At 29.5% G+C, this 57671-nt stretch carries 57 protein-coding genes and 2 pseudogenes (1 of these 59 running past the window's edge); 18 read left to right on the top strand and 41 right to left on the bottom strand.

Annotated elements, in window-relative coordinates; genetic code table 11:
• Positions 1-123 precede the first annotated feature (123 nt).
• The 3 genes from AJ936_RS07255 to secA are packed head-to-tail and all read right to left on the bottom strand — an operon-like array spanning position 124 to position 4722.
• Positions 124-909, bottom strand: coding sequence for an amino acid ABC transporter permease (locus AJ936_RS07255; RefSeq protein ID WP_002861691.1), 786 nt, complete (start codon positions 907-909; stop codon positions 124-126).
• A gap of 22 nt (positions 910-931) precedes the next feature.
• Positions 932-2137, bottom strand: a complete 1206-nt coding sequence (locus AJ936_RS07260) for an ABC transporter permease (RefSeq protein WP_070274259.1) — start codon at positions 2135-2137, stop codon at positions 932-934.
• On the bottom strand, positions 2134-4722 hold the full coding sequence (gene secA, locus AJ936_RS07265) for a preprotein translocase subunit SecA (RefSeq protein WP_070274260.1): 2589 nt from the start codon (positions 4720-4722) through the stop codon (positions 2134-2136). Before secA ends, AJ936_RS07260 begins: the two co-directional genes overlap by 4 nt.
• 100 nt (positions 4723-4822) lie before the next feature.
• On the opposite strand from secA, the gene lolA reads away from it, so the two are divergent.
• Complete coding sequence (gene lolA, locus AJ936_RS07270; RefSeq protein ID WP_002871477.1) at positions 4823-5332, top strand: LolA-like outer membrane lipoprotein chaperone; 510 nt, start codon at positions 4823-4825, stop codon at positions 5330-5332.
• Here the strand turns inward: lolA and AJ936_RS07275 are convergent.
• Together AJ936_RS07275 and pif1 are read right to left on the bottom strand one after the other, a co-directional pair.
• Positions 5329-6063 carry a hypothetical protein gene (locus AJ936_RS07275; RefSeq protein WP_070233129.1) on the bottom strand — a complete coding sequence of 245 codons (735 nt, stop codon included), beginning with the start codon at positions 6061-6063 and terminating at the stop codon, positions 5329-5331. The genes lolA and AJ936_RS07275 overlap by 4 nt on opposite strands.
• A gap of 9 nt (positions 6064-6072) precedes the next feature.
• A complete protein-coding gene (gene pif1 / locus AJ936_RS07280) occupies positions 6073-7416 on the bottom strand; it encodes an ATP-dependent DNA helicase Pif1 (RefSeq protein ID WP_070233127.1) in 1344 nt (447 codons plus the stop codon).
• 48 nt (positions 7417-7464) lie between these two features.
• Between pif1 and AJ936_RS07285 the strand changes: the two genes are divergently transcribed.
• The gene (locus tag AJ936_RS07285) at positions 7465-8811 is read left to right on the top strand and encodes an SH3 domain-containing C40 family peptidase (RefSeq protein ID WP_070274261.1); all 1347 of its coding nucleotides are present in this window, start codon (positions 7465-7467) and stop codon (positions 8809-8811) included.
• 11 nt (positions 8812-8822) lie between these two features.
• Here AJ936_RS07285 and AJ936_RS07290 read toward each other — a convergent pair whose 3' ends face one another.
• The 14 genes from AJ936_RS07290 to rpmH form a co-directional block, all read right to left on the bottom strand.
• Positions 8823-9695 (bottom strand): N-carbamoylputrescine amidohydrolase, encoded by an 873-nt coding sequence (locus AJ936_RS07290; RefSeq protein ID WP_002871473.1) that lies wholly within the window; start codon positions 9693-9695, stop codon positions 8823-8825.
• Positions 9692-10579, bottom strand: a complete 888-nt coding sequence (locus AJ936_RS07295; RefSeq protein WP_002861699.1) for a cation diffusion facilitator family transporter — start codon at positions 10577-10579, stop codon at positions 9692-9694. Before AJ936_RS07295 ends, AJ936_RS07290 begins: the two co-directional genes overlap by 4 nt.
• Positions 10576-11553: an agamatine deiminase gene (locus tag AJ936_RS07300; RefSeq protein ID WP_002861700.1), complete on the bottom strand. Its 978-nt coding sequence runs from the start codon at positions 11551-11553 to the stop codon at positions 10576-10578. The genes AJ936_RS07295 and AJ936_RS07300 overlap by 4 nt, the downstream gene beginning before the upstream one ends.
• Positions 11554-11651: 98 nt before the next feature.
• A complete protein-coding gene (locus tag AJ936_RS07305; RefSeq protein WP_002871471.1) occupies positions 11652-12086 on the bottom strand; it encodes an META domain-containing protein in 435 nt (144 codons plus the stop codon).
• 9 nt (positions 12087-12095) lie between these two features.
• The gene (locus tag AJ936_RS07310) at positions 12096-13688 is read right to left on the bottom strand and encodes a methyl-accepting chemotaxis protein (protein WP_002881646.1); all 1593 of its coding nucleotides are present in this window, start codon (positions 13686-13688) and stop codon (positions 12096-12098) included.
• 98 nt (positions 13689-13786) lie between these two features.
• The gene (gene purH / locus AJ936_RS07315; RefSeq protein WP_070210209.1) at positions 13787-15319 is read right to left on the bottom strand and encodes a bifunctional phosphoribosylaminoimidazolecarboxamide formyltransferase/IMP cyclohydrolase; all 1533 of its coding nucleotides are present in this window, start codon (positions 15317-15319) and stop codon (positions 13787-13789) included.
• 2 nt (positions 15320-15321) lie between these two features.
• Positions 15322-16092, bottom strand: a complete 771-nt coding sequence (locus tag AJ936_RS07320) for a DnaJ family molecular chaperone (RefSeq protein WP_058000671.1) — start codon at positions 16090-16092, stop codon at positions 15322-15324.
• Positions 16089-18275 (bottom strand): phosphoribosylformylglycinamidine synthase subunit PurL, encoded by a 2187-nt coding sequence (gene purL / locus AJ936_RS07325; RefSeq protein ID WP_070274262.1) that lies wholly within the window; start codon positions 18273-18275, stop codon positions 16089-16091. The genes AJ936_RS07320 and purL overlap by 4 nt, the downstream gene beginning before the upstream one ends.
• Positions 18276-18285: 10 nt before the next feature.
• Positions 18286-19614, bottom strand: coding sequence for a tRNA uridine-5-carboxymethylaminomethyl(34) synthesis GTPase MnmE (gene mnmE, locus AJ936_RS07330; protein WP_002881663.1), 1329 nt, complete (start codon positions 19612-19614; stop codon positions 18286-18288).
• A complete protein-coding gene (locus AJ936_RS07335) occupies positions 19607-20425 on the bottom strand; it encodes a Jag N-terminal domain-containing protein (RefSeq protein ID WP_002853389.1) in 819 nt (272 codons plus the stop codon). The genes mnmE and AJ936_RS07335 overlap by 8 nt, the downstream gene beginning before the upstream one ends.
• Positions 20426-20428: 3 nt before the next feature.
• Complete coding sequence (yidC, locus tag AJ936_RS07340; RefSeq protein WP_070247938.1) at positions 20429-22015, bottom strand: membrane protein insertase YidC; 1587 nt, start codon at positions 22013-22015, stop codon at positions 20429-20431.
• Positions 22012-22353 (bottom strand): membrane protein insertion efficiency factor YidD, encoded by a 342-nt coding sequence (gene yidD, locus AJ936_RS07345; protein ID WP_002861708.1) that lies wholly within the window; start codon positions 22351-22353, stop codon positions 22012-22014. Before yidD ends, yidC begins: the two co-directional genes overlap by 4 nt.
• Positions 22350-22676, bottom strand: a complete 327-nt coding sequence (gene rnpA, locus AJ936_RS07350; protein ID WP_070274263.1) for a ribonuclease P protein component — start codon at positions 22674-22676, stop codon at positions 22350-22352. Before rnpA ends, yidD begins: the two co-directional genes overlap by 4 nt.
• Positions 22673-22807 (bottom strand): 50S ribosomal protein L34, encoded by a 135-nt coding sequence (rpmH, locus tag AJ936_RS07355; protein ID WP_002776864.1) that lies wholly within the window; start codon positions 22805-22807, stop codon positions 22673-22675. Before rpmH ends, rnpA begins: the two co-directional genes overlap by 4 nt.
• 130 nt (positions 22808-22937) lie before the next feature.
• On the opposite strand from rpmH, the gene AJ936_RS07360 reads away from it, so the two are divergent.
• Genes AJ936_RS07360 through AJ936_RS07370 form a run of 3 tightly spaced genes read left to right on the top strand, consistent with a single transcriptional unit; the run spans position 22938 to position 25209 of the window.
• Positions 22938-23417 (top strand): GNAT family N-acetyltransferase, encoded by a 480-nt coding sequence (locus AJ936_RS07360; RefSeq protein WP_002881667.1) that lies wholly within the window; start codon positions 22938-22940, stop codon positions 23415-23417.
• On the top strand, positions 23414-24022 hold the full coding sequence (locus AJ936_RS10405) for a uracil-DNA glycosylase family protein (RefSeq protein ID WP_002881669.1): 609 nt from the start codon (positions 23414-23416) through the stop codon (positions 24020-24022). Before AJ936_RS07360 ends, AJ936_RS10405 begins: the two co-directional genes overlap by 4 nt.
• Complete coding sequence (locus AJ936_RS07370) at positions 24019-25209, top strand: hypothetical protein (protein WP_002881670.1); 1191 nt, start codon at positions 24019-24021, stop codon at positions 25207-25209. The genes AJ936_RS10405 and AJ936_RS07370 overlap by 4 nt, the downstream gene beginning before the upstream one ends.
• On the opposite strand, the gene AJ936_RS07375 is transcribed toward AJ936_RS07370, so the two are convergent.
• On the bottom strand, positions 25201-25575 hold the full coding sequence (locus AJ936_RS07375) for a YbgC/FadM family acyl-CoA thioesterase (protein WP_002871461.1): 375 nt from the start codon (positions 25573-25575) through the stop codon (positions 25201-25203). The two genes, AJ936_RS07370 and AJ936_RS07375, sit on opposite strands and share 9 nt — an antisense overlap.
• Positions 25576-25920: 345 nt before the next feature.
• Between AJ936_RS07375 and AJ936_RS10620 the strand changes: the two are divergent.
• The 4 genes and pseudogenes from AJ936_RS10620 to AJ936_RS07395 all read left to right on the top strand — a co-directional run.
• A pseudogene (locus tag AJ936_RS10620) lies at positions 25921-26449 on the top strand (hypothetical protein); the annotation flags it as partial.
• Between the two features lie 39 nt (positions 26450-26488).
• A pseudogene (locus AJ936_RS07385) lies at positions 26489-26958 on the top strand (ShlB/FhaC/HecB family hemolysin secretion/activation protein); the annotation flags it as partial.
• 73 nt (positions 26959-27031) lie between these two features.
• Positions 27032-27922, top strand: a complete 891-nt coding sequence (gene cmoB, locus AJ936_RS07390; protein WP_079860930.1) for a tRNA 5-methoxyuridine(34)/uridine 5-oxyacetic acid(34) synthase CmoB — start codon at positions 27032-27034, stop codon at positions 27920-27922.
• Between the two features lie 71 nt (positions 27923-27993).
• Entirely contained in the window at positions 27994-28572 is a 579-nt protein-coding gene (locus tag AJ936_RS07395) for a hypothetical protein (RefSeq protein ID WP_002861715.1), read from the top strand.
• On the opposite strand, the gene AJ936_RS07400 is transcribed toward AJ936_RS07395, so the two are convergent.
• Complete coding sequence (locus AJ936_RS07400; RefSeq protein WP_002861716.1) at positions 28573-28746, bottom strand: hypothetical protein; 174 nt, start codon at positions 28744-28746, stop codon at positions 28573-28575.
• Between the two features lie 8 nt (positions 28747-28754).
• On the bottom strand, positions 28755-29282 hold the full coding sequence (locus tag AJ936_RS07405; protein ID WP_002861717.1) for a thermonuclease family protein: 528 nt from the start codon (positions 29280-29282) through the stop codon (positions 28755-28757).
• 67 nt (positions 29283-29349) lie between these two features.
• On the opposite strand from AJ936_RS07405, the gene AJ936_RS07410 reads away from it, so the two are divergent.
• Positions 29350-30618 (top strand): M20/M25/M40 family metallo-hydrolase, encoded by a 1269-nt coding sequence (locus AJ936_RS07410; protein WP_004305728.1) that lies wholly within the window; start codon positions 29350-29352, stop codon positions 30616-30618.
• Here the strand turns inward: AJ936_RS07410 and AJ936_RS07415 are convergent.
• Positions 30601-31848 carry an MFS transporter gene (locus AJ936_RS07415; protein WP_070274264.1) on the bottom strand — a complete coding sequence of 416 codons (1248 nt, stop codon included), beginning with the start codon at positions 31846-31848 and terminating at the stop codon, positions 30601-30603. The two genes, AJ936_RS07410 and AJ936_RS07415, sit on opposite strands and share 18 nt — an antisense overlap.
• 40 nt (positions 31849-31888) lie before the next feature.
• Positions 31889-32728 (bottom strand): cysteine ABC transporter substrate-binding protein, encoded by an 840-nt coding sequence (locus AJ936_RS07420; RefSeq protein WP_044779506.1) that lies wholly within the window; start codon positions 32726-32728, stop codon positions 31889-31891.
• Positions 32729-32948: 220 nt separating this feature from the next.
• Here AJ936_RS07420 and jlpA point away from each other — a divergent pair, with 220 nt between their 5' ends.
• Both jlpA and AJ936_RS07430 read left to right on the top strand, forming a co-directional pair.
• The gene (gene jlpA / locus AJ936_RS07425; RefSeq protein ID WP_004305723.1) at positions 32949-34067 is read left to right on the top strand and encodes a lipoprotein adhesin JlpA; all 1119 of its coding nucleotides are present in this window, start codon (positions 32949-32951) and stop codon (positions 34065-34067) included.
• A gap of 90 nt (positions 34068-34157) precedes the next feature.
• Positions 34158-34898, top strand: coding sequence for a YaaA family protein (locus AJ936_RS07430; protein WP_004305720.1), 741 nt, complete (start codon positions 34158-34160; stop codon positions 34896-34898).
• Between the two features lie 3 nt (positions 34899-34901).
• Here AJ936_RS07430 and AJ936_RS07435 read toward each other — a convergent pair whose 3' ends face one another.
• Both AJ936_RS07435 and AJ936_RS07440 read right to left on the bottom strand, forming a co-directional pair.
• On the bottom strand, positions 34902-36053 hold the full coding sequence (locus AJ936_RS07435) for a M20 aminoacylase family protein (protein ID WP_044779510.1): 1152 nt from the start codon (positions 36051-36053) through the stop codon (positions 34902-34904).
• A gap of 1 nt (position 36054) precedes the next feature.
• Positions 36055-37275 carry a CynX/NimT family MFS transporter gene (locus AJ936_RS07440; protein ID WP_070210223.1) on the bottom strand — a complete coding sequence of 407 codons (1221 nt, stop codon included), beginning with the start codon at positions 37273-37275 and terminating at the stop codon, positions 36055-36057.
• A 232-nt stretch (positions 37276-37507) separates the two neighbouring features.
• Between AJ936_RS07440 and AJ936_RS07450 the strand changes: the two genes are divergently transcribed.
• Entirely contained in the window at positions 37508-37714 is a 207-nt protein-coding gene (locus AJ936_RS07450) for a membrane protein (protein WP_002853356.1), read from the top strand.
• A 2-nt stretch (positions 37715-37716) separates the two neighbouring features.
• Here AJ936_RS07450 and AJ936_RS07455 read toward each other — a convergent pair whose 3' ends face one another.
• From AJ936_RS07455 to hemB, 6 genes are read right to left on the bottom strand one after another with little or no spacing between them, the layout of a single operon-like run.
• Entirely contained in the window at positions 37717-38478 is a 762-nt protein-coding gene (locus AJ936_RS07455; protein WP_079264397.1) for a DUF5416 family protein, read from the bottom strand.
• Positions 38475-39740: a (Fe-S)-binding protein gene (locus AJ936_RS07460; protein WP_070274265.1), complete on the bottom strand. Its 1266-nt coding sequence runs from the start codon at positions 39738-39740 to the stop codon at positions 38475-38477. Before AJ936_RS07460 ends, AJ936_RS07455 begins: the two co-directional genes overlap by 4 nt.
• A gap of 1 nt (position 39741) precedes the next feature.
• Positions 39742-41097: an oxygen-independent coproporphyrinogen III oxidase gene (gene hemN / locus AJ936_RS07465; RefSeq protein ID WP_004305706.1), complete on the bottom strand. Its 1356-nt coding sequence runs from the start codon at positions 41095-41097 to the stop codon at positions 39742-39744.
• On the bottom strand, positions 41084-41575 hold the full coding sequence (locus AJ936_RS07470; protein WP_070210225.1) for a DUF2603 domain-containing protein: 492 nt from the start codon (positions 41573-41575) through the stop codon (positions 41084-41086). Before AJ936_RS07470 ends, hemN begins: the two co-directional genes overlap by 14 nt.
• A complete protein-coding gene (gene argF, locus AJ936_RS07475; protein WP_004305704.1) occupies positions 41572-42492 on the bottom strand; it encodes an ornithine carbamoyltransferase in 921 nt (306 codons plus the stop codon). The genes AJ936_RS07470 and argF overlap by 4 nt, the downstream gene beginning before the upstream one ends.
• A complete protein-coding gene (gene hemB / locus AJ936_RS07480) occupies positions 42489-43472 on the bottom strand; it encodes a porphobilinogen synthase (protein ID WP_004305703.1) in 984 nt (327 codons plus the stop codon). The genes argF and hemB overlap by 4 nt, the downstream gene beginning before the upstream one ends.
• Before the next feature lie 57 nt (positions 43473-43529).
• On the opposite strand from hemB, the gene ribA reads away from it, so the two are divergent.
• A complete protein-coding gene (gene ribA, locus AJ936_RS07485) occupies positions 43530-44090 on the top strand; it encodes a GTP cyclohydrolase II (protein ID WP_002854114.1) in 561 nt (186 codons plus the stop codon).
• Positions 44091-44657, top strand: a complete 567-nt coding sequence (gene rsmG / locus AJ936_RS07490) for a 16S rRNA (guanine(527)-N(7))-methyltransferase RsmG (RefSeq protein WP_004305702.1) — start codon at positions 44091-44093, stop codon at positions 44655-44657.
• A 15-nt stretch (positions 44658-44672) separates the two neighbouring features.
• On the opposite strand, the gene AJ936_RS07495 is transcribed toward rsmG, so the two are convergent.
• Together AJ936_RS07495 and AJ936_RS07500 are read right to left on the bottom strand one after the other, a co-directional pair.
• Positions 44673-45245, bottom strand: a complete 573-nt coding sequence (locus AJ936_RS07495; protein ID WP_002861734.1) for a hypothetical protein — start codon at positions 45243-45245, stop codon at positions 44673-44675.
• A gap of 92 nt (positions 45246-45337) precedes the next feature.
• Positions 45338-46435 (bottom strand): YeiH family protein, encoded by a 1098-nt coding sequence (locus AJ936_RS07500; protein ID WP_004305700.1) that lies wholly within the window; start codon positions 46433-46435, stop codon positions 45338-45340.
• A 112-nt stretch (positions 46436-46547) separates the two neighbouring features.
• On the opposite strand from AJ936_RS07500, the gene AJ936_RS07505 reads away from it, so the two are divergent.
• Both AJ936_RS07505 and rpoD read left to right on the top strand, forming a co-directional pair.
• Positions 46548-47429 (top strand): LysR family transcriptional regulator, encoded by an 882-nt coding sequence (locus AJ936_RS07505; RefSeq protein ID WP_004305699.1) that lies wholly within the window; start codon positions 46548-46550, stop codon positions 47427-47429.
• A gap of 79 nt (positions 47430-47508) precedes the next feature.
• A complete protein-coding gene (gene rpoD / locus AJ936_RS07510; protein WP_004305698.1) occupies positions 47509-49377 on the top strand; it encodes an RNA polymerase sigma factor RpoD in 1869 nt (622 codons plus the stop codon).
• A 14-nt stretch (positions 49378-49391) separates the two neighbouring features.
• Here rpoD and AJ936_RS07515 read toward each other — a convergent pair whose 3' ends face one another.
• Positions 49392-49904, bottom strand: a complete 513-nt coding sequence (locus AJ936_RS07515) for a histidine phosphatase family protein (RefSeq protein ID WP_004305696.1) — start codon at positions 49902-49904, stop codon at positions 49392-49394.
• Entirely contained in the window at positions 49901-50419 is a 519-nt protein-coding gene (locus AJ936_RS07520) for a rhomboid family intramembrane serine protease (RefSeq protein ID WP_004305694.1), read from the bottom strand. The genes AJ936_RS07515 and AJ936_RS07520 overlap by 4 nt, the downstream gene beginning before the upstream one ends.
• Positions 50420-50516: 97 nt before the next feature.
• Here AJ936_RS07520 and AJ936_RS07525 point away from each other — a divergent pair, with 97 nt between their 5' ends.
• The gene (locus AJ936_RS07525) at positions 50517-50933 is read left to right on the top strand and encodes a PepSY-like domain-containing protein (RefSeq protein ID WP_004305692.1); all 417 of its coding nucleotides are present in this window, start codon (positions 50517-50519) and stop codon (positions 50931-50933) included.
• 7 nt (positions 50934-50940) lie between these two features.
• On the opposite strand, the gene AJ936_RS07530 is transcribed toward AJ936_RS07525, so the two are convergent.
• The 5 genes in view from AJ936_RS07530 to AJ936_RS07550 are tightly spaced (at most 45 nt apart) and all read right to left on the bottom strand, a layout consistent with a single transcriptional unit that may run on beyond the window.
• Entirely contained in the window at positions 50941-52551 is a 1611-nt protein-coding gene (locus AJ936_RS07530; RefSeq protein WP_070210226.1) for an AAA family ATPase, read from the bottom strand.
• A 3-nt stretch (positions 52552-52554) separates the two neighbouring features.
• Positions 52555-53805, bottom strand: coding sequence for a tRNA (N(6)-L-threonylcarbamoyladenosine(37)-C(2))-methylthiotransferase MtaB (mtaB, locus tag AJ936_RS07535; RefSeq protein ID WP_002880606.1), 1251 nt, complete (start codon positions 53803-53805; stop codon positions 52555-52557).
• Complete coding sequence (locus AJ936_RS07540; RefSeq protein ID WP_070210227.1) at positions 53802-55373, bottom strand: mechanosensitive ion channel family protein; 1572 nt, start codon at positions 55371-55373, stop codon at positions 53802-53804. The genes mtaB and AJ936_RS07540 overlap by 4 nt, the downstream gene beginning before the upstream one ends.
• Positions 55370-56425 carry a 3-dehydroquinate synthase gene (gene aroB, locus AJ936_RS07545; RefSeq protein ID WP_070210228.1) on the bottom strand — a complete coding sequence of 352 codons (1056 nt, stop codon included), beginning with the start codon at positions 56423-56425 and terminating at the stop codon, positions 55370-55372. Before aroB ends, AJ936_RS07540 begins: the two co-directional genes overlap by 4 nt.
• Before the next feature lie 45 nt (positions 56426-56470).
• Positions 56471-57671, bottom strand: partial view of a COG3400 family protein gene (locus AJ936_RS07550; RefSeq protein ID WP_002880603.1) — the 3' portion only. Its footprint extends 200 nt past the window's final position; 1201 of the gene's 1401 nt are visible here — the last part of the coding sequence; its start codon lies off the right edge, out of view; it ends in the stop codon at positions 56471-56473.

The following is a 57671-nucleotide window of genomic DNA, read 5'->3' on the forward strand; positions in this document are numbered from 1 at the left end:
GGATTCGAACCAACGGCCCCCTCCTTAAAAGGGAGATGCTCTACCGGCTGAGCTAACGAGACATTTTCTGAAATAAAAATGTGATTATGCCAAAATTAGCTCTATTTGTCAAGCTTTTTTAAATCATTTTTGGCATTTTCTCTCCAAATAACGAGAAAATATATTTATAGGTAAAGTCAAAACAAGATATGTAATAGCCAAAATTACATAAGCTTCAAGAGTAGCAAAAGTATAAGAATTTATCTCTTGTGCACTTTGGGTTAATTCATTTACAGCAATAACGCTTAATAATGAACTATCTTTAATTAAATTTGCAAATTGTCCACTCAGAGGTGCTAAAATATTTTTTAAAGCTTGGGGAAAAATTACATACGCAAAAACCTGCATCTCTTTTAACCCTAAAGCCCTAGCGCTCTCAAGCTGAGATATAGAAATACTTAAAATTCCAGCTCTAAATATTTCAGCTAAGTAAGCAGCAGAAAAACATGATAAAATAATAACTCCAGCTACATATCGATTATCAAGTCCTAAATTATTTGCAACGATATAATATATCAATAATACCTGCACTAGTAAAGGGGTTCCTCTGATAAGCTCTATGTAAAATATAGATAAAAATCTTAAAAAAACAATTGAACTTAAAGAAAAAGCACAAAAAACTCCACCCAAAATTATACTCAGTAATAAAGAAAAAAAACTGATTATTAAAGTATTTAAAAAACCTTGAAGAAATTTTTCTTTATAGGTCGCAATTGCACTAAAATCAAAATGATAAGCACTTATACTAAAACTACAATAACAAAACAATATTAAAAATAAAATCAAAAGAATTAAATTAGTGATTATTTTTGACTTTGATAGAGGTTTTAAAGGTTTAAAATTCTTATTTTTTTGGATAAACAAAGACAATAAAAATCTCCAAAATTACAATTTATTCATTTCTTAAAGTATCTAAAATATTAATTTGAGTTGCTTTTTTTGCAGGATAAAAAGATGATAAAGCTATGATTATTAAAGCACCCGCAATGGTTAAAGAAAAATCCATTAAAGACAAATCAAGTGGTAATTTACTAGTTCCATAAACATCAGCAGGTAAAGTTACAATATCAAAATTTCCTAAAAGCCATAAAGCAAAAAATGCAAGCACCACACCCACTATCATACCGCCGCCACCAATAAGCATGCCTAAGGCAAAAAAACTCTTTTTTACCTCATTTTTGCTTGCACCTAGAGCAAGTAAAAGTGCTATTTCACTGCGACGATTCATTACTATCATCAATAAAGAACTTACTATATTTAAACTTGCAACCAAAATAATAAGCATCAACACTATAAAAAGCGCTCTTTTTTCAAGCTCTAAGGCTGAAAAGAAATTTTTATTTTGTTCCCACCAACCTACCACAGCATAATCATCTTTTAAATAAGATTTAATTTTTTCAACATCTTTAAAAGCATTATCACTATATACATGAACTCCATCATAATTTGGATTTTTAGGCATTCCAAGTACTTTCTTCAATGCATCAACATCTGTGTACATATAAGCTTTATCATAAAATGCAAGCCCTGAAGTAAAACGCGCTTTAACATCAAAACGTTTAGTTTGCGGCACTAAAGAAAATCCACTAGGATTAAGATTTGAAAAAATAAGTGAAAGTTTGTCATTTTTATGCAAACCAAATTCATCAATAAGTGCTGATCCTACAAGTATATCAAAACCACTTAAATTCTCATCCTTTAAAGCTTTAGCAACCACTTCGTTTATTTTTTTTTCATCATTAAAATTAACGCCAAAAAGCACACCACCTTCAAAACGATTATCTCCCTTTACAACAACTTGAGTACTTATATAAGGGCTAAATAACAAATTTGGAAATGTTTTTCTTAACTCATCTATAAATTCATCATTTACAGGAGCGTAAAATTTAGGCAAAATAGTAATAGGATAATTCATCACAAAAAAGCGTTTTTCAAATTCTTTATCAAAACCATTCATAATTGCCATAGCTACAAGCAAAACACAAAGTCCTACACAAACTCCTAAAAAGGCCAAAAGCATAGAAAGATTGATAAAGGGTTGTTCTTTATCAAATCTTAAATATTTAAAAAGTAAATATTTTAAAACGCTTTTATTCAAGCTAAAATTCCTTGCTTAGGACCACTTTTTCCATGGCATTCTTTAAATTTTTTTCCACTTCCGCAAGGACAAGGAGCATTACGTGGAACTTTTTTAAACTCAACTTCGCCAAGATTATCTTCGCTTGCGCCCATTTCTACTGAGCTTTGAAGTAGCTTTTCATTTTCTTCATTGGCTTTATTTTCTAAATTTTGCACCTCTTCTTGATTAAATTGCACACTAAAAAGTAGTTTAATACTATCAAATTTAATACGATTAACTAGCTCCAAGAAAAGATTATAACTTTCTTTCTTATATTCCACAAGAGGATCTTTTTGATTGTATCCGCGAAGTCCTATTCCTGTTTTTAAAATATCCATTTGATACAAATGCTCTCTCCAAGCATTATCCAAAACTTGCAAATATAAAATACGCTCTATATTACGCAATTCTTTAATCTCAAGTCTTGACATCTTTTCGTTATAAGAATTTTCAAGAATTTGACTTAGCTTATCTTGCATTTCAATGACGCTTAAATTTTCAAAATCTTTTTCACTAATCTGAGTTGAACACTCATATAAAATTTTTGCTTTCAAATTTTCAAAATTTACATTAGAACCGCTTTCATCAAGCATATAATCATTCATTACATTTGCGCTATATTCAGCGATATTTTGAGAAATTTTAGCTCTAATATCATAGTTTTCATCTAAAAGCTCATTACGATAACGATAAATAGTTTTTCTTTGTTCATTTGCTACATCATCGTATTCCAACAAATGCTTTCTGCTTTCAAAATGTAAGCTTTCTACTTTTTTTTGCGCATTTTCAACCGCTCTTGTAACGATTCTTGACTCTATGCTTTCGCCCTCTTCTATACCTAAGCGATCCATAATGCTTTTAATACGATCCCCGCCAAAAATTCTTAAAAGATTATCTTCTAAACTTAGATAAAAACGACTTATTCCAGGATCGCCCTGCCTTCCTGCACGACCACGAAGTTGATTATCAATACGGCGGCTTTCATGTCTTTCTGTACCTATAATATAAAGCCCACCCAAAGCCCTAATCTCATCATCGATTTTTATATCCACACCACGACCTGCCATATTTGTAGCGATAGTTACGGCACCTTTTTTACCTGCATCTTGGATAATCAAAGCTTCTTGTTCGTGATTTTTAGCATTTAAAACATGATGAGGGATTTTCTCTTTTACAAGCATATTGTGAAAAACTTCACTGCGCTCTATACTTGCGGTTCCTACGAGCACAGGCTGACCTTTAGCATTGGCTTTTTTAATCTCTTCAATTACGGCTTTAAATTTTTCATTTTGAGTTTTATAGATAAGATCATCTTTATCTTGTCTTTTAATAGGAATATTTGTCGGTATAGAAATAACATCTAAACTATAAATTTGAGAAAATTCAGTCGCTTCTGTTTGTGCAGTTCCTGTCATACCTGCAAGTTTATTGTACATTCTAAAATAATTTTGAAAAGTAATATCTGCTAGAGTTTGGCTTTCTTCTTGAATTTTTACATTTTCTTTGGCTTCTAAAGCTTGATGCAATCCTTCGCTAAAACGACGTCCTTCACTTAAACGCCCTGTAAATTCATCAACGATGATAACTTCATTATTTCTTAAAACATAATGCACATCTTTTTCAAAAAGATTATGTGCCTTTAAAGCTTGATCAAGCTGATGTGCTAAGATAGCATTATCAAGACTGTATAAATTTTCTACACCAAAAAGTTTTTCAGCCTTAGCAATACCTGCTTCGGTAATCAAAATACTACGATTTTTCTCATCTACCACAAAATCACCCTCAGGTTTTGCAGGAGGTAAAACTGCTTCGCCTTTTTGCATTTGCTTGGCTACTTCATTGGCTTTAATATAACCATCTAAAGTGCGATTTGTAGGACCGCTGATGATAAGCGGAGTTCTTGCCTCATCAATTAAAATACTATCTACTTCATCTACAATAACAAAATTATGCCCTCTTTGAACTTTTTCAACTTTTGAAAATTTCATATTATCACGCAAATAATCAAAACCAAACTCATTATTGGTTCCATAAGTAATATCGCAATCATAAGCTTGCTTGTGCTCTATGTCACTATTTTGAGAAGAAAGAATCACACCTACGCTAAAACCTAAAAAATTATAAATCGCACTCATTTGCTCAGCATCTCTTTTGGCTAGATAATCATTCACTGTAACGACATGTACGCCTTTGCCACTCATGGCATTTAAAACAACAGGCAAGGTCGCTACAAGGGTTTTACCTTCTCCTGTTTTCATTTCTGCGATTTTTCCATCGTGTAAAACCATACCACCGATTAACTGCACATCAAAATGACGCATATTTAAAGTTCTCTTACCTGTCTCTCTGACTATAGCAAAAACATCATTTAAGATATCATTTTCGTTTTTTTCTCCGCTTAAAATTTGCTCTTTAAATTTTGCAAATTCGGCTTTTAATTCATCATCGCTTAAATTTTGATATTTGCCTTCTAAAGCATTGATTTGTGCTACACGCTTGAAGTATTTTTTAACTTCACGATCATTTTTTGTTCCAAAAACGGCTTTTAAGGTATTTAAAAACATTTTTAAACCTTTATAAATTTTTCAAACTATCATTATAACGATTATTTAATTAAAATTAGCTAGAATGATATAAAAAATATAATTTTTTTAAGGAAAATAAATGAAAAAAACATTCTTGATATTTTTTATTTTTATAGGACAACTTTTTGCCCTTGATCTTAATTTTAATACCTTTTCAAGCGATTTTATCCAAATAGTAAAATCCAAAAACTCTACACTTTCTTATTCTGGACATTTTATACTGAGTAAAGATCAAGCATATTGGAGTTATGATACTCCTAGTAAAAAAGAGATTTATATTAACAAAAATCAAGTAACCATAATAGAGCACGATCTAGAGCAAGTCATTTTCTCTCATCTTGATAACATTCCAAATCTTAATGAAATTTTCAAAAAAGCAAGTCTTATAGATAAAGATAAACTTGTAGCAAAATATGATAATATAAATTATACAATTAAACTCAATCAAGAGCAAATTCAAAGCATATCCTATAAAGATGAATTTGAAAATGATGTTATAATCAATCTAAACAATCAAATTAAAAATCCAAAAATTAATTCCGATGTTTTTAAGGCAAAAATTCCGCAAAATTATGACATAGTTCGCTAATTTTGCGTTGTATTTTCATCAAGCTTTATATCATAACCTGTTTGTGGTAAATGATAAGGCTTGCTTGCGTTATTTTCTTTGAATATTTGTGGAGGATTGGCGATTAAATCTCTTTTAATTTTTTCTTCTATATCTGGAGTCATTTTAGGTGTATTTAAATTATCTATATTGATTTCTCCATTGTCATTTTTATTTTCTTCATCTGAATCTTTGAAAAGCTGTTCAACTTGTTTGACTTCTAAATTTGGAACACTAGGAGTTGAGATCTTTTCAACACTAGGAACTTGAGTTTTAGGAGCTTCTAAGTTTTCAAGTGCTTTTTTTACCTCGCTGCCCATACCCTTCTCTTTAGCCTCAGTGCTTTCTAAAAAGCGTTTAAACTCCTCTAAATCAAATTTTTCCACTCCGCTTAAAGATATGATATATATATCATCTAATTTAATCTTATATTTCTTATCTAAAAATTTTTCTAAAGTCTTTTTAAAATTATTTTTTCCAATTTCTGTAAAAATATCTTCGTAAAAAAATCCTGAAATTACTGTATTTACAGCATCAATTAACTTATTTTCATTTTCTTTTAAATTATTCCCATCAAATTCCAAAGAAATTTCAACTTTTTTAAGAACATTTGTCCCACTTTTAGAATACAAATCTGTTCTTATGTTATCTATTTCAAGATTTTGAGCATTTAAACTCAAAACCAAAAAAACACTTAAAAATATTTTTTTCATTTAATGCCTTTAAATGATTTGTTCTTGTATTTCAAGATCTAAAAAATTATGTTTTTTATAAAATTCGATCACATTAGAATCTATTTTTAAAATATTAGCAAAATAAAATCCAAAATTTATCTTTTTTGTAGAATAAATTTTTAAAGTATTTGGGTTTGTAGCGCGAGAAAGAGCGACATAAAGCTGTCCATTTTCAAAAATATGATCAATATCACACACTAATTTTTCAATGCTCATACCTTGTGATTTGTGTATAGTAATAGCATAAGCTAACTTAATAGGAAACTGTGTAACACTTGCGAGAATATTAACAACAAAATCTTTACCTGATTGCTCAAGTTCTTCCATGAAAAAAGTATAAGGTTCAAGTAAAATTTTCATCCCATTATTTTTAATAATGCTAATATAAATTTTCTCCTCTTCATAAAGAATATCTTCTATAATGCCTTGCTCTCCATTATAATAATTCTTATCCCAATTATTTACACAAAAAATAATACGAGCGCCTATTTTAATATTTAATTCTTCCAATATATTTAAGCTTCTAATCCAAGAATCAAGCTCTTCATCTTTTATTCTCTTATCTTCTTTTTTAACCTGAGCTTTAAAGCATACAAGCGGGGTCTCAAGTTTGCTTAATTTTTCTTGATTAATATTGTTTACTTTTTTATTGATACCACAAAGTAAAGTATAATCATCTTCTAAATTTTCTAATTCTTTATAATCAATTCGCAAAGATTCAAAAAAGCTTAAAATTTTTTCATCTAAAAAACCTTGTCTAATCAAAGATAAATGGTTATAAAATTCCATATTTTGCGTTCTTTTAGGTTGAGAAAGTTTAACATTCTTAAAATTTAAATCTTGCCAAAAAAATGAAGAAAAAGCATAATAAGAATGGTTAAATAAAGTTTCCTTTTTTTCTTTAACTACGGGAGGCAATTGAAAAAAATCTCCTACAACTAAAATTTTTCCATTAAATTGAGAATTTTTAAGTCTAAAACCTATCATTTCAAAAACACTTGCACTAACCATGGAAATTTCATCGATAATAATAAGCTCAATCGTTTTTAAAAGTTCTTTAAGTTTTGTTAATTTTTCTTTTTGTTTTTGATTGCGATCCAATGCACTTAATTTCATCATATCATCACAATACCCTAAACAAAAAAAGCTGTGTAAAGTAACACCGCCTATATTAAACGCCGATAGAGCACTAGAACCAAGAGCTATGGCTAATTTTTTTTGTTTTCTATAAGATTTGATAAGCTCATTTGTCAAAAAGCTTTTACCAACTCCAGCACCACCACTTAAAAAAACATTATCATAAGCTAAAATTTTTTCTAGTTTATCAAGCATTATATTTCCTTGGCTTTAATTATAACTATTTTTTCTAAAAGGTTGATTATGAAATCTTGTTTATATTTTACTTTTATAGTGCTATTTTTAACAGCTTGTTCAACAAAAAATTTAACTTCACTTCATCATGAAAATTTAGAACAAAAAAATGAAAATCAACATTATGCAAAACTTGAATACGAACAAAATGTAAGCATTTTGCCACAATTTGCTTACGATATTAATTTTGATGCAAAACGATATAAAAAATATTTCTTTAACCCTTGGCATGATTCGTTTAAAAATTACAAAGGACAAAATATTTTTTGGTCCTTTCCTTTATATTTAAATTCAAAAAATACTTATTATTTTTTCAATAAACAAATTATTCCACTTTCATGGTTTAAAAACGCTATAAATAATGCAAATATCCAAGAATTCGGTAAACTTAATCAAAAAGCTTTAATTATCCAAAATACAATCATTAAAAATCTTCCAACCCAAAGAGCTATCTTAAAAAATCCTTTTTTTGAAAATGAAGGAATTCCTTTTGACTATGCAAGCGATGGCATTTTAAATGCTGGAACCCCTGTCTTAATTTCACATTTTAGTAAAGATAAGCGTTATGCTTTTGTTTTAGGTGAAGCTGGATTTGGATTTGTTGAAAGTAAAAATTTGGAATTTTTCTCAAACGATAGAGCGAAAATCTATGAAAATCTCAACTTTATCACACCACTAAAAGAAAAATTTCCTATCTATAGCGAGGATGGTAAATTTTTCTTTGAAAGTAGAATTGGCGCTATTTATCCTTGCTACAAAGAAGATAAAAACTATTTTTATGGAAAAATAGGTTCTAAAAAATATAAAATTTCTAAAAAAGATGTATCTAAATTTCCTTTACAATTCAATGATAAAAATTTAAAAAATCAACTTTCACAAGTTTTAAATTTGCCTTATGGCTGGGGCGGTTATAATTTTGAAAGAGATTGTTCTTTACTAACTCGTGATATCTTTTCAGCTTTTGGACTTTATCTACCAAGAAATTCAGTTGCACAAAAAAATTCTTTTAATCATTTTGATATAAGCACTCTTAGCAATTCTCAAAAAAAAGATTTTTTAAACCGCTTTGGGAAAGCTTATCTTAGTTTACTTTATTTACCTGGACATATTATGCTTTATGCAGGACAAATTACAGATAATAATATTGCCATACATAATATATGGGGCTTAAGAAAAGATGCAACCCAAAGACTTCTCATAAGTTCTAGTGTCATCACTTCTTTAGAAATAGGAAAAAATGAAATTTTAGAAGATAATTTGCTTTTATCAAGACTTAAAGAAATAAGTTTTATAAATTTAAACGAACAAGAAAAAGAGCAAATAAAAAGCTATCTTGAAAATATACAAAACAAATAAGATTTATTGATTTAATCAATAAATCTTTTAGTTAAATCTGCAAAATATTCTATGCGTCTATCTCGCAAAAAAGGCCACCAACGACGCACATTTTCACTTCTTTTTTTATCTATTTCTATGATTTTTACACATTCGTTTTGAGAATCTAAAAGACAAAGTTCTTCACCTTGAGGGCCAAAAACAAAAGAATTTCCCCAAAATCTAATGCCCTCTTCTACCCCACTTACATCTTTTTCAAAACCTACTCTATTGATAGCTACTACATATAAACCATTAGCTATAGCATGTCCTTTTTGAACACCAAGCCAAGCATTGAGCTGCCTTTGTTTTTCTTCATCTTCATCCTTATCAAACCAACCAATTGCCGTGGGATAAATAAGAATCTCAGCTCCTTTTAAAGCCATAATTCTTGCTGCTTCAGGATACCACTGATCCCAACAAATAAGCACTCCAAGCTTACCTAAACTTGTATTTATAGGTTCAAAACCCAAATCTCCAGGAGTAAAATAAAATTTTTCATAAAAACAAGGATCATCAGGTATGTGCATTTTACGATATTTACCTGCTATAGAACCATCTTTTTCAAAAACCACTGCAGTATTATGATAAAGTCCGGCACTTCGTTTTTCAAATAATGAAGTAATAAGCACTATTTGATTTTTTCTAGCTATATTTGCCCAAAATTTCACATCTTTTTCATAATCATTAGCATAGTCAAAAAAATCCACATTTTCACTTTGACAAAAATACTCACTTTGATGAAGCTCTCCTAAACAAATAAGCTCAGCTCCTTGTTTAGAGGCTTCTTCTATAAATTCGCAAGTTTTTTTTATAGTTTGTTCTTTGTTTGAGTGAAATTTTTGTTGTATTAAAGCGATTTTCATTGTCTTTGCCTTTCTTGTTCTGCATCATCATAAGGATCTAAATGAATTTGTATATCCCATTTTTCATTTTCAAACATCTTACGCACACCTTCTTCTATTTCATCTGAAATTTTATGCGCATTTAAAAGCGAAATTATAGGGCAAAAAACCAAATGCACGCTTAAATAATTACAACTTGGAGTTTTACGCGTCTTTAATTCATGATAGGAAATTATTTCAGGATTATTAGAAATCAAAATACAAATTTTATCCACTTGTTCCTTAGGTAAAGCCTCATCCATTAAAAAAGCCAAAGCTTTTTTAATGATTTTAAAAGCAGAAAATGCCGTATAAAGACTGATCACTATCCCAAAAATAGCATCAATAATATGTAAATTTGTAAAATAAATCAAAACCAAAGCCCCTAAAGTACAAGCATTGGTTAAGCAATCTGTTTTGTAATGCAAAGCATCACTTTCTATAATCAAACTTTTGGTTTTTTTAGCTACATAATTTAAAAAAAGTACAAGAAAAAAAGTCATAATTAAAGCAAAAATCATCACATAGATGCTTGAATTTAAATCTTTAATTTCTTCTTTATAATAAATCTTTAAAATACTCTCATAAAAAATAAAAATCCCCACGCCAACTATAAAAACACCTTCTAACAAACCCATTAAAGCTTCAATTTTAGAAAAACCAAAATTATAATTTTCATTCGCCTTTTGTGAGCTTTTTTTAAGAGCTAAAAAATTAAAAGCAGAAATAGCAAAATCCATTAAAGAATCAATCGCACTTGAAAGCACTGCAACAGAACCACTTGTTAAGCCTACTATAAATTTAACCAGGGCTAAAACAATAGCACATAAACTTGCTACAAGAGTTGCTTTTTTTTGCAAACTCATCTTAAACCTTTGAAACGATTTTGACAAGAACAATGCAAAGAACCGTTTTGTCGTAAAAACACTCTTGCATCTACTCCTATAATTTTATGATTGGGTAAAGCTTTAGAAAGTCTTTTAGTTATGATTTCATCATTTTTATCCTTATAAAAAGGCACAATTAAAGCATTATTTATAAAAACAAAATTCGCATAAGTCGCCCCCAATCTTCTTCCTTTATAGTATAAAGGCTTAGGTATAGGAAGTTCTACTAAATCAAAGCCTGTTTTTTTAAGCTCTTCTTTCATTTTTTGCAAAGGCAAATAATGCTCATCCTCTTCATCTTCACAAACACAATGTGCTATGGTATTTTTATCTATAAATCTTGCTAAGGTATCGATATGATGATCTGTATCATCACCTTTTATGAAACCATTTTCTAGCCAAATAATTTGTTTTAAACCAAAAATTTCTTTTAATTTTATATCAATTTGGGTTTTGTTTAGATGAGAATTTCTATTTTCATTTAAAAGACAATGAGAGCTTGTAAGCATCACACCCTCTCCATTAAAGTCAATACTTCCTCCTTCTAAAACAAAATCCACCTTTTTAAGCCCCTCTTTAAATTTTTCTTTAAAAAGCTTAGAATTTACAGCATTATCAAGCTCACTTTGAAATTTATTTCCCCAAGCATTAAAAGTAAAATCAAGAGCCTTTAAACGATTATTTTCTACTATATCTATAGCTCCAAAATCACGTATCCAAGTATCATTTGTATCACATTTAAAAAACTCAACATTTTTTATATCTTTAAAATTTTCAAAATCACTCTGTTTAGGAGCTATAAGTAAAACTTTTTGAAATTCACTTACCACTTTTACAAATTCTTTATAACTTTGCAAAATTTCCTCTAAATATGGACTCCAATCGCTTTTTTCATGAGGTAAAGAAAGCATGAGGTATTCTTGCTCACTCCATTCAGGAATTGATTTTATCATTTAACTACCTTTTTTGATAATAAAATTATAATTGTATCATTTTTTGGAATTTTGTCAAATTTAAGAAGATTGCCTCGATATTTCGAGGCTTTAGTGTATTATTTAAAAAAGATTTTCATTTCATCATTACTTAAAACAAGTTTTCCATTTTCATTTGAAATTTTAAAAGTTCCTTTGAAATTTGAAAGGAAAGAATTTTCAAAATCCATTACATCCATTGGGTGACAAAGCATTTGAGTTGAAGCTACGCGATCACCTTCGATTTGCAAAGTATCTGCCTTAGTTTGGTAAGAACCAAAAAAACGATTACATCCTGAATAACCATAAAATTTATTATTTTCAAAACTAATATTTGGACTTTCCTCTGCGTTTTTTGGATCAAAAGTTTTACCATTAACTATAATTTTTTCTATTTTGAAAAGCTGGTTCTGCACAAGTTCATTATTACCTTTAGAAGTAGATGAAGTAACAGAAGTACTAGCACAACCCGCAAAAAAAGTTGCAGCTAAAGCAATTTGAAGCGTTTTTTTCATTTTATTCCTTTAAATTTGAAATTGGTTAAGTTCGCTTTCGAGATTATGACACACTATTTTTAACTCATCTGCAACTTGAAGTAGAATTTTAGAAATTTCTTCATTCTTTTCACTTACTTCAACATTTTCTTGCATACGAGAAAGTAAATTTTGTATATTCTCTTGGGAAATTTTTATTTTTTCAGTACATTGAGTTACCAAAGCCCTAGCGTCTTCGTTACATAATTTAACCTCATTAGCATCATCAACCAATAAAGCGGTGTCATCATTTAAAGCTTGTACACTTTGAGCATTTTTCTTTAATTCTGCGCTAACCTCATTAATACTTTGCAAAAGCTCTTTTGTAATTTGAGCTACATTTCCCAAAAATTCTTCACTGTTCTGAGCCAACTGCCTAACATCCTCAGCAATTACAGAAAAACCTCGTCCAAAGGCACCAGCCCTAGCTGCTTCTATGCCAGCATTTAGGGATAGTAAATTGGTTTTATCTGCAATCTCATCCATCATTTGAGTTGCTTTTTGTATATTACCTGCTTGATTGACCATGTTTTCAACTTTTTTAGCCAATTTATTTTCATTTTGGGATACTGTTGATACTTTATTAGCAACATTAAACAAAGATTTAAGCATTTGTTCTAATAATAAAAAGGATTTTTCATTGGCACTATTTGCCTTATTTGACAAACTAGCAAGTTCTCCAAGTTCATTGCCAACATTTGCACCAAGTTTAAAGCTTTGATCTATTTGTTTATGACTTTGTGAGCTGATTTCACTTAAAGAAATAGCATTTGAATTTAAAAGATTGCTTTGTTTTTCTACATTTTTTGAATTATGACTTGCACCGCTAACTGCCTTGTGAGTTTTTTCGATAAATTGATTGATATATCCACAAGCTAAAGCAATTTCATCTTGACCTTTAACTGAAATACGAGCTTTTAAATTGCCACTTCCTTGAGCTAATTCTTTAGCATGATTTAAAAGCTCTAAAACAGGCTTTCCAACAACAACTTTAAGCATTAAAAGAACCACACAAAGGGTAAAAATCAAAGCAATAGTAAATATTATAATATAAGATTGACTGGTTTTACTTATATCTTTTTGAACACCTTCTAAAGAATGCGATATATCCATAACCCCTATCACACTCCCTACATTAGCATTTGCATGACAAGCAACACAACTTTCATCTGCAATCAAAGGGCGTATCAATCTTAAATGCACAACACCATTTACATTTTCTTCTAAAGCTTGAATTTTAGGATTTGAAAATTGTTCTATAATACGCTTATCATTTGAAATTTGAGGGGCTTTCATCTCAAAAAGATCTATAGTATCTTTTGAAGGATAAATTTTAATATCACTAATACCCTCTATACTTTTTGCATCTTCAATGGCTTCTTTAATTTTTTCAGGATCTCCTAAATTCATAGCCATTCTCATTGTTTGAAAAACAGAAGTACTTACGGTATCTAAATTTGCCCTGCTCATTTTATTGGCAGTATTTTTAAAGTCCAAATTTAAAATCACTTGCATTACAATAAAACTTATAAGCAACACCACAAAAATTGCAGCAGAAACCTTAAATCCTATAGTTTTAAACATCATAGTTTCCTAAAAATAAAATTTTTCGGAAATATTTTACACATAATTTATTTAATTTTTATTGAATTATGTGTAAAAAACATAACATTCCATTAAACTTAATGTAAAAAATGTCTTACTCCTGTAAAATAAAGCGCCATACCATACTCATCAGCCGCCTTTACCACTTCATCATCTCTTATACTTCCGCCTGGTTCTACTATAGCCTTAACCCCTACTTTACTTGCTTCATCTATGCTATCTCTAAAAGGAAAAAAGGCTTCACTTGCTAAAACGCAACCTTGCAAATCAAGTCCCATTTCTTTAGCTTTAGCGATTGCTGCCTTTGCTGCATCGATTCTACTTGTCATACCCATACCTATAGCCACCATAGCACCATTTTTTACATAAACAACATTGTTTGATTTGGTAAATGCTGCTATTTTCATAGCGATTTCAAGATCTTTTAATTCTTCCTTACTTGCCTCTCTTTGACTCATAAGCTTTGCATTTTTAAGCTCATCTTCGCCTACTTCATCGCTGTTTTGATATACAAAACCCCCATCAATATGTTTAAAATCATATTTATCAAAACTGCGGATTAAAAACGGACTTTCTTGAGTGAAAATTTTAATGCGTTTTTTACCTTCAAACACGGTTAAAGCTTTTTCATCTACATTGGCTGCAATGATTACTTCTACATAAATTTCATTGATTTTATTTGCTAAAGCCTCATCAAGAGTTCCATTGATTGCAACCACTCCTCCATAAGCACTGACGCTATCGCATTTTAAAGCATGTATATAGCTTTGTACTAAATTTTCTTTTATAGCAAAACCGCAAGGATTTCCATGTTTTACTATAGCAATGGCTGGAGCTTTATCGAAACTACTAGCTAAATTTAAAGCTGCGTTAATATCGGTTAGATTGTTAAAACTTGCTTCGCCTTTAAGGGCTTTGAAATTTGCGCTAAAAAAGGCATCAAACTCGTATAAAGCCCCTTTTTGATGTGGATTTTCTCCATATTTTGTATCAAATACTTTTTGTCCTACTATAAATTTACTCGCTCCAAAACCTCCGTTAAAGCGTTCATTCATATAATTTGCAATATAAGCATCGTAATTTGCTGTATGCTCATAAGCTTTTATCATCAAATTTAAACGAAAATTCTCATCATTTTGACCTTTTTTTAAAGTCTCAATCACTTTTTCATAATCAAGTGGATCGCAAAGCACCATCACATCTTTATAGTTCTTTGCTGCACTTCTTATCATCGCAGGTCCGCCTATGTCGATATTTTCTATAATTTCATCAAAATCATCGCTCATAATGGTAGTTTTTTTAAAAGGATATAAATTTACACAAACTAGATCAATGCCTAAAATTTCATTTTCTTTTGCTTGTTTGATATGATTTTCATCGCTTCTTTTATGCAAAATCCCACCGTGAATCTTAGGGTGCAAAGTCTTCACACGCCCTTCAAAAAGCTCAGGACTCTTTGTAAAATCACTCACTTCTATAACTTTTATTCCATTTTCTTTTAAAAGCTTAAAAGTCCCGCCTGTTGAAAGAATCTCAAAACCTAAATTTTCAAGCTCTTTGCCAAATTCTACTATGCCTTCTTTATCACTCACACTAAGTAATGCTCTCATTTTTACCTTTCTAAATGTTTTTTAACTTTTTCATAAGCTTCGTTGATTTTTTGAAATTTCTCTACGCCGATTTTAAGCTCTTCTTCGCTGACATTGTTTGCGTTTAAAATATCAGGATGGTATTTTTTTGCTAAATTGCGGTATTGTTTTTTTACCGCATTTAAATCTGCATTATTTGGAAGTTCTAAAATAGTAAAAGCTTCATCAAGACTTAATTCTTTTTTAGAACTTTTTAAATTTGAAAGACTTGCAATAAAAGCATCTAATTCGCTTTTTGCTATATCAAAGGCTTTAGCGATTTGCTCTAAAATTTCACGCTTTTTAGCATTAAAATCTGCATCGATTAAAGCCATAAAAACAAGCACACGCAAGACATTAAAACGCTCATTTTTAGGTAAAGGCACTTCTTTTAAAAAATCTTTTGCCACATAAAAAGCATCGCTTAAATTTTCTTTATGTTCATTAAAACTTGCTTTTAAAAAAGCTCTTTCTTTTTCATCTTTGGCATTTGCATCTAAAAGATCTTTGATCATTTCAGCTTCATTTTCACTTACCCTGCCATCGCTTTTTGCAATTTTTGCCAAAAGTGCGATAACATAGTAATTCATACGCCTTTTAAACTCATCCATTCTTTCTTCCATAACTCCACGAGCAAAACCCTTAGCAAAGCCTTTGGCTCCTCTTGTAGCTGAGTTTAAAAAATCCTGCTTTCCCCAAGTTTTATAATACCAATAAAACACTAAAATAACGAGTATAATTAAAACTAAAGTCATTGGATTTGCTCTTTAAAACTTTCAAAATAAAACTTATCAAGTTCAGCTTTACTTAGCTCAATGCTATCAAGTTTAAAATATTTTTGGCTTGTACTCACACCTAATTTATAAGCTTTTACTCCAAATTCTTTAGCTAAATTTAAAAAAGCTTCTTCATTTTCTTTACTAAGCCCTACTATAGCACGACTTGCACTCTCATCAAAAATCATTTTTTTATCATCAAAACCACTTGTTAAATTTGCACCCACACTAGAAATAGCAAACATTTTTGCCAAAGTCATGGCAATACCCCCTATTCCTACGCTATTAGCACACTCAAGTAAAGAATTTTGATTGGCTTTATAAAGCAAATTCCAAAGTGCAAGTTCAGCTTTATAATCAAGCTCTTTAAGGCTTCCTGATACTTTTTTATCTTGGATTTTCATTACCATAGATCCACCAAATTCTCCTAAACTTTCACCCAAAAGATAAACGCTTAAATTTTCTTTTTCAAAACTAGCTTTTAAGGTTTTATTTGCATCCTCTAAAACCCCTACGCTTACTATAGTAGGACTTGGATAAATACTTACACCTTCGGTTTCATTATAAAGTGAAACATTGCCGCTTACTACTGGGGTATTTAACTCTTTACAAGCTTCCTTAATACCTTCGCAACCTTGTGCGAATTGCCACATCACTTCAGGATTTTGCGGATTTCCATAATTTAAACAATCGCTTATTGCCAAAGGCTTAGCTCCTGTGCAAGCAACCTTTCTTCCTGCAGAAGCTACTGCTAAAGCTGCTCCTATTTTAGGATTTACATAATTTAAGCGTGAGTTACATTCTACAGCCATAGCCACACTTGCACCATTTTCTTTGATACGAATAACACTAGCACCTAATTTTCCATCAGCTTTTATGGTATTGGTTTGCACGCTTGAATCAAATTGATCATAAATAAAAGCTTTATTATTAATATTTTCATTTTGAAGCATTTGTATAAAAAGCTCTTGAACGCTTGATTTTAACTCAAATTTATAGTCTTTAATTTCACTTAAATATTTTGGCTCGCTTGTAGGGCGACTTAAAATCGGCGCTTTCTCACTTAAAGGCTCGATAGGAATAAGCCCTACAAGCTCATCATGCCAAAAAAGCTCCATTTTTCCTGTATTGGTAACTTCACCCATAACCACAGCATCTAAATCCCATTTTTTGAAAATTTCTATAACCTTATCTTCATAGCCTTTTTTCGCACAAATAAGCATTCTTTCTTGAGATTCGCTAAGCATTAACTCATAAGGAGTCATACCGCTTTCACGCATAGGAGTTTTATCTAAGTAAAGTTTCATGCCACTGCCACTTCTTCCTGCCATTTCAAAAGAACTTGAAGTAAGCCCTGCAGCACCCATATCTTGAATACCCACAATATAATCGGTTTTAAAAAGCTCTAAACAAGCCTCCATAAGAAGTTTTTCACTGAAAGGATCGCCAATTTGCACTGTAGGACGCAAAGATTTGCTTTCTTCATTGAAGCTATCACTTGCCATAACCGCTCCACCAAGTCCATCACGCCCTGTTTTTGAACCCACATAAATCACAGGATTTCCTACACCTTCAGCCTTAGCATAAAAGATATCTTCACTTTTACAAACCCCTAAAGCAAAGGCATTAACTAAGATATTTCCATTAAAACACTCATCAAAAGCACATTCTCCACCTATAGTTGGCACACCCATGCAATTTCCATAATGAGAAATTCCATTTACCACACCTTTAACAAGGTATTTTTGATGTTTGCCGCATTTTTCATCATGAATATTGCCAAATTTTAAAGAATTTAGCCCTGCAACCACTCTTGCACCCATAGTAAAGACATCACGTAAAATTCCCCCTACTCCTGTAGCCGCACCCGCAAAAGGTTCAATAAAGCTAGGATGATTGTGACTTTCCACTTTAAAAACTGCTGCCATACCTTGCCCGATATCAATAACCCCTGCGTTTTCTCCTGGGCCTTGAATCACCCAAGGTGCTTTAGTTGGAAAACCACTAAGATATTTTTTACTGGATTTATAAGAGCAATGCTCACTCCACATCGCAGAAATAACCCCAAGTTCTAACAGATTTGGTTCTCGCCCTAAAATTTCTAAAATTTGTGCATATTCTTCATCGCTGATTTTATGTGCTTTTATGGTTTCTTTATCCATTTTTATCCTTTCATTTTCCTAAACAAAAATTACCAAACATTTCGTCTAAAATTTCATCTCTTTGAAAATCTTTAGTAAATCTTGCAAGTTCATTAATAGCTAAATTAAGTTCAAAAGCAAAAAGTTCTAAAGAACTTTCCTCTAAAAGTCCTTTAGCTCTAAAAATCGCTTCGCTTGAAATTTTACAAGCATTAATAAGATCTAAAGAACTTACCATAATACCTTCGCTATCAAAAGAATTAAGATAATTTTGCAATTCTTCTTTTAACAAAGCGATGTCTTTTTGAGCACTAAGCTTGATAAAATTTTTATTTTGAGTATTTTTGAAAACATTTTCTAAATCACTTTTATTTAAAATCCAAAAGATTTTTTTATCAGTATTTGCTAATAAGTCAAAAATTTTCTCATCTTCTTTATCTTGTACTCTTGAAGCATCAAAGACTGCCAAAATAATATCTGCATCTTCTAAACTTTTTTTACTTAAAGCTACGCCGATTTGTTCTATAGCATCTTTACTTTCTCTAATACCCGCTGTATCTATAATGCGCAATAAATGCGTTCCTAGTTTAAAGCTCTCTTCTATAGTATCACGAGTAGTTCCCGCTATATCTGAAACAATAGCTCTTTCATAAGAAAGCAAGGCATTTAAAAGCGAGGATTTGCCTACATTTGGCTTACCTACAATAGCGATTTTAAAACCTTCTATAAGTCCTTTTCTGCTTTGAGAAAGTGTATAAACTTCTTTTAAAATTTTAGAATTTTCTTCACACATAGTAGAAATTTGTTGTAATAAATCAGAAGGTAAATCATCATCAGCATAATCAATACTAGTTTCTACAAAAGCTAAAGTTTTCACCAAATCTGTGCGAATTTTTTCTAAAAGTTCTCCTAGATTTCCCTGCATGTTGCGTGCTATAATTTTAGCTGCAAGCGCAGATTTTGAAAGTATGAGATCTTGTATATTTAAGGCTTTTAAAGGAGTCATTTTGCCATTTAAACACGCTCTTTTGCTAAATTCTCCCGCTAAAGCAAGTCTTGCCCCTAAACTCACAAGTTCTTCGAGTAAAACTTCACTCACGCTAAATCCTCCATGAGTTTGAAACTCTACTATATCTTCACCTGTAAAACTATAAGGAGCTTTAAAATATATCATTATAGCTTCATCGATGATTTCATTGTTTTGATTAAAAAGTTTTGTAAAAGTAGCATGGCGGGGGGTGAGTTTGGTTTTGTGGCTAAGCTTTAAGGCAAATTCTAAAGCTCTTTCACCGCTTAATCTTACAATAGAAATCGAACCCACGCCATGAGCTGTGGCAATAGCCGCTATAGTATCACTCATCTTTTTTGAAAAAGTCGTTTATTACAACAAATCTTTGATCATTATTTTGCTTAATTCCTACATACTTATCTGGAAATTCAGCTCTTAACTGCTCTAAAGCGATTTTTATCAAAACCCCATCTAAAGGTTTGGTTTGTCCGCGTCCATGAATTTTAATTTTTTCAATCACGCTTTGTAAATAAAGCTGCATACCTTGAATTTGATTTTCTAAAAATTGAGCGATCTCAAGGCGCACTAAAAGATTATATTTTAAATTGATCCAATTGTGCAAAAGATAAGAAATAGCCTTATAACGATGTGCTTCTTTGCCTATCATCAAAGCAGCATCTTCCCCATCCAATCGAATCAAAACACAATCTTCATCATACATTCTAAGTTCACTAAGCTCTATTTTAAACTGGGAGCTTTCTAAAAGTTTTACAAGCTGAATACGAATCTCATCTAAAATATCCTGAGTATTACGCACTCCTTTGCTTTCTCGATGAAAACTATCAAAAATTTCATCACTTTTTACTGTGTATTTTTCTTTTTGACTTTTATTTTTTTCATTTTTTATTTCAATCTTGTTTTCTTGTTTTGGCTCATGTGTTTCTGGTTTGTGATTTTTTGAACTTGTAAATTCTTTTTTAGGATTTTTTTTCAAAATCCTTTTTTTTGCTTTAGCCTCTATAATTGCCTTTTTTCTTCCAAATCCAAAAAAACCTTTTCTTGGATGCTGAATAATCTCATATTCTAAGTCCATCACAGAACATTCTAAACTTCTTGAAGCTTCTGTTAAGGCACTTTGAAGATCAATGGCTTCGATTTTCATTTTTCATGCTCCACTTGTTTTTTTGTGATGTTCTTTAGCAAATATTTTATTGATAACCCATTGTTGAACCAAAGAACAAAGGTTATTTGCAAACCAATAAAGCGTAAGTCCTGCTGGGAAAGTGATAAAGAAAAAAGTAAAAATCACTGGTAAAAATTTCATAATCTTAGCTTGCATAGGATCTTGTATAGTCATAGGTGTGATAAGTTGTTGTAAAAACATCGTTGCACCCATTAAAATAGGCAAAATAAAATAAGGATCCATTACCGATAAATCATGTATCCAAAACGCCCAAGGAGCTGCTTTTAGCTCAATAGCATTAAGCAAAACGCGATAAATAGCAAAGAAAATAGGAATTTGTAAAAGTATAGGCAAACAACCACTCATAGGATTTGCACCATGTTTTTTATAAAGCTCCATCATGTGCATATTCATTTTTTGTGGATCGCCTTTATAACGCTCTCTAATATCTTTCATTTTAGGAGCAAGATCTTTAAGTTTATTCATAGAAATCATAGATTTATAAGTTAGTGGGAATAAAATAATACGCACAATTAAAGTCATCGCAACGATAGCCCAACCCCAATTTCCTATATACTGATGTAAGAAATTCAAAAACTCAAACATAGGCTTAGCAATAAAAGTAAACCAACCATATTCAACAACTGCTTCAAGGCGTGGATCTATACTTCTTAAAATCACATGTTCTTTAGAACCTATATAACCCCCTGCTTTAAATTCATTATCACTATAAGCAAAAACTATAGGGTTTTTATTAGCATCCTTGCTGATTGCCACATTTAAAGGTTTATCAAAATTATAAAAGAAAGTTGCATAGTATCTATCAAAAGCCGAAGTCATTACGACATTATTAGCACTTTCATCCTTCTCTACATCTCCATCTTTATAAGTTTCGATGGTTTCTTTATTATCCATTACCAAAGCACCATGAACTGTATAACTATCTACGGCAATATTTGGACGATATCCTGGACTTATAAAATAATTTGCATTTTTGCTGAGTTTAACTTCTATCTCATAATTTCCTTTTGGATAAAAAGTAATATCTTTTTCGATTTTCAATCCGGAAAGATTTTGAGTGAGTTTTAAAACTTGACTTCCATTTTCATCAACAAAAAGATTGCTAGAGTTAGCAATATAAGGAAATTTAAAAGCCTCTGAGTTAATACTTGGATCACTAAAACGCATTTCTAAAGGATAAGGACTATTTTCCTTGCTAACAAGATTTATAAATTCCCCTTTCTCATTTTGGTATTTTTTATCTTTTAAATAAAAAGCAGAAATTCTACCAAAAGAGTCAATTTGTGCTTCAAAATGTTTGCTTTGAACCTTAGATATCACACTATCTTGCGAAACTAAAGCCGCACTTGGAGTATTTGTGGTGGTATTTTGTATATTAGGAGTGTTATTTATGCTTGTGTTTTGTTGATTTTGTTGTGTAATGTTTTGTTCTATTTTTAAAGGTTGCTTTGGAATGAAAAAATAATCATAAACAACAAAAAATAAAAAAGAAATCACAACAGCCAAAAGTATACGCTTTTGCTGAAAAATATTATTTGAATTATTCACTGATTTGTCCTTTTAAAGATGATTTTTATAAGATAAAAACTTTTATTTTTATAAGGTATGTATAAAAAACAAAGTTGTTTTTTTGCTAAAAATATAGGCTTAAAACATAAATTCATAGGATAAAAATTTTTAGAAACTCTAGGATAATCAAATCCCCCTTTAAAAAAAGGGTTACATCTTAAAATTCTAAAAAAAGTAGAAAAAAAAGCTAGAAAAAAATTCTTTTTTTGAAACTGCCAAAGTGCATACTCAGAACAATTAGGATAATACCTACAAGCAGCGGGTTTTAAAGGGCTTAAGAATTTCTGATAAAAACGGAGTATTTTTAGGCATATCATTTGAAACATTCTAGTTTTTTCAATCCCCATTTTAGATTTTTTTCTAACCTAGAAAAAGAAAGTTCAGTGATTTCATTTTTAGCTACAAAAATATATTTGCCATCTTGAAGATATCTTTCAAACTTAGCAAACAAAACCCTTAAAATTCGTTTTGAACGATTTCTAACCACTGCTTTTCCAACTTTTTTACTAGCAACAACTGCTATTTTTTTTTCATAACTATTCAGATAAAAAATGATCACACCTTCGCAATGCCATTTTTTACCTACTTTATATACAGATGAAAATTCCTTGTTTGTGCTAAATTTATCAAAATTTTTCACACAGCAAGTCTTTTTCTACCTTTAGCGCGTCTTGCATTGATCACCTTGCGACCATTTTTAGTTTTCATACGAACACGGAAACCATGAGTGCGTTTTCTTGGAGTGCCATGCGGCTGATAAGTTCTTTTCATTTGATTTTTCCTTAAAAAATTATAAAATAAACTTGTATTTTATCTTAATCTTACTTATAAATTGCTTTTGATTAAGAGTAATTTTTAAATTCTTTTGATAAATTTTGAAATTATTTTTAAAAGGTTAAAAATGTCAGAATTTAAAATTATTGATTTAAGACAAGAAGATTTAGATATTTTACAAGAAATGATCATAGAATTTGCAAAATACGAAGATATGTTAGATTTTCTTCAATGCACGAAAGAAAAACTAAAACATTCTTTACTAAAAAATAAATTTGCTCGTGCTTTTTTGTTAAAAGAAAATGAAAAAACTATAGGCTATATGATTTATTTTTATACTTTTTCATCTTTTTGGGGTAGCGGTGGAATTTATCTTGAAGATATTTATATACGAGAAGATTTTCGTAAAAAAGGTTATGGAAAAGCTGTTTTTAAATTTTTAGGAGAAATTTGCAAAAAAGAAAATTTAAAAAGACTCGACTGGGTTTGCTTAAATGATAATATTTTAGGTATTAATTTTTATGAAAGTTTAAACGCTAAACATCTTAAACAATGGAGAAATTATCGTCTAAGTGGAGAAAATTTAGAAAAATTGTGTGATTTATGATAAGAAGTCTTTATTATTTAAAAGCTATGGGATTTAACTTTGTTGATACACATACAAACCACTTTGAACAAGTACAAAATTTTCAAGAATTAAAACAACTTGTTTCATCTTGCACCTTATGCCAATTTTCCAAAACAAGAAAATTTAGTCTTATGGAGCCTAAGATAAAAAATGCCAAATTGCTAATTCTTGATGTTTTTGGGCAAAAGAGTGAAAATGAAAGCGGAATTTTACTTAATTCAAAAAAAGGTAAAAAATTAAAACACTATATTTATCAAATTTTAGGGCTTTGCGATGAAGATTTTTATTTTTCTTATTTATTTAAATGTTTTTGTAATGGAAAATTTGATGATTTTTCGCTACAATCTTGCTTACCATTTTTCTGGAACGAACTAAAACTGATTCAACCTGCTTTTTTGCTTTGTCTAGGAGAATACACATTTAAAAGCTTGGGATTTAAAGATTATCACATTTTAAAAGGTGAAGTTTTTGCTTATAAAAATTTTTTCATAATGCCAAGTTATGATTTAGATTTTATAGAAAAAAATCCAAGTTATGAAAAAAATTTCATACAAGATTTAAAAAAAATTAAAGGATTTTTATGAAAAAAATATTTTTAATATTTTTCTTATCTTGCTTTTTGCTTAATGCAAAAGAGCAAAAATTAGTCGATGTAAAACCTGTTGAAAATTTTTATCCTAAATTAAGCGTTCAAGAATGCAACACAAATTGTCTTTTTGATCTTTTAGAATCAAGATTGTATCTCAGTTTTTTAAGTGAATTTGCAGACCAAAACGATCAATTTTTATCTAATGTTTATGCAAAATTATTAAATTCCATTACTGATTTTGAAAAAAATGTTCAAAAAATTACTTCTGTTAAACTTGCGATAATTATCCCAGAAAAAACCATAAAAAGCTACTCAAATACTATAATAAATTCAAGCATAGCCTATCTTTTAAGACAAAGAGCTGAAATCAAAGTAAAAGTTTTTTTAACTGGCACAGAAGATAGTGATAAAATTCGAGCCGCGCTTGATGCAGCACAAGCTCAAGGATATCAGTATGCCATAGCTGGATTTACTCTAAAAGGTGCCAATGAGTTGAAAAATTACTCAGGAAATATGAAAATTTTTATACCGACCATCCATAAAAACAACATACAATTTTCAAATCAAAATATTATTTTTGGAAGTATTGACTATGATGCTCAAATTGCCACACTTTTAAGCAAATCAAATGCTAATATCGCAATATTTAGCGATGGCTCTGCCTTATCAAGCAATCTAAATTCAAGAATTCTTGCTCAAAATAATAATGCTAGAATATATACCATAGAAGGCGAGAAGCTTGATTTTAGCAGACTTTTAAGATCACAAGGCGGAGTTAATAATGCCTCAATATTTTTTAACACTCCATTGATCAAAACAGCTCTAGCAAGTTCTCAACTAAGAATTTATAACATTCATCCTTATGTGCTTTTATCCACTCAAATCAACTATAATCCAACATTTTTAAGTTTAACACAACAAGGAGATAGAGAAAATTTCATCATTGCTAATTCTATCAATAACCACGATGATAACTTAATCTATCTTAATGAAATTTTTAATCAAAGTATAGATTATAACTGGATTGCTTATGCCACTAGTATAGGAGTTGATTACTTTTATACCGAATTCTTAAATAAAAAAAGTGAAAGTTTATTTGATGAGAAAATCAAAAATTCTCAAGTTGATTACAAAGTGCGTCTTATGCAAGGCAAACAAGCAAGCTTTGAAGAATTAAAATAATTCTTCAAAGAGCTTTTTTAACTGCATATCCATTCTAGCTGGTTTTTCGTTTTTAATAAAAGCTAAAGTTAATTCCATTTTAAAAAGCAAAATTTCATCTTTATAAATTTCTTGTGAAATTTCCACAGAAGCATTTTTGACTTCTAAAATTTTTGTTTTAATCTCTATTATATCTCCAAGTTTTGCAGGTTTTAAGAAATTGCAATTTGCTTTTGCAAGCAAAAAATGTCCCTTAGACGCATCAAAAATATCTACTTTTTTATTGAAAAAAATTTCACTTCTTGCTCTCTCACAAAATTTTAAATAATTACTATGATACACCACTCCACCCGCATCAGTATCTTCATAATACACACGCATTTTCATCGCTTTACCTTAAAAAATATTTTACATTTAAAAAACATTAGATTATACAACGGAAATTCTTTGATATCGCTTTTTAGCTTATATTAAAAAATTCCGTCCAATATTAATTTAATAAAGTTTTTTAATAATATTAAATATATATTATAAAAAATAAAATTAAAAAATAACTTTTTTATTATTAATATTATTTAAATATTTTATTTATAATTAATATACTTAAGAATATTATAATTACGCTTCCTTTTAATAATATTTACAGATATTGTTAAATAGTTAAAATACAATAATCAATATTTAAGGATATCTATGCCAGCCATTAAGCTTTTTAACTTCACGGAGAGGGGTATAGAGAAATTTTGTTTTAAACTTTCTATTGTTACCTTCTTAAGCATCAATGCTTTTAGTCACTCAAGCAAATACTACAGACAATCGAAATTTCAATATTCCAGAGTATTATTTTAATGATAACAAACTTTATGATAAAACCAATTCTACTTATAAAACCCCAAGGTATAAATTATTATTCTAAGAGTTCTAAACATGATATTAACAATATTACTTTAATTTATAACAATACTAAAGTAAATATTATAAATATAAACGATTTAAATTTTAAACATTATTTACTTACTTCTGATATGAAAGAAGATAAAGTTCTTTCTTTTAATAGTGTCAATACAGCTAATCATAGTAATAAAAACAGTTAGAGCACTTCCTTTTTTAATCATAGCAAAAACGATTATGCTAATGCAAGTTATAATAAACTTATATTAGAACAAGGAGAACTTAGTTCAGTTTTTTATCTTAAACCTAAAGATACTCATATAAAAATCTTAGCAGTTCTAAAAGCAATCAACGCATGAATTTCTTAATGAGGTATAGAAACAAGCAAAGTAGATGGAGTAGAATTTGAAAATTTGCTAAACTTAATGTCAATCTTAACAATGCTTATTTCTTTAATGATACCTTTACCCATCTTTTTAGCTTAAATTATCAACAAGTTATTAATGAATCTATTTATACTAGATAATAGTAAAACTATATCTTTAGTAGGTCCTTATGGAGTAAGGGTTTATAATAATGAAGATAGAGATAATGCTGTAGTGGCTAGCTTTGGACTTAGAATGGCTACTCCTTTGAAAGATTTTTATATCACTCCTTTTTATGATATAGGTTATTCTTGGTGTGAGAATGTTTCTAAACTATATAGAGCAAGTGAAACAAACTATATGGATGCCTATGATTTGCAACTGCTTTATAATAAAACAGGAAATTTTTATGTTAAGCTTGATTTAGCTAAAGCTTTATAAAAATGATGATTATAGTTCTAAAGCTTATGTGAGTTTTGGGAAGTATTTTGAGTTTTTAAAAATTTATTTTTGATCAAATATTTAATACATATGAGATTTATATTGCCATAAAAGCTTTTAATGTTATAATTTAGCATTAAAAGCAAATGTCAAGGATGAAAATGCAAGAAAATTTACTCGAAAAACAATTTCTAAATCACCCTTTATACGCTAAAATTCAAGAACTTAAAGCTCTCAATCTTGCTTGTAATTTTTCTTTAGATGATAGTGTAAATTTATCTACAAATTCTCAAGCCAAAGATGAAATCCTAGCTATAACAAAAGAACTTAAACCATGGAGAAAAGGTCCTTTTAAAATAGACGATCTTTTCATCGATACAGAATGGCAAAGTTTTATTAAATTTAATATTTTAAAGCCTTTTATGAACGAAATTTCTCAAAAATGCGTTGCTGATATAGGCTGTAATAATGGTTATTATATGTTTAAAATGCTTGAATTTAATCCTGCAAAACTCATAGGTTTTGATCCTTCTATCAAATACCGTTTGCAATTTGAACTCATTAACGCTTTAGCTAAAACTCCTATAGAATACGAACTTTTAGGCGTAGAAGATCTTCCAAGCTATGGCTTGAAATTTGATGTGATTTTCTGTCTTGGGGTGATTTATCATAGAAGTGATCCTATAAAAATGCTAAAAGATTTAAAAGCAGGACTTAATAAAAATGGAGTTGTTTTTTTAGATACCATGTATATAGAAGATGAGAGAGAAATCGCTCTTGTGCCTAATAAAACTTATTCTAAAATTCCAAATATTTATTTTATACCAAGCATTAGTGCATTAAAAAACTGGTGTGAAAGAGCAGGATTTAAAGAATTTGAAGTTTTGGCTACAAAAAAAACCGATGAAAACGAACAAAGAAAAACAGAATGGATAGACTCTTTTTCGCTGGAAAATTTCTTAGATCCAAAGGATAAAAATCTTACCATTGAAGGCTATGAAGCACCCAAAAGAGTTTATGTGCGTATTGGGATATAAATTCTTTTTGCTTTTTGTCGATCTAGGCTTTAGATATTTTGAAGTAGATAAGTAGAATTTAAAGGTTAGATATGGCAAAAAAAGATAATTTTGAAGAATATGCACAACTTGAAGAATACGCATCTGCAGAAGATATATCTCGTGTTAGAGCAGAATTACTCACTTGTCCTGAATTAAACACTTCGCTTGCTGGAACCATTATAGAAATTGATAAAAACTATGCCAAATCAATTTTAATAACCACAAGCGAAATGGTAGCAGATGATCAAGGATTGATTTTTGATGCCTTTATTTTCGCTGCGGCAAACTATGTAGCACAAGCCTCTATCAATAAAGAATTTTCAGTGATTATTGGATCAAAATGTTTTTTTTATGCTCCGCTTAAATTAGGCGATGTTTTAGAACTTGAAGCTCATGCACTTTTTGACGAAACCTCCAAAAAAAGAGATGTAAAAGTGGTCGGGCATGTTAAAGAAATTAAAATGTTTGAAGGAACGATACAAGTTGTTAGCACTGATGAGCATATATTTAAACTCAAGCGTCCGCCACTTAATACTGTTAAACCTACAGAAAATCAAGAACAAGGTGCCAAAATCAACAATCCAGAAGCCGTAGCAGCTGCATTAATGACCTCTGTGGGTGGAAAATAATCAAGGAGTCATTTTAATATCCACCCAATTCTTTGGGCAATCCTTATGATAAGTTCCACTTCCATCATAATATTCTTTGCAATCATCATAAAAACGATTTGAAATTCCTCTTTCATTTACAAAACATCCAGAAATTCCTAAAACTAATAGTATCATTAAAATATATTTTTTCATGTTTTTCCTTAGAATTTATTGTGTTTTCTCCATTTATAAGGCTCTATAGGATTACCCTCTTTCCAAAGACCTAAATGATTTTTCTTAGCATTTTCTTGTTCTTTAATATAAGCGTTACTATAGTAAGTATCAGCCCAAGCATAGCCTTTGCTTACTAAAAATCGATTAATATCAACATTATTAAGCTTTACAATAGCAACAATTCTACCATAAGTATCTTTATTTTTATAAATAATTTCAACTTGTTTACCGCTTAAAATTCTACTTAAAGCTTCTTTTGATTGCTTTCCAAAACTTTGTTTAAGTTCTGGTGCATCTATACCAAAAAATCTTATTCTAGCGAGTTTGTTTTCATGATTAACTTCTATAGTATCTCCATCAATAATTCTAACTACTTTTCCTTCAAAACTAGAATTTTGGGCAATATAATTCTGGATAAAAACAACTACAAGAGTAAAAATTAATACAGAAAAAAGTTTTTTTGGATCACTTAGTAATTTTCTTAAATTAAATAATTTTTTATAATTTATTCTCATTTTTTAATCATTTTGCCTTTAAATTTTAAAAAATATGCCATAATTTTATCAAAACAAAGGAGATAAAATGCAAAATGTTATAGAAAATTTTAAACAATTATGTAAAATTCCTCATTGCAGTTATGAAACAGAACAAATGAAAGAATTTTTAAGCTCTTATGCTAAAGATAAAGGCTTTAAAGTGAGTGTAGATAAAGCAGGAAATATCCGTGCCATAAAAGGCAAACCAAAAATTTGCTTACAAAGCCATTATGATATGGTCTGTATGGGCGATGCACCAAACTTAGAAGTTTATGAAGAAAATGGCTTTTTAAGAGCCAAAAATTCAAGTCTTGGCGCGGATAATGGTATAGGTATAGCCATCATGATGAGTGCTATGGCTGAATTTGAAAATTTAGAGTGTCTTTTTACAAACGATGAAGAAGTAGGACTCATGGGAGTGAATTCACTCGAGCACACTTTAGAATCTAAAATGCTTTTAAATTTAGATCATGAAAGCGATGATGAGATCATGATAGGCTGTGCAGGTGGAGTAGATATAGAAGCTAGCTTGCCTTTTAATACCCTTAGAAAAAAGGGTAAAATTTATGAGCTTTGCGCGCAAAATTTTAAAGGTGGACACTCAGGCATAAATATCGTACGCAACGAAAAAAGCTCCATCAAAGAAATGGCTAAATTCATACAAGAAAATAAAGGAGAAATCATTTCTTTTAAAGGTGGAGAAAGAATCAATTCTATACCTAAACACGCTAAAGCTTTAGTGCATTTTAAAAATGAAGTAAAGAGCAATAACTGGATAAAATGCGATTTTAAAGAAGAAGGCGAATTTGAAATTTGCGATCAAAGTAACAAACTTTTAAGCCTTATAAATTCTTTTACTCATGGAGTTAGAGCTTATGATGAAAATCTAGGTATAGTTCAAACAAGCATTAACCTAGCTACTTTAAGAATGCAAGATAAACAAATCAAATTCGCACTTTTTGCAAGATCTAATATACTTGATGGACTTAAGCAAGTAGAATTTGAAACTTTAGAATTTTTCAAGGCTTTTGATTTTAAAGTAAGAAGTTTTAATTTCTATCCACCTTGGGAAGGCAAACCAAACGCACTTAGCGACATGGTTTTTAAAGCGCTTAAAAAAGTATCGCCTAATGCCAAAGTTTCAGCTATCCATGCAGGGCTTGAGTGTGGCATTATAGAGAAAAAACAAGAGCTTTTATGCGCTTCTATAGGTCCAAATATCCATAATCCTCATTCAACTGATGAGCATTGCGAAATCGCTTCAGTTGAAAAAATATCTAAGGTTGTTTTTGAAGTTTTAAAAGACAATGCTTAATTCTTTAATCTTGCTTCTTGTAAAAACGCGTTTTAACAAAAACACGCAAAATAAGGAGCAAGATCCGACTATAGCAAGATAAATACCTAAATACTCTTTATAAAAAGCATTAACTACAAAAGGGGTTAAAAAACCTAAAATCGCATAAGAAATATTATAAGCAAAACTAAGCCCACTAAATTTAAGTTCGCTTTTAAAAATTTGTGTCATAAAAACAGGTGCGAAAGTGATAATACCTTGTGTAAAACAAGCCAGTAAAAAATAAAATAAAAATTTCTCATCATAAAAACTAAAAAGCATACCAAAGATAATAAAAGCTATACTAAAAATAGAACAAATCCTATAGCTTCCCCATTTGCTTGCTAAAAAACCTTGAAATAAAGCTCCAAAAATCACCGCTAAAATAGCAAAATTTTGTACCCATAAAGCAGAAGTTTTACTCATAGCTAAAAGACTTTCAAAATACTTAGGCAAAATCATTAAAGTTGCCACACCGCTTGTTAAAACCATGGTCATTAAAAAACAAACAAGCATGCTCATTTTATGAGTTTTTAAAGCTTCAAACAATGGAAAACTTAAAATTTTCTTTTCATTTTGAACTTTTACAAATTCTGGAGTTTCACTGAGTTTATTTCTTAAAAACAAAGCTAAAATTCCAAAAAATCCTCCTATGATAAAAGGAATTCTCCAAGCATAGCTTTGAACTTCTTCTGGGGTAAAATAAGATCTTATGCCTAAAGTGGCAATATTTCCTAGCAATAAACCTATGGTTAAAGTCGCTGAAATAAAACCAAGAGCTAAAGGAATTTGACGCCCTTTGACAAATTCGCTCACATAAATCCAAGCTCCGCTCACCTCAGTTCCAACGGCTAAACCTTGCAAAATACGAATAGTAAATAAAATCAAAGTAGCAAATATACCTATACTTTCATAACTTGGCAAAAAAGCTAAAGCAAAACTAGGCAAAACCATCAAAAGCATAGAAATATAAAAAATATTCTTTCTTCCATATCTATCAGCAAAATGTGCCATCACAATAGAACCAAAAGGACGCGCTAAATAAGCAGCACCAAAGGCTATATAAGCATTTATCTGCATCCAAAAAGCATCATTTTGCGGAAAGAATACCTTAGCAAAAATATCCAAAAAAAAGGCAAAAAGCACAAAATCATAAAATTCCAAAATTCCACCCAAAGAAGCATAAATAATATTTTTGTATTTTTTTTGCATATTTTATCCTAAATCAATATAAAGGGCAAAAAGCCCTTTGTTAAATTTTTCCACCTTCAATCACTACATCATCAGCCTTAACATCATCTCCAAAATGAGCTTTTAAAGTTTCATCATAAGCCTTGTGAAAAAACTGCTCTTGGCCTAGTTTAATGATCAAGTTATCGATAAATTCTTTAAGTTCTTTATCACCTTTTTTAACTGCTGGTGCGATAACATCTTTGTTGCCTAACTCTTTGATAGCCATTTTAAAATCGGGATGATCTTTCACCCAAGCAAAAAGCAAGGTATTATCATGACTTAAAGCATCGCCTCTTTTATCCATCAAAGCGGCAAAAGTTTCGGTATTTTGATCGTATTTTAAAGTTTTAATATTAGGATAATTTTGCGTAAAATACGCATCCGCTGTTGTGCCTTTGTTTAAAAGTAAAGTTTTATCTTTTAAATCTTCTACGCTAGTTATATTACTATCCTTTGGCACAGCTACGCCTAAAGCTACCTTCATATAAGGCAAGCAAAAATCAACCTGTTCAGATCTTTCTGGAGTTTGAGTAAAATTAGCCAAAATAATATCTACTTTATTTGATTTTAAAAACTCAACCCTATTTGCAGCTTCAACAAGAACAAATTGCACCTTATTTTCATCGCCAAAAAGTTCTTTTGCTATGCGTTTAGCTAAAGCTATATCATAGCCTTGATTGTTTCCTTTTTCATCCACATAACCAAAAGGTGGTTTATCGCCAAATACCCCAATCCTAATAACTCCATTTTGCTTGATCTTATCAAGAGAATTTAAAGTTTTAGAGTCAGAATTTCCTCCACAAGCAGCCAATACTACTGCAACAAAGGCCGTTAAAACACTTAGAAGTATTTTTTTCATACATTTCCTTTCTTTAAAAATAAGCTTAAAGCTATTGCAAAAATATATAATAATTGCAAAGTTAATTATACTTAAAATTATAAATAATGCATTTGAAACAAACTAAAAAGATTTTCCTATGTGTAAAAATGTAATTAATCTCACACTCTCTTTTAGCATTGTTTAAATTTTAAGTAAAAAAAGATATAATCTTTGTTTTAAAATTTTTAAGGAGAAAACTATGAAAAAAGGTATTTTTCTCTCTATTGGAATAGCTGTTTTGTTTTCAGCTTGCGGAAATTCCATAGATGAAAAAACAGTTAAAAAATATGAAAATCAACTAAATCAAACAGTTAAACAAGAAATTGCAAACCTTTCTCAGGATTCTGGAATAAAGATTGAATTTTCTGATTTTAAATGCAATGCAGATGGTGATTTTATAGCGTGTTTAAGTTCAAATTTCAAAACTCTTGCAAAAGATAACAACGATGAGTATCAAGAACTATTTCAAGCAAAAAATATCAAAATTCGCTCAAATGAAATTTACAAAGGCGAAGCAAATACATCAATTAACATTAAAGAATATTACAACGATCTTTTTAAAAACCAAAAAAGCATACAATCAAATTTGGTTTTTGAAGATTTTAAACTTGGAGAAAAAGTTGTTAGTGACATCAATGCAAGCTTATTTCAACAAGATCCAAAAATCAGCTCTTTTATCAATAAATTAAGCTCGGATTCTTATACTTTATCATTTGATAACTCCATAAACAAACAAGAAAACAATTATCTAGATAATCTTAATATAAAATTTTATAACGCAAAATTAAATTTCAATACAAATCTAAATATAAATCTAAAAGAAGATCTACTTAATTACCTTGATTCTAAGGGTATAAAATTTAACACTCAAACTTTAGCTATGGATGAACAAGCTATCAATGAACTTCTTAATATAGCAAACTACGAACAAGCTTCAGATTTTAGCAATACAATCCAAAAATACATCATCTTAAATAATTTTAAAATTGATTCAACTCTTAAAACCGAAGGCGTATTTAGTAGCTATATAGCAACTGCTAAGGAAAATTTACAAACCTTAAAAGCTCAAAGTCAAAATGAAGAACAAGCATTAATCTTTGATAAAGCTTTAGCTATTTTAAACAATATCACTCAAAATGATGATTATAAACTCAATCTTGATTTAAAATTTAAAAACATCCCTGTTAGTGACTATAGCACACAAGGAATCGACAGCATAGAAAAACTAAGCATCAACAATCAAGACGCCACAGAAGCGTTAAAAATTATACTTCCATTTATCATGTTTTCTATGTTAATGGGCGGAGCGTCGTTTTAAATTTTAAAATGATAAAAACTTCAAAAACATTAAAAGCAAGATTAAATTCTTTGCTCTTAATGTTTCATAACATTAACAAAAAAGGCTAAAATGAAAATTTTATTCTCCCCTAGTGAAAGCAAAAATGAAAATTGCGTAAAAAATCCTATCAATGAAAACTCATTTATATTTAAAGAATTATTTCCTTATAGAATAAAAGCTTTAAAGCATTATGAAGAATTTATCAAAAACGCAAGTTTACAGAATTTACAAGAACTTTTTGGCATTAAAAATGAAAATGAAATTGATAAATTTAAACACAATTTAAAACAAGCTCCCACTCAAGAAGCTATATTGCTTTATACTGGGGTAAGTTATGAATATCTTAATTTTAAAGCTTTAGATAAAAAAAGTCAAGCTTATATTTTAGAAAATACTCTTATATTTTCTAATCTTTTTGGCGTTGTAAGAGCTAATGATACCCTACCCTTTTATAAATTCAAGCAAGGGGCTAAAATAGGAAATTTTGCCATAGAGAAATTTTATAAAGAACATTTTAGTAAAGCCTTAGATGAATACTTAGAAAATAAAGAAATACTTGACCTTAGAGCAGGATTTTATGATAAATTCTACACCCCAAAAAAGAAATTTTATACCTATAAATTTGTAAAAAATGGTAAAGTCATCAGTCATTTTGCTAAAGCTTATAGGGGAATTTTACTCTCCATAAGTGCAAAAAACCAAGTAAAAAACAATAAAGAGCTTTTGGCAAACCTTCCTTCAAACCTAAAACTCAAAGAAATTCAAATCAAAGGTTTAAAGGAAGAAATTGTGCTTGAAATTCTAGATTAGTTTTTATTTTAAGTATTTTAAAGCTAGCTTCGCATAATAACTTGCAGCCCTAGCTAAAAGCTTATCATTAAAAACATAACTAGAATTATGTAAATAAATGTCGTTTTCATTTTCTAAAAAAGCATAGGCACATTTTTTCATTTCGCAAAAAAATCCAAAATCCTCACTTGCCATTAAAGGACGATGATTAAATTCACAATTTTTTTCGCCAAATAATTCTTTTGCAACCTCACTAGCAAAATCCACAGCTTCATCGTTGTTCATAGTCACTGGTGCAACAACATTTTTATTGATTTTAATCTCTATATCATTAGCCTGTGCAATACCTTTACAAATTTTATAAATTTTTTCTTCAGTTAGTTTTCTAGTTTCATTATCTAATGCTCTAACACTCATTTTAATCGTTGCAATATCTGGAATGATATTAAAAGCATGCCCTGCATTAAAAGCTCCTATGCTTATAACTGCTGAATTTTGAGGATCAACATTGCGAGATACTATACTTTGCAAAGCCACCACAAGTAAAGAAGCAGCATAAATAGGATCTTTTGCCTTTTCTGGAGCACTTCCATGACCACCTCTTCCAATAACTTCAATGCTATAACTATCCGAAGAAGCCATCATCGCACCTTTTTTAAGATAAAATTTCTTATCGCTACCAAAAGGCATATTGTGCCATCCAAAAACATAATCACTATCAAATTTTTCAAACAATCCATCTTCTATCATTGCCTTAGCACCACCCAAACCCTCTTCAGCAGGTTGAAAATAAAGATTTAGAGTGCCATTAAAATTCTGATTTGCTAAATACTTTGCAGCAAGCAATAAAGAAGTAGTATGTCCATCATGACCGCAAGCATGCATTACATTTTCTTTTTTGCTTTTATAAGGCAAATTTGTGCATTCTTGTAAAGGCAAAGCATCCATATCTGCACGAAGTCCTATTTTTTTATCGTTATTTCCCTTTTTTAAAACCCCCACAACACCTGTTTTTCCTATTTCTTCATAAACCTCATAACCAAATTCTTTTAATTTTTGCGCCACTAATTTTGCAGTACATAATTCATCAAAACCAAGCTCAGGATTTTCATGAATTTGATGACGAATTTTTTCAAATTCGCCTTGTAAGTCTAGTATTTCTGGAATTAAATTCATTCTATTTTTCTCCTTGTATAAAATTTTCTCTTCTAGGTAAAACAAATTGTGCTAAGATCGCTGAAATAAAAATCAAAGCAAAAATATAAACAAAACCCAAAGTAAAACTATGGGTTTTATCAACACTCCAAGATACTACCCATAGGTTAAATGATAGTATAACAAAGGTAATACTCCAAAAAGCACTCATAATATAAGCAGTTTGATTTGGATTAGAATTTTTTAATTCTGAAGGTAGATTAAAGAAAAATGGAAACCACATAGAATAAAAAATGCCTGATAACACAGCAAAAATCTGCATCAATACTAAATTTTGTAAAAACAACATACAAAATCCGCATATAAAAATACACGCTCCTCCAGACAATAGCATTATTTTAAAAGAAATATTTTTTCTTTTAAAAAATAATCCAAGATAAGGACCAAAAATAATAGCAAAATTAGCCAAGGCTGGAATTTCTTTTTTAGCAAAATCAGCTAATTCTTTACTAAAACCCGCATATTGCGCATAAAAAGTTGGTAAAAAAGTAAAAAGAGAATTTAAAAATAAAATAGGCCCTATGTAAAAAATAATCATACCCCAAGTAACACGAGATTTTAGAGCATAAATAAGATCTTTTGCATTATTCTTTTTTTCTTCTTTTTTATTCTCATCTTTACCTACAAAAAGCCACAAAATCAATAAAATCAAATTAATCCAAGCATAAAATGATAAAGAATCTCTCCAATTTCCAAAATAATTTGAGATACTTTCAGCTAAAACAAGTCCTAGGGTAATGCCTACCAAATTTGAAGTCATATTAAAACTAATTACAAAATGTAAAGCTTTTTTTTCAAACCATTGTTGTGCAATAGGCACTAAACAAACTAAAGCACAAGCTGAACCAAGCCCTGTTAAAAATCTTATAATCAAAATACCACTATAACTATCTACAAAACTTAAAAAGATACCCGAACTCATTAAAATACAGCCTAAAAAATATCCCTTTTTTAATCCGAATTTATAAACCAAAAAAGCAGTAAATGAAGCACCAAAAATTTTCGCAACTACTATCATACTAGTGATTAAAGTAGCTTGCTGAGTATTTAGAGCAAGATCATTTGAAATCAAGGGCATTAAAGACCCTGTTGCTGCCCAAGAGATACTAAAAACAGCATAAACACTAAAAATAATAAATTCAACCCCAATGCGTCTAAAATGAAATAAAAGTGATTTTTCCATATTAAAATCCTTTTTGGATATTTATTAAAATATAACATAAAAAAATGAGATATTTATTATCTTTGATTATTTTTTTAATTTAATTATTTTTTTATATATTTTTTTGTTACTTTTTGAAAATTTATATATAAGTTTAAAGATAAAAAAACTAAAATACAAAATAAAAACCCATAAAAGTTTTTTGAAGTATTTAAATGATATATTTCAAAATCTAGTTTTAAAAAGGAAAAATATGGAATTTTTAGCATTTATTTTTTTGATTATTATATTTTTATTTGTAGTCTTTATCATCGTTACTCGCTATGAAAAAAAGATAAAATTACTCAACCAAAACATACAAAATATGAAAGAAGATATAGCCGATCTTAAAGAAACAACTCAAAAAAATCGCTCTTTAATTGAAAAAAATCGCTCTAATATAGAAAATATAATAAAATAAAACTAAGAAAGATTTGCGATAAGTTTATAGTGCTTTTTCTGATTTATCATTAAAGTAAAAATTTTTTCACTTGAATTTTCGCTTTTATTTTTATAAATCATGCTTTTTAAAAACGGAAAAAGCATCGTACTAGAAGTTTTACCTTGTAAAATAATATGCATAGAACCTTTTAAAATTCCATACTTATAGCTCATACCGCTTGGAAATATATCAAGATTAAAACTTAAACTATCTTCATTACTATCATAATTTAAAATTTCAATTTTAACAAAGCTAATTTCTTGATCTTCTTGAGATAAATTTTTAAAAATTTCAAGTTTTTCATGTTTTTTGATAGCAACAACTTCTTGCTTGCTTTCTTTAAAATCAGAAAGAAAATTTTCATTTTTAAAAATTCTTGAAAAAAATTTTAAATTTTTAAATTGCATACTTATTTGTTTTGTGTTTTCATGTATTATTTTTTCGGATTTTAAGATGTTGTGTTTTATATTATCTTCTTGGTTTTGATTATCTTTGTTTGATTTCATGTCAAAATCTTCAACGATAATCATATCTTCACTATTACAAATATTAAAATGTTTTACAATTTCTTCAAAAGTAAAACTGTCATCACTAAATTCCAAAAGCTCTATATTTGAAGTGATAAAATCAACACCATCTCGTTCTTCAATCTTATCTTTAATCACAAAAGCATCAACACAAAAGCACGATCTTTGAATTTCATATTCAGAACTTTTGCCTTTAAATACTATCTTCATCATCACAAAGCTTTTGCTATAAGCTCTAAAGGACTAGCAAAAACAACCTTACTTGAATTTTGTTCTAATGCATTTGAAATTTGCATTCTACAAGCTGAACACTCGGCACTTACCACACTAGCCTTACTTTCATCGATCATTTGTGCTTTTTTAAGCCCTACACTTAAGGCTTTATCATAATAATCCGTTTGCATACTCACCCCGCCAAAACCGCAACAAGTATTAGAATTACTCATTTCCACAAAATGATAATTTGTTTTTAAAAGTTCTCTTGGCTCTTTAAAAACCCCTTGCATTTTTCTTGCATGGCAAGGATCGTGATAAGTAATGCTATAATTAAATTTATTTTTTGTTTTTAAAATTTCTTCCAAAGAAGTAAATTTATAAAAATACTCGCTAGCCATATATATCTTAGATGACACACATTTTGCGCGTTTTGCCCAGTCTAAATCATTTTGCATTATAAAAAAATGTTCATAATCTATCTTTAACATAGCCGAACAAGTGGCCTCAGGAACTATAATAGCATCTAATTTTGCTAATTTTTTTTCAAAATACTCAATATTTTTTTTAGCCAAAACTTCAACACTTTTAAAATCACCCGTAAAAAATTGCGGTGCTCCACAACACACTTGTTCTTTCATCAAATCCACATTGATTTTTAATTCGCTAGCGATTTTAAGCACTGCATTAGCCGTATCTATGTAAAAATAATTCGCCAAACAACCTACAAAAAAACCTATTGTTTTTTCTCCATCATTATTGATAAATTTTGGATTAGAATTTAAGAAACTTTTTTTATTAAAACTTGTAAGCAATCTTCCCTTTTTAACAAAAGGCATGGAAAATCTTGCCTTCATACCTGTATTTTCATTCTCATTTTGAATTTTAAACGCACAACTTTGAAACACATAGCCAAGCTTAGCTACCAAATCTAAAATTTTGCGTCTTCTTAAAAAGAAAAAAATAAGTTTTTTATACCAAGCTATACCAAATTTTTTAGCTATATCATAACGAACTTCTTCTATGGCATTATCTACTCTTAATTTACTTGGACATACTTCAACACAATTGGTACATAAAAAACAAGATTCAAAAACTTTCTTAGCTTCTTTATCAAGCTCTAGAATTCCCTCTTTATAAGCAGATAAAAGATCTAAAAATCCTCTTGGACTGGTAATTTCATCGCGATTTTCTTCATGTATAGTACAAACAGGTATACATTTGCCACATTTAACACAAGCATCACTTATTTGACTAAATTTCATCTTACACCGTTTTTGAGAATACTTTTTTATCTTCACTAATGTTTTTCATATAAGCATCAAAACACATAGCAATATTTCTTATAAGCAAAACACCTGTTTCATTGACTTTGATAAAATTTTCATCAAAATTAATAAAATCTTTGTATTCTTCTAAAGCTTTTAAATCCTCTTTAAAATACTCCTGAAAATCAATGCAAAATTCTTTTTCTATTGACTTGATATCAAGCTTAAAATTTGCCATTAACTCCATAATCACTGCTTTTCTAAGCTCATCATCATCGCTTAAAGCTACGCCTCTTTCAAAAGGCAAAACTCCTCTATCTAATGCAGCCTCATAACTTGACATATCTTTAAAATTTTGCGCATAATGTCTTTGTCCTTCGCCTATACTTGTAAGCCCAACACCGACTAAATCAGCACCACCTTTAGTAGTATAACCTTGGAAATTTCTATGTAAAGTTCCATTTTCTAAAGCTTTAAAAAGCTCATCATTTTCTTTTGCAAAATGATCCATACCTATCATTTTATAGCCGTTTTTACTCAAAAAATTCTCACAAAATTCTAAAATTTCAAGTTTAACATCAGGACTTGGCAAGGTATTTTCATCAAATTTTCTCATATTTTTCTTAAGCCAAGGCACATGAGCGTAATTAAAAATCGCCAAACGATCAGGATTTAAAAGCATAACTTTTTCTAAAGTTTGTGTAAAGCTTTGTAAATTTTGATAAGGCAAACCATAAATTAAATCCATATTTACAGACTTTATACCTTTACTTCTTACAAGATTTAAAGCATTTTGTGTTAATTCAAAAGGCTGGATGCGATGAATTTCTTTTTGAACTTTTTCATCAAAATCCTGCACTCCAAAGCTGATACGATTAAAGCCATTTTGTGTTAAAACTGTGGCTTGTTCGTCATTTAAAAAACGCGGATCGATCTCACAGCTAATCTCTGCATCTTTAGAAAAATTTCTAAAAATAGATCTGATTTTTAAAATCAAATTTTGAAGTTGTTTAGCACTAAAAAAAGTTGGAGTTCCGCCCCCAAAGTGCATTTGCACCACTTCTCTTTTAGTATCTAAAATAGTACTTAAAATATCAAGCTCTTTAAAAATATAAGTTAAATACCTTTCTTTACTCTCTTCTTTTGCAGTATAAATAACATTGCAACCACAAAAATAACAGGCACTCCTACAAAATGGTAAATGAAAATAAAGCGATAAAGATCTATCTTGCTTTTTTAAAATTTCTATATATTCTTCATATTTGAAATTTGTATTAAACTCTACTGCTGTAGGATAAGAAGTGTAGCGTGGTCCTGCTTTAGAATATTTTACAAAAGCTTTATAATCTCTCATTTTGATTTACCCTTTCTATCATCGCTTGCATATCTACAAATAAATTTGGATGCTCTTGTTTGATTTTAGAGATTAATTTTTCAAGATCAATACCAACTTCCATAGTACCATTTTGTGCCTTTTGCTTGATTTCATCCATGGCAACCGTCCAAACATCGTTAAAATCTACAGGAATTTGTTGATAAATCGCCTTTTCTAAACGCAATTCAAAATTCTCTTTTTGACTTTGTTTTAAACTTTCAAGTATATTCTTAAGACTTTGTAAAGAAAGCAAAGTGTGAATTTCATCGTTTTCATCAATCACAAACCAAGGCTCAGGAGAATCAAAACTTCCATTTTCAAGAACTAAACATTTTTCGTTTTCATTCTCGCTTTGCTTCATTTTAAAAATCGTTCTATCTTTTTTCTTTATTCCTAGATTTTGACTAAATTCATCAATGCGTTTTAAGCAAATGCTATACTTTTCTAGCTCTTTCATTCTCTTCCTCTCTGATTATCCAAAAAGCAAAGCAAGGCTTTTACCACATAAAGGCGATTTCTTGCTTCTTCAAAAATCACATCTGCATGTTTTTCAAAAATTTCTTCACTCACTTCATAACCCCTATAAGCAGGCAAACAATGAAGCAATATCGCGTCTTTATTGGCAACGCTCATAGCCTTCTCATCGATTATAAATCCTTCAAATTCTTTAATCTTGCGTTCTTTTTCATTCTCTTCACCCATAGAAACCCAAGTATCGGTGATGACTACATCTTTATCCTTTAAGGCTTCAAATTTATCATGACTTAAGGAAATTTTGGCTCCTGAAATCAAAGCCTGTTTCATAGCAAATTCCCAAATTTCAGGGCTAATTTTATAGTTTTTTGGTATAGCTATACTAAATTCAAAGCCCAAAATCGCAGCCGCAATAAGCCAAGAATTGCACATATTGTTACTATCTCCGATAAAAGCAACTTTTGCTATACCATTTTGCATCTTATTCCATTCTTTGATAGTAAGCAAATCTCCTAAAACCTGAGTAGGGTGATAAAGCTCGCTTAAAGCATTGATCACAGGGGCTTTAGAATATCTTGCAAATTCGAGTAAAGTTTCATGTTTATTGACTCTCATCATCACAAAATCAACCATCGCCCCTATCACCCTAGCTGTATCCTTTACAGGCTCGCCACGACTAAGTTGTAAATCATTGCTATTTAAAAATAAAGCCTTTCCGCCAAGCTCTGTTATGGCTAATTCAAAAGCCATTCTTGTTCTTGTAGAATTTTTCTCAAAAATCATTGCTAAAGTTTTATCTTGTAAAAGTTTTTTAGGCTCTTTTTTAAGCTCGCTAGCATGATTTACAAGGCTTAAAATTTCCTCCTTAGAAAAATCTCTTAAAGTTAAAAAATGTTTCATTTTTCTCCTTTTAACATTTTAGCTAATTCTTTGGCATGATAAGTGATGATAAGCTTTGCCCCTGCTCTTTTAAAAGCTATCATAGTTTCATATAAGATTTTTTCATAATCAATCACTCCCGCATTTTTAGCTGCCTTTAGCATAGCATATTCTCCGCTTACATTATAAACACACAAAGGCAAGTTAGAATAAAGGGATATTTCTTTAATTACATCAAGATAAGCAAGAGCGGGTTTTACCATTAAAATATCAGCTCCTTGTGCTTCATCTTCTAAGCTTTCTTCTAAAGCTTCTTTACCATTAGCAAAATCCATTTGATAGCTTTTTCTATCTCCATAACTTGGAGCTGACTCTGCTACATCTCGAAATGGCCCATAATAACTTGATGCAAATTTAGTAGAATACGCCATTATAGGCAAATTTTCAAAACCTTCTTTATCTAAAGCTTCACGCAAAGTAGTGATAATACCATCCATCATCCCACTAGGTGCTATCATATCTACCCCTGCTCTTGCGTGAACTAAGGCTTGTTTGGCTGAAATTTCTAAAGTGGCATCATTATCTACGCTTTTTGTTTTTGGATCGATAAACCCACAATGCCCGTGATCTGTATACTCACAAAAACAAAGATCGCTAATTACAAAAAGATCTGGAAAATTTTTCTTAATCTCTCTTATGCTTCTTGCAACAAGCCCTTCATCATCTAAAGCATCGCTTCCGCAACTATCTTTTTTCTCATTTTCCAAAACGCCAAAAAGTATAATGGCTTTAATGCCTAAATTAACTACATTTTGACACTCTTTTAAAATTTCATCTAAACTCATTTGAAACACATCGGGCATAGAAGAAATTTCTTTTTTTATCCCTGTTCCATTAACCACAAAAAGCGGATAAATCAAATCATTTACACTTAAAGAATTTTCCCTTACCATAGATCTTAAGTTTTCATTAAACCTTAATCTTCTAAATCTTTTAAACATTTTTTTGTCCTTTTTTTGCTAAAATCTTAACATAAATTTGATTATAGAGAGTAGTAAATGAAAATAAAAATTTCAGAAATTGCGAATTTACCTAGCAAATGGGGAAATTTCCAAATACAAAGTTTTAAAGAAAATGATAAAGAACATTTATGTATATTTAAAAATACTCCAAAAGACACACTCAATCTAAGAATTCATTCAGAGTGCTTAACAGGAGATGCTTTAGGAAGTTTAAAATGTGACTGCGGAGAACAGCTTGAATTTTCACTCAAATATATAGAAAAAAACGGCGGAATGGTGATTTATCTTAGACAAGAAGGAAGAGGTATAGGACTTTTTAACAAGGTTAATGCTTATGCTTTACAAGATAAAGGTTTTGATACGATTAAAGCAAATCATCAGCTTGGCTTTAAAGCCGATGAGAGAACTTATGAAATTGTAGAATTTATACTCAAACACTATGAAATTTCTAAGGTTAATTTACTCACAAATAATCCCGAGAAACTAGAGTCCATTAAGGAAAAAATCATCACACGCATACCGATTTTAATAGAACCTAACCGTTTTAATGTAGAATATTTAAACATAAAACAAACTCAAATGGGACATCTTAAATAAATGATTTTTAAAGATTATGATTTTTTACAACACTACGATTTAAAAAACTTTAAAGAAAAGGTAAAAATTTATAAAGAATTATTATCTAAATTTAACCGCATTCACAATCTTACTCATTTAAAAAATATAGATGAAAATATCTTTGATAGTATTAAAATTTTAGATTTTTATGATTTTTCTAAAGCAAAAAATATTGCCGATATAGGAAGTGGTGCAGGATTTCCAGCTGTATTTTTAGCCTTTTTACTGCAAAGCAATTTTCATCTTTTCGAACCCAATCCCAAAAAAGCTGCCTTTTTGCGGACACTAAAAATAGAATGCGAACTTTCAAATTTACATATTTACAAAGAAAAAGTTCAAGAGTGTAAAAATACCTTTAAAGCCGATATCATCACTTCAAGAGCCTTAATGGATGTCAAGCCTTTGCTTGAAATTTGCAAAAATCTAAAAGATGAAAATACAATTTTTATTTTATGGAAAGGCAGTGAAATTTATCAAGAACTTGAAAATATAAAAAATTATGAAATTTTTGAAAATAATTTAAGAAAATACTGTATTTTAAAGTAGCCCTAAGGCTACTTTTTATTCTGCTAAATCAGCATTAAAACTGATATCAACCAAAGGCCAAGAGATTCCACCATGTCCTGGAGCAGCATCACTTAATGCTTTTAATGCTTTAGAACCATTTTTAAAAGTATGCAAATCAAGCTGCCCTTTAGCTTCAAATTTATTATCTTTGATAGTATAAGTTAAAGGTACAATAGTACTTTTTTTATCCATGGTAATTTTTGCTGAAATAACGCCTTTGTTTTCACCTACAATCACATCTTGGAAAACAACTTTAATATCTGCATTTCCCAATAAAGCAGGAAAAAACACTTTTGTGATATTATTGGTTATAACATCATTGCCTTCACCCATAAAAGCATTACTTGGCTTTATAGTAGCTTTAGCTCCTTTAAGATAACTTGCAAAATCCTTTGTATTTTTAGAAAATTTATATTCTACATTCTTAAATTCACCTTCTACTCCTACCATATCCTTAGTTTTATACCCTTCAAAAGATATTTTTAAACTATCTTCTTTAAAAGATACGGCACTTAAAGCAGATGCTAATAAACAAGAACTTAAAATACTTAAAACAATTTTTTTCATTTTAACTCCTTCAAAATGAGATTTTATTAAACAAAAACAATTATATTATCACTTGATTAATAAAAATAAATTTTTTCAAAAAATAATTGTTATTACCAAAGTATATCTTTAAAAGTCAAAGTTAAAAAATATCCTCCAAAAATCAAAACAAGCCCTAAAACAAAAGCCAAACCAAATACTCTAGAGCCACTCTTTAAAAATTTTTTAAAGTCAATTTGCAAACCTAAAGCTGCCATAGCAAAAACAATACATAAAGTACAAAGTGTTTTACCTAAAGAAATAATATCACTCGTAGCAATACCTAAAATACTTTCTTTAGTTGCTAGATATGTATTTAAAACTATCATACCTAAAAATGCGAATGCAAAATAAGGAATAGTAATACTTTTTGCAGTTTTTCCACTGCTTGAATGCTGATTTTTAGCAAAAAAATAAGTCACTATAAGCAAAAAAGGCACAAGTAAAATCACTCTCATCATTTTTATAATCACTGCAACATTAGAAGCACCTTGCTCAAATCCTGCCATATCTTTTGCCATTTCAGCGGCACCTGCAACATTTGCCACTTCATGCAAAGTAGCCCCCATAAAAACCCCCATAGCATTTTGATCAAAAAAGGGAAAAAGATTTAAAGAAAAAGCTATAGGATACAAAAACATAAACACAAGTCCAAAAATCACCACCGTACCTACAGCTAAAATTCCTTTAAAAGGATCACTTTTTAAACTTGACTCCAACGCTAAAACCGCTGCCGCACCGCAAATCGCACTTCCGGCTCCAACAAGCATAGAAGTTTCTTTATCGAGTTTAAAAATTTTCATCCCTACAAATAAAGCAATAATAAAAACAAAAAATATCACTATAACAGAAAGCAAAAACCCTTTCAACCCTACACTTAAAAGCTCAGTTAAAGTGATATTAAAACCATATAAAACAATACCGAGTCTTAAAAGCTTTTTTGCACTAAAATGCACTCCAGCTTGAAAATGATGTTGGTATTTAAAAAACCAAGGAGAAAGCAATACTCCTATGATGATAGCAAAGGCAGTCGCTGCCAAATGAGTAGTATCTTTGATACTTTGAACACTAGAAAGATACATAGCAAAAATCACTATACAAGCAGTAAAAAGCAAACCCTTAAAATTTGAACGCACTATAGCCACGCTATGTGCTAAAAAACTTGTTTTCATTTATTTTCCTTTTTCTAAATTTTGTGTTATTATATTTTTTTTATTAAAATTATAAAAATATATTATTTTAATTTTTATAATAATTTTTTTTTATTAAATAAAGGAATCACTCATGAAAATCAAAGATATGGAAATATTTTTAGATCTTTTAAACACTCAAAGTCCAACTCATACAGCCAACAATTTTTCCATAACTCAACCCAATGTTTCAATAGTAATTAAAAATTTAGAAAATAAATTTGATGGCATTTTATTTGAAAGACTTGGAAAAAAACTCTTACCTACACCAAAAGCTTTAGAACTAGGAAAAAATTGGTTAAAAATTATACAAGCCTACTACCAAAGCTTGGAAAAATTAAACGACGAAAGTATGCTCTTAGGGGAAATAAAAATAGCCTCAACTCAAAGCATTTCTGAACATTTTTTAGCTCCTATTTTATTTGATTTTAAAGCAGAATTTAAAAACATAGAAATTCGCTCTCAAACACAGAATTCAAAAGAATGTTTAAATTTGCTAAAAAACGGAAATATAGAATTTGCAATTATTGAAGCAGAACTTGATCCAGCTTTAGTGGAGTATGAAAATTTAGAAATAAATTTTTGGCAAAATGATGAACTTATAGTAGCTACAAGTGATAAAAAATTCAATGAAAAAGAATTTTATATCGATGAACTTTTAGAACAAAAGTGGATTTTAAGAGAAGTAGGCTCAGGCTTAAGGGATAAATTTTTAAACGAAATTGGTGCAAGCTCAAAAAAACTTAATATTTTTCTTGAGCTTGATAGAATGGCTGCGATTAAAGAACTTGTTTTACAAAAAAAAGCAATCTCTATTTTTTCCAAAAAAAGCATAGAAAAAGAATTAAAAAATTCAACACTTTATGAAATCAAGTTAAAAAATATCAACCTAAAGCGTAAATTTTATACCTTAAAAAGAAAAAATTATAATTTTAACAGAGCTTTAGAAAAATTTGAAAAAATATTTAAATCATAAGCATAATAACCGATTTATATAGAAAGTTAAGCAATTTTTAGATAAAATCTAAAGCTTATATAAATTTCAAGGATAATCAATGAACGCCAAAACTCAAGAAGCTGAATTAGAAGAATTATTTCAAGAAAATGCAAAAGATTATATCACATATGAAAAATTGGTAAAATATCTTACAAAACAACCAAGTGCATCAACCGCTAAAAAAGTGCAAGCATTAGTGAAAAAACACAAAGTGCAACTTTTTTCAGCAGCTGAAATTGCACAAATGAAAAACATAGAAGATGCAAAAAGACTTCAAGAAGAAAAACAAAAACTCCAAGATACAAGCCTTGAGAACGAATTTGATTTAGCCAATGAAAACGATTTATTAGAATGGAGCAGATCAGACTCTCCTGTTCGTATGTATTTAAGAGAAATGGGACAAATTGCTTTATTAAACAAAGATGAAGAAATTGAAATTTCTAAAAAAATAGAACTTGGTGAAGATATTATCATTGATGCTTTTTGTTCTGTACCTTATTTGATAGATTTTATTTTAGATTATAAAGAACCTTTAATAAACAGAGAAAGAAGAGTAAAAGAATTATTTAAAAGCTTTGACGATGAAGAAAAAAATGATGATAAACTTGATGAACTTGATATAGACGAAGATGAAGAAAACGAAACAGAATTAGAAACAGATGAAGAAAATACTAAAAAAAACAGCAAAAAAGAAGATGAAAGAACTTTAAAAGTTATAGAAAAATTTAAAGCTCTAGAAAAAGCTAAAAAAGATTGGCTAAAAACATCCAAAGACAAGGAAAGTGGAGATGAGCTTTTAGATAAATTAAGCATTGCATTCAAAAAAAATATTTTAAAAGAAAAATTAATGGATCTAGGCCCTACTTCAAAACTTATTAGTGAAATCGTAAAATCAATGGAAACTGCACTAAAAAGTGATGAAGAATTTGACAAAGAACTTAAGCGTTTAGAATACCGCTTACCTATGTTTTCTGATGAACTTAAAAAACGCCATGCAGATATTTTAAAAGATATTACAAAATTGAGCAAAGAAGAAATCACAGAGCGAGCTTTAGAAACAACCATGGTAAGCACTTATATGGAAATTAAAAAACTATTTCAAACTAAAGAAGCCAGTGAAAAAAGCTTTGATCTTGAAAAATCACGTTTAAAAGAAATTTTAGAGCAAATTAAACGTGGTAAAAAAATCTCTGATGAAGCAAAAGGAAGAATGGCAAAATCAAACTTGCGTCTTGTTGTAAGCATAGCTAAACGCTACACAAATCGTGGTCTACCTTTCTTAGATCTTATTCAAGAAGGGAATATAGGCTTGATGAAAGCTGTGGATAAGTTTGAATACAAAAGGGGTTATAAATTTTCCACTTATGCAACCTGGTGGATCAGGCAAGCTATTTCAAGGGCTATAGCTGATCAAGCAAGAACCATAAGAATTCCAATCCACATGATAGAAACCATCAATCAAATTAACAAAATTATCCGCGAACATCTACAAAAAGATGGAAAAGAACCTGATGTCAGCGTTATAGCTAAAGAAGTAGGTTTAAGCGTAGATAAGGTTAAACAAGTTATTAAAATTACAAAAGAACCAATTTCTCTTGAAGCTCCAATAGGAAATGAAGATGATGGTAAATTTGGAGATTTTGTTGAAGATAGAAATTCACTTTCTCCAATGGATCATATCTTAAAGGATGATTTAAAAGAACAAATTGATGAAGTTTTAGATCAATTAAACGATAGGGAAAAAGCGGTAATTCGAATGCGCTTTGGCTTAATGGATGATGAAAGCGATAGAACCTTAGAAGAAATTGGGAAAGAGCTTAATGTCACTCGAGAAAGAGTGAGACAAATAGAAAGCTCAGCTATAAAAAAACTCAAACACCCTAAAGTAGGAAGAAAACTAAAAAATTATATAGAAGGTTGGAAGTAAGAGTCAATCTCTTACTAAAAACCTAAATCTTTTTCTTCTTTTAACTTGCGTACATGTTCAAAAAAAACTAATTTTCCGCTATGTTTTTTTAAATTTTTAAATTCCTTAATATCAAATTCTAAACACAAGATAGAAGAAGTTGGAAAAGAAGCTAAACATAGCGAGCTTAATAACTCTCCAAGCTCCATTAAACCAGGATTATGGCCCACTAAAAACACTTCATTAAACTCATCATCAATATTTTGCAAAATTTTTAGCAAATTTTCAACATTGCAAAGATACAATCTTTCATCAAAACAAATTTTATTTTTATCAAAATTATAAAATTTGGCTATTTTTTTCGCTGTTTTAGCGGTTCTAACAGCAGGACTTGATAACACTAAATCAGGATGAATTTCATGCAAGGCAAGATTTTTAAAAAGTTTTTTTAAATCTTCCTTTCCACTCTTAGTAAGCTTTCTTTCAAAATCATCGATATCTCCTCTCTTACTTGCTTTTGCATGTCTTATAATATAAATTTTTTTCATTTTACCTCTTTTATTTTAGCTAAAATATAACCACATATAAACCCGAAAATATGACCATACCAAGCAACATTTACCCCCATAAGCAATGGCGCAAAACTCATAAGTAAAATTGCCACTATAAGTCCTTTTGTGCTATTTTTATCAAGAACAGCATAAAAACCCATTAAAACACAAATTGCACCACTAGCACCTATGACATTTATATTTTCTCCAAAATATTTAAAATCAAAATACACATAAAAAACACTTAAAAGTGAACATAACAACCCGCCAATAAAATAAATAAAAACAAAACGCAAAGCACCCAAATAAGTTTCTAATATACGCCCAAATTGAAATAAAACTATCATATTTAATATAAGATGAGTTAAATTTCCATGTAAAAACATTGAACTTAAAAGTTGCCAATAAGCTCCATTAAAAAATAAAATATTCAAACCAAGGATATTGTAATAATCATAAGAAATCAAAAAATAACATAAAACATTTAAAAAAATTAAAAAAATTGTAAGCAAAGTATTAAACCTTTATTTTTTATAATATTGTCTTAAAATTCACATAAAATTCACATAAATTCTTTACAATTTTACTAAAAAATAATTAGGAAAAATATTGAAAATTAAATTTTTAAGTATTATTACTATTTTAAGTTTATCTTTAAACGCTGATATAATAATTTCTGCTGATAATTTGCCAAGTGTTTCTAAAGAATTTTTACAACATAATTTCAAAGCACCTATAGGGATCGTTCAAAAAGACAAAAATTCCTATGAAGTCTATCTTAGCGATGGGACAGAACTTGAATTTGACATAGATGGAGCTTGGAAAGAAATTGAAAATAAAGCCTTTCCTTTTGAACTAGATTTTTTACCTCAAAATTTAGCTAATATCATTAAAAACGAATTTCCAAATACAAAAGCTAGAGAAATCGAAAGAAAAATCAACCATTACAAGATTAAATTTGATAACGATGTAAAAATTCTTATAGATTTTAATGGAACTATCTTGCACAAAGAAATTGATGATTAAAATATAATCAAATCTGCATTATATTTTTAACATCATCATGTTCTATCTTTTCTTTTTCAAGCAAAAGCTCTGATAATTTTAAAATTTTATCCTTCATAGAATTTAAAAATTCATCCATTTCTTTTTTTTGTTCATTTAAATTTGACTCTTCTAACATATCAAAACTCAACATATAATCAAGCAATTCTTTAATCTTTAAAAAATCATCTTGCGAGTTGGTATAACTTTCATTGTAAATTAATTTCATAGCTCTAGAACCAGCCAAATAAACTTTTATACGATTGATAAGCTCTGATTTTGATCTTATATTATGCTCATATTCTTTAAAACAATCTTCAATGAGAGTTATTTTATCAAATCCTATGTCAAAATAATATGCACTCAAAGCTTTTGCAGCTTGATAAGTGGCTTGAATTTTTTTCTCTTCATCATTAAAACTTAAAATCTTTTTCTTGCCTAAAAGAACTTTATTTAATACAGCATAAAAATCACTTTCCTCAACTAAAGCACTATTTCTTCTTAAAGCATTAATTGCCGCTTCATTGACCAAAGTTTCAAGTCCTGCTCCACTAAAACCTACGCTTGCTTTAGCGATTTTATTTAAATTGATATTATTATTTTTATCCTTCATATAAATTTCTAAAATTTTAAGTCTATCCTTAAAATCAGGTAAAGATAAAAAAATTCTCCTATCAAAACGCCCTGAACGCAATAAAGCAGAATCCATAAGTTCGATTTTATTTGTTGCAGCTATAACTATAACCCCGCTATTGTCCTCAAAACCATCCATTTGGGTTAAAAGTTGATTTAAAGTACTATCTCTTTCAACATTTGACATTTCTCCCCTTGCTTTACCTACAGCATCTATTTCATCGATAAAAACTATACTAGGAGCCATCATTTTAGCTTTTGAAAAAAGCTCTCTAACTCTTTTTGCACCCATACCTACATAAATTTCAACAAAACTTGAACCACTTTGATAAAAAAATGGCACCCCTGCTTCTCCTGCAACTGCTTTTGCTATCAATGTTTTTCCTACACCTGGTGGGCCTACCATTAAAACACCTTTTGGCATTTTTACACCAAATTCTTTATATTTTTTAGGATTTTGTAAAAAATCTACAAGTTCGCTTAGTTCCATTTTAACTTCATCAACACCTGCTACATCATTAAAAGTAATATCTGAAATCACAGGTTTTATATGAGAACTTTCTAAATTAATATTTGAATCTTGAGCTTGAATGTGATTCTTATTTGATATAGGATATTTAGCCAATTCTTTTTTACGGGCAAAATAACCAAGACTTATAAAAAGTGCGATAATAAAAACAAGTAAAATAAAAAACACCCAAAGCGTGTTATCTTTTTTAACCTCTATAGGAACTTTTGCTAAAAGTGTTTTTATATCTATGCCATCTTTTATAATTACGTAATTTTCACCTTCTGCCTTAAGCCAAATTTCGTCTTTATCAATCACAGCTTTTTGGATTAAATTTTGGCTTAATAGACTTTGATAAAGATTTTCATCTATATATTTAGGTTCATTTTTAAAATATAAAATTCCCAAAAGCATACATAAAACCATAAAAGATGCTAAAATTATCTTTTTATTTTTCATTATCTAGCCTTTTAAAATTGCAAAGTTAGACTTTTCTTGCACTTCATATTCAGATATAACAATCCATTCTTTAGCTATATCTTTATCACTTTTAATTTTGATCTTGTTAAAAAACTGATCATAACCCTCAAAAAAACCATCTTTTTGATTTTCTATCAAAACTTCAAGTGAAACTTGATTTTTTTTCCTAAATTCATAATTATTTTTTTCTACTATGGATTTTAAAGTGTTTAGCCTTTCTTTAGCTAAAGTTCCATTTATCACATCCTTCATGGTAGCAGAATGCGTGTTGTTTCTAGGACTAAAAATAAAAGCATGAATATGAGTGAGTGGAAATTCTTTAAATTTTTTCAAAGCTTCTTGCCACATTTCTTCACTCTCACCTGGATGAGCTACTATAAAATCCGTCCCTAAAGCATATCCTTTACTTGCTATAGTATTAAAAAGCTTTAAATCATTATCCGTATGCGATCTTCTTCGCATTATACGAAGCATTTTTTCACTTGTATGCTGCAATGCAATATGTAAATGCCTTTCAAGCCAAGTTTCATCTAAAATTTCTAAAAAACTCTCATCAATTTGTGCGGGTTCTAAACTACCTAACCTTATGCGTTTTATACCTGAAATTTGTCCCATTTTTTGCAAAAGCTTGCCTAAACTTGTGCCATTTTTAAGCCCATATGAACCTATATTAGTCCCTGTTAAAACAATTTCACTATAGCCATTAGCCCCCAAAATTTCAACCTGTTTCAAAAGAGCTTTTTCATCCACACTTCTTGATCTTCCCCGCACGCTAGGAATAATACAATAAGAACAAGCAAAATCACAACCTTCTTGAATTTTCACAAAAGCTTTGGTATGATTTTCATATTCGCAAACTATATCTTTATCAATAAAATTTAAATTTCCAAGTTCATAAAAACTTGTCTTTGCTCCTAAAAATTCATTGATTTTATCTTTATTTGACGCTCCAAGCACTCCAAAAACTTGCTTTTTATCTAAAAGCTCCTTACCCTTGCTTACAGCACCACAACCTGTAAGTATAACTTTAATGCCTTTTTTTTGCATGGTATTTACATAAGACTTTATCCCGCTATCAGCTCCATTTGTAACCGTGCAAGAATTTACAACGATAATTTGTGCTTTATTCTCATCATTTATAATCTCATAATCTTTTACATAACTTTTTAAAAGCTCTGTATCATAAATATTTGTGCGACACCCAAAGGTTTTAAAAAAAACTTTTTCTTTCAATCTTTATTCCTTGCATGAAAATGCATATTTTCATGATGTTGTTCAAAATGATTTTGATTTAAATTTCCTAAATATAAATTTTGCGATGGATAAGCAATTTTTATATCTTTATGCTTATTAAATTCTTTTATAATCTCTTTACTAATCGTACTTCTTAATACCAAAGCCGCATAAGCATTGGTCATATACCATGCAGAAATTCGCATTCCCCAATGTTCAAAAAACATAAAAAACCTTGGCTCCACTTTAGGATTTTTAATACTATATTCATGTTGTAAACGAGCTATATTTTTTCTAGCAAGCTCAGTATAACCTTTGGCATGGCGTGTAACAATATTTTCCACAATTTCTTGCGCTTTATCAAGATTACTATCAAAAGTAACACTTATATCAATGCCATCAAGCACGGTTTTCATACCATGATGAGTATAATTAGCAAGCAAATTTGTAAAAACATAGTTATTAGGAATAAATATAATACGCCCACTACGACGATTTTTGCTATAAGTTTCAAGCGTAAGCTCTTCATAAAGAGTAATGCGTAAAAAAGAAATATCTATAATATCTCCAATATAGGTAGTATCATTTTGAAAAACTTTTACACGATCCCCTACTCTAAAACTTCCACCAAAAATAATCACACACCATCCAAGCATAGACATAAACATATCTTTCATAGCAATAGCTAAGCCTGCAGAAGCAAAACCAAGTATAGTTACAAGATAAGTAATATTTTCTATATAAGCAAAGAGCAAAATAAGAAAAATAATATTTATATTAATAAAATTAATAATCTTCGTAGCGGTATAATATCTTTCACTATCTTTAATATATTTTTTAGCAATAAATTTCAACATAAAAGCTATAGCTATAACAACAACAATAGCAACAAGTATATTTGCAGCCCTTAAACTTTGAACTTTAATCTCAGCACTTACTCGAGAAAGCTCTTCATCAATTTTTTTCTCATAAACAGAATAAGAAACACTAGCAAAATTTAAAGCTTGCTCAAATTCTTCCAACTTTTTATCCGAAGCTTTTAAAGCTTCTATATTCTCAACACTTGGTTTAAGCTCAACTAATTCCTTAAGTTCTGAGTTTTTTTCCCTGATCTTATCTACTAAATTTTTAAAATCATTAAATTTAAATATATACTCTTCCTTTTCTCCTTTTAATTTCTTAATATGAGAAAAAGCTCCTATAATAGCCAAAGGATTAGTAAGCTTAGATAAAGTTTCTATATTATCAGGGGCACTAAGACTTTGTGCAAAATTTAAATCTTTATATTCTTTAAGCAAGCTCAATTGCTCTTCTAAATTTGCTATCTTGCGTTTAAGTTCTTCTTGTTGGTGAATATCGGAAGTTTTTTTTAAATTAAGATTTAAAATGATTAATTCATCATTTATATCTTGATATTTTATAAAATTTTCATAACGTATATTCCAAATACTAGCACTGATTACAGTATTTAAAGTATTAATTTTCTCATTTATATTATTAATAATAGTCCGATTTACATCACCAAAAGCAAAAACAACAAAAAAGGTTAAAATAATAATTTTTTTCATTGGAATTCTCTTAAAGTTGCAATTATATCTTCTTTAGAAATATCACCTTTTATCAAACCCTTACCCAAAGGACTAGCAAGAACAAAATTGATTTTTTTATTAGAGCTTTTTTTATCCATGAAAAAAGCTTCATAAAATTCATCTACATTGTTGATTTTATATGATATTGGCAAACTGAATTTAAGTAAAATATCTTTTATTTTTTGACTTTGCATTTTATCCAAAAGCCCTAAATTTAAAGCCAATTGATTTGCCATAACCATACCTATAGCCACCGCTTCTCCGTGTAAATAAAGCTTATAATCTGTAAAATTTTCTATAACATGAGCAAAAGTATGACCATAATTTAAAAGCATTCTAAGCCCTGATTCTTTTTCATCTTGTTCAACAACCCTTGATTTAAGTTCTATGCTTCTTGCTATAATTTGAGTAAAAATTTCATTCTCACAAGTAGCATTTAAGAAACTTTTTTCATCAATTTTTTCTATAAAATCAAGTATACTATCATCAAACATTGCTGCCATTTTAATAAATTCAGCTATGCCTGCAGCAAGTTCTCTAGAGCTCAAAGTCTTTAAAAAAGAACTCTCGCAATATACAGCTTTAGGTTGATAAAAAGTGCCAATAAGATTTTTACCAAAATTATTATTAACACCTGTTTTTCCACCTACTGCTGCATCAACGCAAGCTAAAAGTGTAGTAGGAATATTTATAAAATCAATACCTCTTTGATAAATACTAGCAGCAAATCCGCCCATATCACTAATCACGCCACCACCAAAACTTATAAGCACGCTTTTTCTATCCAATTTAGAATTAAACATTTGGTTTAAAATTTCTTCCATGGTGCTTAAATTTTTATATTCTTCACCATCTTTTACAGTGGCAATAAAAATTTCTTTTGCCTTAATTTTAGAAAGTAATGTTTTCAAATGAAGACCTGAAATCTTAGGATTTGAAAGTATAAAAACCTTACTATCAAATTCTAATTCTTCAAGTTCATCAATATAAACCTTATAAGCATTTTCTTTTAACTTAACTTCTACTTGCATTGAACTACTCTTTTTGCGTTTATTCTATCACATTTAATTAATTATTTATTCTACTGGTATGAAAAGTTGGTAATTTTGTCTCATTTTATAATAATGTCTATTTAAATTTGTACTTAAATTTCTGCCAAAATCTCTATTTAGTAATTCTTTTTGAAAACTCACAAATTGTAACAAATCTTCGCGATATTGCAAATTTAAAAGAGGGTTTTCATCATTTTTATTAATAATTTGTATATTTTTATCATAAAGCTTAGATAAACTTCTAAAATACTCCTCCATATCTGTAGTATTTTGAGAATTTGGATTATAATAATATAAAATAACTCCAAAATCAAGCTGTTTGCTTAAATCAGTAATGACATTTGCATTGTTTTCAAGTTCGCTCTCATCGGCACTTAAAATAATCGCTTCTTTAAGCTCATCAAAAGAAGCTTCACCCACTTTCATAATAGGAATTTTTAAATCAAAAAAAGCTTGTTTTTCTTTCTCAAAATTTTTTATATCGGTTACAACTAATCCTATATCATTATTTTGCAACCATGTGGAAATTTGTTTAAAATCCGTGTTGAAATAATCAAAAAACACACCTTCTTTATCCTCAGAAAGTTTTTTTAATTTTTCATACATTACCCCTAATTTAGGATTGATAACATGTATAAAAAATCTTTTTGCATTGCTTTTTTGAGCTAATTTTAAAGTAGTATCAAGCACTCTTTCTTGCATATTTTGATTCATATTTTTCATATCAATTAAAGCAAAAACATTACTTCCAAAAGGCATAGGAAATTGCCCTGCTTTGCCTCTTATATTATGAAAAATACTTTGTAAAACAACAGGATCTCCAACGATCAAAATGCTATCATTTGGCTCTAAAACAAAAGATGGTTTTACAAAATAAATCTTAGAATTTCTATAAATAAGGACTATGCGCCACCTTTTTTGTTGTATTGAACTTATGTGCCTATAAGCAAAAATAGATCCTGCTGGAATTTTTACTTCCATAATCTCTCCAACCCCAAGTCCTATATACTGAGCTGTTAAAGCAATATCTGGTAAAAAATCCATAAATCTACGGCTTAAAGTCATTCTAGCATCAGCTAAATTTGCATGAGTATCATTAACACTTAACCCCCAAAAATCCATTATTTCTATTTCTAAATTTGGATTTAAAGAGCGCAAAGCCTCATAACTTTTTTTAGTTTCAAATTCATCTTGCATATAAATAAAAGCCTGTTTAAAATCTTTA

It is taken from the genome of Campylobacter sp. BCW_6877 (assembly GCF_001762445.1).
Taxonomy (GTDB): Bacteria; Campylobacterota; Campylobacteria; order Campylobacterales; family Campylobacteraceae; genus Campylobacter_D; species Campylobacter_D jejuni.

What these genes read in the sequence shown, in the direction of transcription:
- purH (WP_070210209.1), bottom strand. Translation starts at nt 15,319, where the DNA reads ATGAGAGCATTACTTAGTGTGAGTGATAAAGAAGGCATAGTAGAATTT.
- jlpA (WP_004305723.1), top strand. Translation starts at nt 32,949, where the DNA reads ATGAAAAAAGGTATTTTTCTCTCTATTGGAATAGCTGTTTTGTTTTCA.
- AJ936_RS07395 (WP_002861715.1), top strand. Translation starts at nt 27,994, where the DNA reads ATGGCAAAAAAAGATAATTTTGAAGAATATGCACAACTTGAAGAATAC.
- AJ936_RS07415 (WP_070274264.1), bottom strand. Translation starts at nt 31,848, where the DNA reads ATGCAAAAAAAATACAAAAATATTATTTATGCTTCTTTGGGTGGAATT.
- AJ936_RS07540 (WP_070210227.1), bottom strand. Translation starts at nt 55,373, where the DNA reads ATGAAAAAAATTATTATTTTAACCTTTTTTGTTGTTTTTGCTTTTGGT.
- AJ936_RS07360 (WP_002881667.1), top strand. Translation starts at nt 22,938, where the DNA reads ATGTCAGAATTTAAAATTATTGATTTAAGACAAGAAGATTTAGATATT.
- ribA (WP_002854114.1), top strand. Translation starts at nt 43,530, where the DNA reads ATGAAAATAAAAATTTCAGAAATTGCGAATTTACCTAGCAAATGGGGA.
- purL (WP_070274262.1), bottom strand. Translation starts at nt 18,275, where the DNA reads ATGGATAAAGAAACCATAAAAGCACATAAAATCAGCGATGAAGAATAT.
- AJ936_RS07305 (WP_002871471.1), bottom strand. Translation starts at nt 12,086, where the DNA reads ATGAAAAAAACGCTTCAAATTGCTTTAGCTGCAACTTTTTTTGCGGGT.
- AJ936_RS10405 (WP_002881669.1), top strand. Translation starts at nt 23,414, where the DNA reads ATGATAAGAAGTCTTTATTATTTAAAAGCTATGGGATTTAACTTTGTT.
- pif1 (WP_070233127.1), bottom strand. Translation starts at nt 7,416, where the DNA reads ATGCTTGATAAACTAGAAAAAATTTTAGCTTATGATAATGTTTTTTTA.
- rsmG (WP_004305702.1), top strand. Translation starts at nt 44,091, where the DNA reads ATGATTTTTAAAGATTATGATTTTTTACAACACTACGATTTAAAAAAC.
- argF (WP_004305704.1), bottom strand. Translation starts at nt 42,492, where the DNA reads ATGAAACATTTTTTAACTTTAAGAGATTTTTCTAAGGAGGAAATTTTA.
- AJ936_RS07400 (WP_002861716.1), bottom strand. Translation starts at nt 28,746, where the DNA reads ATGAAAAAATATATTTTAATGATACTATTAGTTTTAGGAATTTCTGGA.
- AJ936_RS07450 (WP_002853356.1), top strand. Translation starts at nt 37,508, where the DNA reads ATGGAATTTTTAGCATTTATTTTTTTGATTATTATATTTTTATTTGTA.
- cmoB (WP_079860930.1), top strand. Translation starts at nt 27,032, where the DNA reads ATGTCAAGGATGAAAATGCAAGAAAATTTACTCGAAAAACAATTTCTA.
- AJ936_RS07375 (WP_002871461.1), bottom strand. Translation starts at nt 25,575, where the DNA reads ATGAAAATGCGTGTGTATTATGAAGATACTGATGCGGGTGGAGTGGTG.
- AJ936_RS07460 (WP_070274265.1), bottom strand. Translation starts at nt 39,740, where the DNA reads ATGAAATTTAGTCAAATAAGTGATGCTTGTGTTAAATGTGGCAAATGT.
- AJ936_RS07310 (WP_002881646.1), bottom strand. Translation starts at nt 13,688, where the DNA reads ATGTTTAAAACTATAGGATTTAAGGTTTCTGCTGCAATTTTTGTGGTG.
- AJ936_RS07370 (WP_002881670.1), top strand. Translation starts at nt 24,019, where the DNA reads ATGAAAAAAATATTTTTAATATTTTTCTTATCTTGCTTTTTGCTTAAT.
- AJ936_RS07500 (WP_004305700.1), bottom strand. Translation starts at nt 46,435, where the DNA reads ATGAAAACAAGTTTTTTAGCACATAGCGTGGCTATAGTGCGTTCAAAT.
- AJ936_RS07515 (WP_004305696.1), bottom strand. Translation starts at nt 49,904, where the DNA reads ATGAAAAAAATTTATATTATAAGACATGCAAAAGCAAGTAAGAGAGGA.
- AJ936_RS07435 (WP_044779510.1), bottom strand. Translation starts at nt 36,053, where the DNA reads ATGAATTTAATTCCAGAAATACTAGACTTACAAGGCGAATTTGAAAAA.
- AJ936_RS07530 (WP_070210226.1), bottom strand. Translation starts at nt 52,551, where the DNA reads ATGAAAAATAAAAAGATAATTTTAGCATCTTTTATGGTTTTATGTATG.
- AJ936_RS07440 (WP_070210223.1), bottom strand. Translation starts at nt 37,275, where the DNA reads ATGGAAAAATCACTTTTATTTCATTTTAGACGCATTGGGGTTGAATTT.
- AJ936_RS07505 (WP_004305699.1), top strand. Translation starts at nt 46,548, where the DNA reads ATGAAAATCAAAGATATGGAAATATTTTTAGATCTTTTAAACACTCAA.
- AJ936_RS07430 (WP_004305720.1), top strand. Translation starts at nt 34,158, where the DNA reads ATGAAAATTTTATTCTCCCCTAGTGAAAGCAAAAATGAAAATTGCGTA.
- yidD (WP_002861708.1), bottom strand. Translation starts at nt 22,353, where the DNA reads ATGATATGCCTAAAAATACTCCGTTTTTATCAGAAATTCTTAAGCCCT.
- rpoD (WP_004305698.1), top strand. Translation starts at nt 47,509, where the DNA reads ATGAACGCCAAAACTCAAGAAGCTGAATTAGAAGAATTATTTCAAGAA.
- secA (WP_070274260.1), bottom strand. Translation starts at nt 4,722, where the DNA reads ATGTTTTTAAATACCTTAAAAGCCGTTTTTGGAACAAAAAATGATCGT.
- AJ936_RS07285 (WP_070274261.1), top strand. Translation starts at nt 7,465, where the DNA reads ATGAAATCTTGTTTATATTTTACTTTTATAGTGCTATTTTTAACAGCT.
- AJ936_RS07320 (WP_058000671.1), bottom strand. Translation starts at nt 16,092, where the DNA reads ATGACTTTAGTTTTAATTATACTCGTTATTTTAGTGTTTTATTGGTAT.
- AJ936_RS07335 (WP_002853389.1), bottom strand. Translation starts at nt 20,425, where the DNA reads ATGAAAATCGAAGCCATTGATCTTCAAAGTGCCTTAACAGAAGCTTCA.
- lolA (WP_002871477.1), top strand. Translation starts at nt 4,823, where the DNA reads ATGAAAAAAACATTCTTGATATTTTTTATTTTTATAGGACAACTTTTT.
- AJ936_RS07470 (WP_070210225.1), bottom strand. Translation starts at nt 41,575, where the DNA reads ATGAAAGAGCTAGAAAAGTATAGCATTTGCTTAAAACGCATTGATGAA.
- AJ936_RS07275 (WP_070233129.1), bottom strand. Translation starts at nt 6,063, where the DNA reads ATGAAAAAAATATTTTTAAGTGTTTTTTTGGTTTTGAGTTTAAATGCT.
- AJ936_RS07295 (WP_002861699.1), bottom strand. Translation starts at nt 10,579, where the DNA reads ATGAGTTTGCAAAAAAAAGCAACTCTTGTAGCAAGTTTATGTGCTATT.
- AJ936_RS07495 (WP_002861734.1), bottom strand. Translation starts at nt 45,245, where the DNA reads ATGAAAAAAATTGTTTTAAGTATTTTAAGTTCTTGTTTATTAGCATCT.
- AJ936_RS07410 (WP_004305728.1), top strand. Translation starts at nt 29,350, where the DNA reads ATGCAAAATGTTATAGAAAATTTTAAACAATTATGTAAAATTCCTCAT.
- AJ936_RS07420 (WP_044779506.1), bottom strand. Translation starts at nt 32,728, where the DNA reads ATGAAAAAAATACTTCTAAGTGTTTTAACGGCCTTTGTTGCAGTAGTA.
- AJ936_RS07405 (WP_002861717.1), bottom strand. Translation starts at nt 29,282, where the DNA reads ATGAGAATAAATTATAAAAAATTATTTAATTTAAGAAAATTACTAAGT.
- hemB (WP_004305703.1), bottom strand. Translation starts at nt 43,472, where the DNA reads ATGTTTAAAAGATTTAGAAGATTAAGGTTTAATGAAAACTTAAGATCT.
- hemN (WP_004305706.1), bottom strand. Translation starts at nt 41,097, where the DNA reads ATGAGAGATTATAAAGCTTTTGTAAAATATTCTAAAGCAGGACCACGC.
- mnmE (WP_002881663.1), bottom strand. Translation starts at nt 19,614, where the DNA reads ATGAGTGATACTATAGCGGCTATTGCCACAGCTCATGGCGTGGGTTCG.
- AJ936_RS07300 (WP_002861700.1), bottom strand. Translation starts at nt 11,553, where the DNA reads ATGATAAAATCAATTCCTGAATGGAGTGAGCAAGAATACCTCATGCTT.
- AJ936_RS07290 (WP_002871473.1), bottom strand. Translation starts at nt 9,695, where the DNA reads ATGAAAATCGCTTTAATACAACAAAAATTTCACTCAAACAAAGAACAA.
- aroB (WP_070210228.1), bottom strand. Translation starts at nt 56,425, where the DNA reads ATGCAAGTAGAAGTTAAGTTAAAAGAAAATGCTTATAAGGTTTATATT.
- rpmH (WP_002776864.1), bottom strand. Translation starts at nt 22,807, where the DNA reads ATGAAAAGAACTTATCAGCCGCATGGCACTCCAAGAAAACGCACTCAT.